48 protein-coding genes, 2 tRNA genes and 1 pseudogene are annotated in these 55,867 nt (G+C 69.7%); 24 read left to right on the top strand and 27 right to left on the bottom strand.

Translation table 11 applies throughout. The features are described from left to right. Positions 1 to 70: 70 nt before the first annotated feature. The 4 genes from ACFXJ8_RS09225 to ACFXJ8_RS09210 all read right to left on the bottom strand — a co-directional run bounded on the left by ACFXJ8_RS09225 (position 71) and on the right by ACFXJ8_RS09210 (position 2,709). Positions 71 to 805: a GntR family transcriptional regulator gene (locus tag ACFXJ8_RS09225; protein ID WP_379643324.1), complete on the bottom strand. Its 735-nt coding sequence runs from the start codon at positions 803 to 805 to the stop codon at positions 71 to 73. A gap of 97 nt (positions 806 to 902) precedes the next feature. After that, positions 903 to 1,772: an alpha/beta hydrolase gene (locus tag ACFXJ8_RS09220; protein WP_379643323.1), complete on the bottom strand. Its 870-nt coding sequence runs from the start codon at positions 1,770 to 1,772 to the stop codon at positions 903 to 905. A gap of 43 nt (positions 1,773 to 1,815) precedes the next feature. After that, positions 1,816 to 2,154, bottom strand: a complete 339-nt coding sequence (locus tag ACFXJ8_RS09215) for a DUF6703 family protein (RefSeq protein ID WP_379643322.1) — start codon at positions 2,152 to 2,154, stop codon at positions 1,816 to 1,818. A gap of 9 nt (positions 2,155 to 2,163) precedes the next feature. After that, positions 2,164 to 2,709, bottom strand: a complete 546-nt coding sequence (locus tag ACFXJ8_RS09210; protein WP_379643321.1) for a hypothetical protein — start codon at positions 2,707 to 2,709, stop codon at positions 2,164 to 2,166. Between the two features lie 38 nt (positions 2,710 to 2,747). Between ACFXJ8_RS09210 and ACFXJ8_RS09205 the strand changes: the two genes are divergently transcribed. From ACFXJ8_RS09205 to ACFXJ8_RS09195, 3 genes are all read left to right on the top strand, one after another. Beyond that, the gene (locus ACFXJ8_RS09205; protein WP_379643320.1) at positions 2,748 to 3,038 is read left to right on the top strand and encodes an antibiotic biosynthesis monooxygenase family protein; all 291 of its coding nucleotides are present in this window, start codon (positions 2,748 to 2,750) and stop codon (positions 3,036 to 3,038) included. An 86-nt stretch (positions 3,039 to 3,124) separates the two neighbouring features. Next, complete coding sequence (locus tag ACFXJ8_RS09200; RefSeq protein ID WP_379643319.1) at positions 3,125 to 4,510, top strand: glycine--tRNA ligase; 1,386 nt, start codon at positions 3,125 to 3,127, stop codon at positions 4,508 to 4,510. Positions 4,511 to 4,572: 62 nt separating this feature from the next. Then, positions 4,573 to 5,148 (top strand): hypothetical protein, encoded by a 576-nt coding sequence (locus ACFXJ8_RS09195; RefSeq protein ID WP_379643318.1) that lies wholly within the window; start codon positions 4,573 to 4,575, stop codon positions 5,146 to 5,148. Between the two features lie 2 nt (positions 5,149 to 5,150). Here the strand turns inward: ACFXJ8_RS09195 and ACFXJ8_RS09190 are convergent, their stop codons facing one another. Next, complete coding sequence (locus ACFXJ8_RS09190) at positions 5,151 to 6,068, bottom strand: dienelactone hydrolase family protein (protein ID WP_379643317.1); 918 nt, start codon at positions 6,066 to 6,068, stop codon at positions 5,151 to 5,153. Between the two features lie 319 nt (positions 6,069 to 6,387). Between ACFXJ8_RS09190 and ACFXJ8_RS09185 the strand changes: the two genes are divergently transcribed. Next, complete coding sequence (locus tag ACFXJ8_RS09185) at positions 6,388 to 7,869, top strand: protein kinase (RefSeq protein ID WP_379643316.1); 1,482 nt, start codon at positions 6,388 to 6,390, stop codon at positions 7,867 to 7,869. Positions 7,870 to 8,110: 241 nt separating this feature from the next. Continuing rightward, entirely contained in the window at positions 8,111 to 10,744 is a 2,634-nt protein-coding gene (ppdK, locus tag ACFXJ8_RS09180; protein ID WP_379643315.1) for a pyruvate, phosphate dikinase, read from the top strand. A gap of 46 nt (positions 10,745 to 10,790) precedes the next feature. Here the strand turns inward: ppdK and ACFXJ8_RS09175 are convergent, their stop codons facing one another. After that, entirely contained in the window at positions 10,791 to 12,263 is a 1,473-nt protein-coding gene (locus tag ACFXJ8_RS09175; RefSeq protein WP_379643314.1) for a M48 family metallopeptidase, read from the bottom strand. Positions 12,264 to 12,363: 100 nt separating this feature from the next. Between ACFXJ8_RS09175 and ACFXJ8_RS09170 the strand changes: the two genes are divergently transcribed. Both ACFXJ8_RS09170 and ACFXJ8_RS09165 read left to right on the top strand, forming a co-directional pair. Then, the gene (locus ACFXJ8_RS09170) at positions 12,364 to 13,584 is read left to right on the top strand and encodes a deoxyguanosinetriphosphate triphosphohydrolase (protein WP_379643313.1); all 1,221 of its coding nucleotides are present in this window, start codon (positions 12,364 to 12,366) and stop codon (positions 13,582 to 13,584) included. Between the two features lie 36 nt (positions 13,585 to 13,620). Next, entirely contained in the window at positions 13,621 to 14,760 is a 1,140-nt protein-coding gene (locus ACFXJ8_RS09165) for an NAD(P)/FAD-dependent oxidoreductase (protein WP_379643312.1), read from the top strand. Here the strand turns inward: ACFXJ8_RS09165 and ACFXJ8_RS09160 are convergent. Further along, positions 14,749 to 15,615: a M23 family metallopeptidase gene (locus tag ACFXJ8_RS09160; RefSeq protein ID WP_379643547.1), complete on the bottom strand. Its 867-nt coding sequence runs from the start codon at positions 15,613 to 15,615 to the stop codon at positions 14,749 to 14,751. The two genes, ACFXJ8_RS09165 and ACFXJ8_RS09160, sit on opposite strands and share 12 nt — an antisense overlap. Before the next feature lie 238 nt (positions 15,616 to 15,853). Between ACFXJ8_RS09160 and dnaG the strand changes: the two genes are divergently transcribed. Next, complete coding sequence (gene dnaG, locus ACFXJ8_RS09155) at positions 15,854 to 17,695, top strand: DNA primase (protein WP_379643311.1); 1,842 nt, start codon at positions 15,854 to 15,856, stop codon at positions 17,693 to 17,695. Between the two features lie 198 nt (positions 17,696 to 17,893). Here dnaG and ACFXJ8_RS09150 read toward each other — a convergent pair whose 3' ends face one another. Then, a complete protein-coding gene (locus ACFXJ8_RS09150; protein ID WP_379643310.1) occupies positions 17,894 to 18,349 on the bottom strand; it encodes a (2Fe-2S)-binding protein in 456 nt (151 codons plus the stop codon). Between the two features lie 11 nt (positions 18,350 to 18,360). Then, complete coding sequence (locus ACFXJ8_RS09145) at positions 18,361 to 20,601, bottom strand: molybdopterin cofactor-binding domain-containing protein (protein ID WP_379643309.1); 2,241 nt, start codon at positions 20,599 to 20,601, stop codon at positions 18,361 to 18,363. Positions 20,602 to 20,876: 275 nt separating this feature from the next. Between ACFXJ8_RS09145 and ACFXJ8_RS09140 the strand changes: the two genes are divergently transcribed. From ACFXJ8_RS09140 to rpoD, 4 genes are all read left to right on the top strand, one after another. Then, positions 20,877 to 21,464 carry a TetR/AcrR family transcriptional regulator gene (locus ACFXJ8_RS09140; protein WP_379643308.1) on the top strand — a complete coding sequence of 196 codons (588 nt, stop codon included), beginning with the start codon at positions 20,877 to 20,879 and terminating at the stop codon, positions 21,462 to 21,464. Beyond that, positions 21,461 to 22,321, top strand: a complete 861-nt coding sequence (locus ACFXJ8_RS09135) for an oxidoreductase (RefSeq protein WP_379643307.1) — start codon at positions 21,461 to 21,463, stop codon at positions 22,319 to 22,321. The genes ACFXJ8_RS09140 and ACFXJ8_RS09135 overlap by 4 nt, the downstream gene beginning before the upstream one ends. A gap of 100 nt (positions 22,322 to 22,421) precedes the next feature. Further along, a complete protein-coding gene (locus ACFXJ8_RS09130) occupies positions 22,422 to 23,159 on the top strand; it encodes an SAM-dependent methyltransferase (RefSeq protein WP_379643306.1) in 738 nt (245 codons plus the stop codon). Positions 23,160 to 23,421: 262 nt separating this feature from the next. Then, positions 23,422 to 24,525 carry an RNA polymerase sigma factor RpoD gene (gene rpoD, locus ACFXJ8_RS09125; protein ID WP_379643305.1) on the top strand — a complete coding sequence of 368 codons (1,104 nt, stop codon included), beginning with the start codon at positions 23,422 to 23,424 and terminating at the stop codon, positions 24,523 to 24,525. 162 nt (positions 24,526 to 24,687) lie between these two features. Here the strand turns inward: rpoD and ACFXJ8_RS09120 are convergent, their stop codons facing one another. From ACFXJ8_RS09120 to ACFXJ8_RS09090, 7 genes are all read right to left on the bottom strand, one after another. Continuing rightward, the gene (locus ACFXJ8_RS09120; protein ID WP_379643304.1) at positions 24,688 to 25,686 is read right to left on the bottom strand and encodes a transporter substrate-binding domain-containing protein; all 999 of its coding nucleotides are present in this window, start codon (positions 25,684 to 25,686) and stop codon (positions 24,688 to 24,690) included. Then, complete coding sequence (locus ACFXJ8_RS09115; protein WP_379643303.1) at positions 25,683 to 26,972, bottom strand: hypothetical protein; 1,290 nt, start codon at positions 26,970 to 26,972, stop codon at positions 25,683 to 25,685. The genes ACFXJ8_RS09120 and ACFXJ8_RS09115 overlap by 4 nt, the downstream gene beginning before the upstream one ends. Beyond that, a complete protein-coding gene (locus ACFXJ8_RS09110; protein WP_379643302.1) occupies positions 26,969 to 27,571 on the bottom strand; it encodes an FHA domain-containing protein in 603 nt (200 codons plus the stop codon). The genes ACFXJ8_RS09115 and ACFXJ8_RS09110 overlap by 4 nt, the downstream gene beginning before the upstream one ends. Before the next feature lie 184 nt (positions 27,572 to 27,755). After that, the gene (locus tag ACFXJ8_RS09105; protein ID WP_379643301.1) at positions 27,756 to 29,018 is read right to left on the bottom strand and encodes a VWA domain-containing protein; all 1,263 of its coding nucleotides are present in this window, start codon (positions 29,016 to 29,018) and stop codon (positions 27,756 to 27,758) included. Beyond that, positions 29,015 to 29,860: a PP2C family serine/threonine-protein phosphatase gene (locus tag ACFXJ8_RS09100; RefSeq protein ID WP_379643300.1), complete on the bottom strand. Its 846-nt coding sequence runs from the start codon at positions 29,858 to 29,860 to the stop codon at positions 29,015 to 29,017. Before ACFXJ8_RS09100 ends, ACFXJ8_RS09105 begins: the two co-directional genes overlap by 4 nt. Continuing rightward, the gene (locus ACFXJ8_RS09095; protein WP_379643299.1) at positions 29,857 to 32,019 is read right to left on the bottom strand and encodes a tetratricopeptide repeat protein; all 2,163 of its coding nucleotides are present in this window, start codon (positions 32,017 to 32,019) and stop codon (positions 29,857 to 29,859) included. The genes ACFXJ8_RS09100 and ACFXJ8_RS09095 overlap by 4 nt, the downstream gene beginning before the upstream one ends. After that, entirely contained in the window at positions 32,016 to 33,206 is a 1,191-nt protein-coding gene (locus tag ACFXJ8_RS09090; protein ID WP_379643298.1) for a hypothetical protein, read from the bottom strand. Before ACFXJ8_RS09090 ends, ACFXJ8_RS09095 begins: the two co-directional genes overlap by 4 nt. 163 nt (positions 33,207 to 33,369) lie before the next feature. On the opposite strand from ACFXJ8_RS09090, the gene ACFXJ8_RS09085 reads away from it, so the two are divergent. The 4 genes from ACFXJ8_RS09085 (at position 33,370) to ACFXJ8_RS09070 (ending at position 36,757) form a co-directional block, all read left to right on the top strand. After that, positions 33,370 to 33,528, top strand: coding sequence for a hypothetical protein (locus tag ACFXJ8_RS09085; protein ID WP_379643297.1), 159 nt, complete (start codon positions 33,370 to 33,372; stop codon positions 33,526 to 33,528). Between the two features lie 74 nt (positions 33,529 to 33,602). Further along, positions 33,603 to 34,985 (top strand): iron uptake transporter deferrochelatase/peroxidase subunit, encoded by a 1,383-nt coding sequence (efeB, locus tag ACFXJ8_RS09080; RefSeq protein WP_379643296.1) that lies wholly within the window; start codon positions 33,603 to 33,605, stop codon positions 34,983 to 34,985. A 24-nt stretch (positions 34,986 to 35,009) separates the two neighbouring features. Then, positions 35,010 to 36,287, top strand: a complete 1,278-nt coding sequence (locus tag ACFXJ8_RS09075; RefSeq protein WP_379643295.1) for an amylo-alpha-1,6-glucosidase — start codon at positions 35,010 to 35,012, stop codon at positions 36,285 to 36,287. Beyond that, entirely contained in the window at positions 36,284 to 36,757 is a 474-nt protein-coding gene (locus ACFXJ8_RS09070; protein ID WP_379643294.1) for a hypothetical protein, read from the top strand. Before ACFXJ8_RS09075 ends, ACFXJ8_RS09070 begins: the two co-directional genes overlap by 4 nt. A 63-nt stretch (positions 36,758 to 36,820) precedes the next feature. On the opposite strand, the gene ACFXJ8_RS09065 is transcribed toward ACFXJ8_RS09070, so the two are convergent. Further along, positions 36,821 to 37,162 (bottom strand): YtxH domain-containing protein, encoded by a 342-nt coding sequence (locus ACFXJ8_RS09065; RefSeq protein WP_379643293.1) that lies wholly within the window; start codon positions 37,160 to 37,162, stop codon positions 36,821 to 36,823. A 126-nt stretch (positions 37,163 to 37,288) separates the two neighbouring features. Between ACFXJ8_RS09065 and ACFXJ8_RS09060 the strand changes: the two genes are divergently transcribed. Further along, positions 37,289 to 37,361: transfer RNA gene (locus ACFXJ8_RS09060), tRNA-Asn, on the top strand. A 91-nt stretch (positions 37,362 to 37,452) separates the two neighbouring features. On the opposite strand, the gene ACFXJ8_RS09055 is transcribed toward ACFXJ8_RS09060, so the two are convergent. The 6 genes from ACFXJ8_RS09055 to ACFXJ8_RS09030 all read right to left on the bottom strand — a co-directional run bounded on the left by ACFXJ8_RS09055 (position 37,453) and on the right by ACFXJ8_RS09030 (position 44,734). Continuing rightward, entirely contained in the window at positions 37,453 to 38,304 is an 852-nt protein-coding gene (locus tag ACFXJ8_RS09055; RefSeq protein WP_379643292.1) for a tyrosine-type recombinase/integrase, read from the bottom strand. A 168-nt stretch (positions 38,305 to 38,472) separates the two neighbouring features. Beyond that, positions 38,473 to 38,688: a helix-turn-helix domain-containing protein gene (locus ACFXJ8_RS09050; RefSeq protein ID WP_379643291.1), complete on the bottom strand. Its 216-nt coding sequence runs from the start codon at positions 38,686 to 38,688 to the stop codon at positions 38,473 to 38,475. Positions 38,689 to 40,479: 1,791 nt separating this feature from the next. Next, positions 40,480 to 41,253 (bottom strand): enoyl-CoA hydratase-related protein, encoded by a 774-nt coding sequence (locus tag ACFXJ8_RS09045; protein ID WP_379643290.1) that lies wholly within the window; start codon positions 41,251 to 41,253, stop codon positions 40,480 to 40,482. Between the two features lie 165 nt (positions 41,254 to 41,418). Beyond that, positions 41,419 to 42,537 carry a nitric oxide synthase oxygenase gene (locus tag ACFXJ8_RS09040; RefSeq protein WP_379643289.1) on the bottom strand — a complete coding sequence of 373 codons (1,119 nt, stop codon included), beginning with the start codon at positions 42,535 to 42,537 and terminating at the stop codon, positions 41,419 to 41,421. A 196-nt stretch (positions 42,538 to 42,733) separates the two neighbouring features. Next, positions 42,734 to 43,849: a galactokinase gene (gene galK / locus ACFXJ8_RS09035; RefSeq protein ID WP_379643288.1), complete on the bottom strand. Its 1,116-nt coding sequence runs from the start codon at positions 43,847 to 43,849 to the stop codon at positions 42,734 to 42,736. Positions 43,850 to 44,647: 798 nt separating this feature from the next. Then, complete coding sequence (locus ACFXJ8_RS09030; RefSeq protein WP_379643546.1) at positions 44,648 to 44,734, bottom strand: hypothetical protein; 87 nt, start codon at positions 44,732 to 44,734, stop codon at positions 44,648 to 44,650. 75 nt (positions 44,735 to 44,809) lie between these two features. Between ACFXJ8_RS09030 and ACFXJ8_RS09025 the strand changes: the two genes are divergently transcribed. From ACFXJ8_RS09025 to ACFXJ8_RS09010, 4 genes are all read left to right on the top strand, one after another. Next, entirely contained in the window at positions 44,810 to 45,508 is a 699-nt protein-coding gene (locus ACFXJ8_RS09025; RefSeq protein WP_379643287.1) for a TetR family transcriptional regulator, read from the top strand. Position 45,509: 1 nt separating this feature from the next. After that, positions 45,510 to 47,993 carry a PEP/pyruvate-binding domain-containing protein gene (locus tag ACFXJ8_RS09020; protein ID WP_379643286.1) on the top strand — a complete coding sequence of 828 codons (2,484 nt, stop codon included), beginning with the start codon at positions 45,510 to 45,512 and terminating at the stop codon, positions 47,991 to 47,993. Between the two features lie 36 nt (positions 47,994 to 48,029). Next, complete coding sequence (locus ACFXJ8_RS09015; RefSeq protein WP_379643285.1) at positions 48,030 to 48,152, top strand: hypothetical protein; 123 nt, start codon at positions 48,030 to 48,032, stop codon at positions 48,150 to 48,152. 259 nt (positions 48,153 to 48,411) lie between these two features. Beyond that, a tRNA-Ile gene (locus tag ACFXJ8_RS09010) sits at positions 48,412 to 48,485 on the top strand. 345 nt (positions 48,486 to 48,830) lie between these two features. On the opposite strand, the gene ACFXJ8_RS09005 is transcribed toward ACFXJ8_RS09010, so the two are convergent. The 3 genes and pseudogenes from ACFXJ8_RS09005 to ACFXJ8_RS08995 form a co-directional block, all read right to left on the bottom strand. Next, positions 48,831 to 50,099, bottom strand: coding sequence for a tyrosine-type recombinase/integrase (locus ACFXJ8_RS09005; protein ID WP_379643556.1), 1,269 nt, complete (start codon positions 50,097 to 50,099; stop codon positions 48,831 to 48,833). Beyond that, positions 50,099 to 50,284 (bottom strand): annotated as a pseudogene (locus ACFXJ8_RS09000) (helix-turn-helix transcriptional regulator); the annotation flags it as partial. The gene ACFXJ8_RS09005 and the pseudogene ACFXJ8_RS09000, both read right to left, overlap by 1 nt. Beyond that, complete coding sequence (locus tag ACFXJ8_RS08995; RefSeq protein WP_379643284.1) at positions 50,281 to 51,852, bottom strand: replication initiator; 1,572 nt, start codon at positions 51,850 to 51,852, stop codon at positions 50,281 to 50,283. The gene ACFXJ8_RS08995 and the pseudogene ACFXJ8_RS09000, both read right to left, overlap by 4 nt. Before the next feature lie 501 nt (positions 51,853 to 52,353). On the opposite strand from ACFXJ8_RS08995, the gene ACFXJ8_RS08990 reads away from it, so the two are divergent. From ACFXJ8_RS08990 to ACFXJ8_RS08980, 3 genes are all read left to right on the top strand, one after another. After that, positions 52,354 to 53,568 (top strand): helix-turn-helix domain-containing protein, encoded by a 1,215-nt coding sequence (locus tag ACFXJ8_RS08990; protein ID WP_379643283.1) that lies wholly within the window; start codon positions 52,354 to 52,356, stop codon positions 53,566 to 53,568. 20 nt (positions 53,569 to 53,588) lie between these two features. After that, the gene (locus ACFXJ8_RS08985) at positions 53,589 to 54,080 is read left to right on the top strand and encodes an NUDIX domain-containing protein (RefSeq protein WP_379643282.1); all 492 of its coding nucleotides are present in this window, start codon (positions 53,589 to 53,591) and stop codon (positions 54,078 to 54,080) included. Between the two features lie 523 nt (positions 54,081 to 54,603). Then, positions 54,604 to 54,837: a hypothetical protein gene (locus ACFXJ8_RS08980; protein ID WP_379643281.1), complete on the top strand. Its 234-nt coding sequence runs from the start codon at positions 54,604 to 54,606 to the stop codon at positions 54,835 to 54,837. Between the two features lie 137 nt (positions 54,838 to 54,974). Here the strand turns inward: ACFXJ8_RS08980 and ACFXJ8_RS08975 are convergent, their stop codons facing one another. Beyond that, positions 54,975 to 55,463: a hypothetical protein gene (locus tag ACFXJ8_RS08975; protein WP_379643280.1), complete on the bottom strand. Its 489-nt coding sequence runs from the start codon at positions 55,461 to 55,463 to the stop codon at positions 54,975 to 54,977. Positions 55,464 to 55,867: the final 404 nt, after the last annotated feature.

Here is a 55,867-nt window from a genome sequence, read left to right as displayed (position 1 = left end):
GCGCCGGGTCCGATCTCGTGTGGCGCTCGATGGCGACCTCTGCCCCGCCTGGCGTCCGGCTTCGCGACGGTCAGTTCCCCTGCGTGGTCCTCGTACGGCGCCGCCGGACCGGCCGGGGAGCAGGTTCCTCCGGCTGGCTCTTCCGCTGCTCCAGGTACGCCACCCTGGTGTGCTCGGTGTGCTCGCGCATGATCTGCGCCGCCATCTCCTCGTTCCCGTCGGCGATGGCGTCGATCAGATCCTCATGCTCCCGCCAGGACGCGAGCCCCCGCTGCCTGGCCACCGGCGTGTGGTACCATCGCACCCTGCGCGCCACCTGCGCCGCGAGCTCCGCCAGCACCTTGTTCCCCGACAACGCGGTGATCAGCGCGTGCAACTCCGCGTTGGCGGCCACCGCCGCGTCAGTGTCGTCCGCGTGCGCCGCCGAGGCGCCGCGCGCGCACAGCTTCCGCAGCGCCGCCACGCCGTCCTCATCCGCATGCCGCGCCGCCAGCCGCGCGGACTCCGCCTCCAGCAGCGCGCGTACGGCCAGCAGTTGGTCGGCCTCTTCCGTACTCGGCGAATGGACGAACGCGCCCTGACTCGGATACAGGTCCACCCAGCCCTCACCGCTGAGCAACTGGAGCGCCTCACGAACCGGCTGCCGGGACACCCCCAGCAATTCGGCGAGCTCGTTCTCCACGAGATGCTGCCCGGGACGCAGCTGCCCTGAGACGATCAGTTCCAGCAGCGCCTCGAACACGCTCTCCCTGAGCGGCACGGGCCGCGGAATCTTGGCCGCCGCCCCCGTTTCCGACTGCAACATATCGGCACCTCTACAGTTTATTGTCGACTGCCTACAGCATACGTTTCCACGCATTCACGCCCCTTGCCCGCGTGATCGCCGCTGTTGGTGCGGGCCCTCACCCAAGGGCGGCAGGGTGAGCGGTTGCCGGGCGACTTCCCGGCGTTGCTTCCCCGGTGAGGGCTATGGACGTGACCGTGTCGACGGTGGCGCTGCCGGGGCGCAGGTAGTCGTTGTGGCCGCCGCCGCCTCCGTCGAAGACTCTGGCGCCGAACCCGGCGTCGACCGGGTCGGCGCCGAAGCCGACGGGGCCGAGCCGTACGCCGGCCCTGAACACGTCGTCCTTGCTGGACAGCGTGGCCCACACCCTGGCGGGCGTGCGGAGCTCCGCCTTCGCGGCCACGCCCATGCCAGGGCTGCCCAGCGCGACGATGTCGGCGACGGGCAGCCCAGGCGCGGCCTGACCGCACACCACCGTGCCGTAGCTGTGGCAGACGAGGCTGATCCGCTCCTTGCCGTCCAGCGCCGCCACGAGCGCGCGCAGCGCCTTGGCGCCCTTGGCGGCGGGCAGCGTGGTGAACACATCCCAGTCGGTCATCTCGGGCGCGTCGTATCCGAGCCACCCGATGACGGCCACCTTGCCGCCGGGCTCCAGCGCCGTCGCCCTGGCGTGCAGGGTCCGCGCGGCACCGGCGGGGGAGGCGGAGGTGCCGTCGAAGTCGCGCAGGCCGTATCCGGTGCCGGGAACGTAGACGATCACCTTGGTGGCCGCTGCCAGGTCGCCGACCACCTCGATCGCCCGCCCGTCGCCCTCCTCGTCGTAGGCGAGCAACTGGCGGCCCGGCCCGGCGGGCGCGGCGTTGGCGGTGTAGCGCTCGCCCAGCGCGGCGGCCGTCATCGCGGGCAGCTCCAGCGGGCTCGTGCCTGGCAGGCAACCGGCGCCGGTGGCGCACAGCACGAGCACGACACCGACCAGAAAACGACGCATGACTCCGGACCGTACGTCACTGCGGAGGCAGCTCGCGTCAGACCTAGAAGACGCTGAACCTGTCGGCCGCCAAGAGGAGGAGAAAGGTCAGCATCACCACGCGCAGGAGCTTGCCGCCCGCGCCGAGCGAGGGCCACGACAGGTAGGCCAGCCACCCGACGAAGCCGACCACCGGCAGCACCGCGACCCCGCCGAGCCAGCTGTCGAGCGCGAAGCCCGCCAGCAGCAGGATCACCAGCAGCGCGGGCGTGACCCAGCGCGGCACCTGCGTGAACAGGAACGTGATGGGTACGGCGCTGCGCTGCTCGACCGCCTTGCGCAGGCCCGTGGCGCCGGGCGTGAAGAACTGCTCGCCGGGCGGGAGAGGCTTTCGAGTGGCCACCTCACGAGCCTAGCGCGGCACCCGCCCGCCCCTGAAGATTCGCCACAGGACCCACGCCTGGATCATCCCGATGGGCATCACCGAACCCGGCACATCCGTGGCGACGAGGATGAGCGGGAGTGCGAGCGGGACCCAGAAGATGAGGCCGAAGCTGCCCGCCGCGTGCGCGGAGCTCACGAGCCCGAAGACGGCGGCGGAGGTCACGAGGAGCAGGTAGACGGAGGAGAGGACCAGCGCCGCCCGACCTCTGCGATAGCCGTCCCCCCACTCGCCGAGCGTCTCGGCAGGGCGGCGGCCCCTGATCAGCAGCCAGATGAGCACCGTCTGGACGATGCCCGCGATCGTGTAGGCGCCCGCCGCGGAGGGGAGCACCCCCAGCAGGCGCAGGCCGTACGGGAGGAGGGAGACGGGGGAGGTCAGCTCACCCAGGGGACCCGTGCCGCTCAGCTCGTCGGCCTGGCCGGTGAGGGTGATGACGCTCACGTAGCCGACGACGGCGAGGTAGACGGCGGCGACGGCGAGCGCGAGCTGTGAGCGGCGGATCCTTGAGAGCACGCACCAGGATAGGCCGCTTGTCTGACATCCTGGTTCGCGTGCTCGCACTGATTCGCTACATGGTCCCAGAGACGCGCTCCCAGGAGTTCCTCAAGCAAGGCCAGGAGATCATCGACGTGCTCGCCGCGCAGCCCGGTTATCTGCGCGGACGCCTGTGCCGCTCGGTCGACGAGCCCAACCTGTGGGCGGTGGTCAGCGAGTGGGAGGGTGCGGGCTTCTATCGCAGGGCCCTGTCGGCCGCCCGGATGGCGATGTACCCCCTCATGATCCTCATGGTCAACGAGCCCAGCGCCTTCGAGGACGTCTACGTTTCCGGCCGAGACGATTAGTCGCGCGCGGCGGCGGCCGGATGTCCCCTAAGCTGGGATCTCATCATTTCCACTCGCCGACCTCCAGCCGGAAAGAGATTCAGCCAATGGCACGCCGGACCGACGTCATGGACACGATCGTCAGCCTCGCCAAGCGACGGGGGCTCGTTTACCCGTCGAGCGAGATCTACGGAGGCCTGCGCGCGTCGTGGGACTACGGTCCGCTGGGCGTCGAGCTGAAGAACAACGTGAAGCGCCAGTGGTGGCTGTCGATGGTGCAGGCCCGCGAAGACGTGGTCGGCCTCGACTCGTGCGTGATCCTCGCTCCCGAGGTGTGGCAGGCCAGCGGCCACGTCGAGACCTTCACCGACCCGCTGACCGAGTGCCAGTCCTGCCACAAGCGCTTCAGGGCCGACCACCTCACCGAGGCCTACGAGGAGAAGCACGGCAGGGCCCCCGAGCACGGCCTGGCCGACCTCACCTGCCCCAACTGCGGCAACAAGGGCTCCTTCACCGAGCCGCGCCAGTTCAGCGGCCTGCTGAAGACCTACCTCGGCGCCGTCGAGGACGAGTCCGGCCTGGCCTACCTGCGCCCCGAGACCGCGCAGGGCATCTTCATCAACTACGCCAACGTGCAGCAGTCGGCGCGCAAGAAGGTCCCGTTCGGCATCGGCCAGATCGGCAAGTCGTTCCGCAACGAGATCACGCCGGGCAACTTCATCTTCCGCACCCGCGAGTTCGAGCAGATGGAGATGGAGTTCTTCGTCAAGCCCGGCACCGACGAGGAGTGGCACCAGTACTGGATCGACGAGCGCTTCCGCTGGTACTCCGACCTGGGCATCAACAAGGACAACCTGCGGCTCTACGAGCACCCGAAGGAGAAGCTGTCCCACTACTCCAAGCGCACCGTCGACGTGGAGTACCGCTTCAACTTCACCGGCTCGGAGTGGGGTGAGCTCGAGGGCATCGCCAACCGCACCGACTTCGACCTGACCGCCCACGGCAAGGCGTCGGGCGTCGACCTGTCGTTCTTCGAGCAGGACACCGGCGAGCGCTACGTGCCCTACGTCATCGAGCCCGCCGCCGGTGTCGACCGCGCCACGCTGACCTTCCTGCTCGACGCCTACACCGAGGACGAGGCGCCCAACGCCAAGGGCGTCATGGAGAAGCGCACGGTGCTGCGCCTCGACCACCGGCTCGCCCCCGTCAAGGTCGCGGTCCTGCCGCTGTCGCGCAACGCCGACCTGTCGCCCAAGGCCAAGGACCTGGCCGCCCAGCTGCGCAAGCGCTGGAACGTCGAGTTCGACGACGCCGGCGCCATCGGCCGCCGCTACCGTCGCCAGGACGAGATCGGCACGCCGTTCTGCATCACGGTCGACTTCGACACCCTCGACGACCACGCGGTGACCATCCGCGAGCGCGACTCGATGGGGCAGGAGCGCATCGCGCTCGACCAGGTCGAGCCCTACCTGCGCCAGCACCTCAACGACTGAGTCCAGGATCTGAGTACCCCTGTACTCATGAAGGCCGCCCGGGCGCGATCTACGTTTCGCCTATGAGACGAGCAATCGCGCTCGGGACGGTCGCCGCGCTCGCCGCCGTGACGCTGCCCGCCGCTTCCGCTTCCGCTTCCACCTCCGCGCGGACGTGCCGGTTCGAGCTCCGCGACGAGCAGATCCAGATCCGCTACGACCGGCTCGGTGGCCGGGCCGTCCTCGGCTGCCCCGTCAGTGACGCCCAGGAGACCTTCGAGCCCCCGGGCAGGCGCCAGTCCTTCGACTACGGGCAGATCGCCTTCTCCCATGTCGGCGGCAGGATGCGGGTGCTGTCGGTCAGCTACATCCGGCACCAGCGCAAGATCAGGTTCATGTTCGGCAACGCCTTCGAGGGCGGCAGGTTCTCCATGCGCATCTGGGGGAACGGCGTCCCGCGCATCCCGAGGACCTTCACCACCTCTTCGGCCAAGCCCGTCGAGACCTACGACCTGCGTGACCCCTACTCGGGCCGGACCTACCGCTTCGACGTGCGGGCCGACGTCTGCGGCGCGCAGCCGGGCTGCCCGACCGGTACCTACCGGGAGCCGTGGGCCTGGGCCGAGTGGCGTTACTCCATCAAGATTGACAACGGCTGAGCTCAGGCCAGGTACGTGCCGAACCAGTCGATGAGCCGCTGGTAGGCCTGCGCCGCGGCCTGGGCGTCGTAGCGCTGGCCGGTGTCGTTGAAGAAGGCGTGGCCGACGCCTGGGTAGGTGACGATCTCGTAGGTGAGGCCCGACTTCTCCAGCGCGGCCCTGGCGGCGTCGCGGGTGGCGTTCACCCTGTCGTCCCGCTCGGCGTAGATGCCGAGGACGGCCGCCTGGTCGCCGGAGAAGTCGGCGCCTTCGGGCAGCGGGCCGTAGAACGGCGCCGCCGCCGACAGCCGCGGCTCCCTGTTGGCCAGCAGCAGCCACGTCATGCCGCCGCCGAAGCAGAACCCCACCATGCCGAGCTTGGCGCCCTCCTCGCGCCTGGCCAGCTCGCCCAGCGCCGTCTTCATGTCGGCGACGAACCGCTCCGGCGGGATCTCGCCGAGCTTGGCGGTGGCCTGCGCGGTGTCGTCGAACGACTCCGTGCCCCCCTCGCGTGACAGCAGGTCGAGCGCCAGCGAGGAGTAGCCGCTGGCCGCCAGCCGTCCCGCGACCGAGCGGGTGTGGTCGTTGAGACCGCGGTTCTCGTGGATGACCAGGACCGCGCCCTTGGGTTCCCGCGCCTTCGCCCACGCTCCCCGCAGCGTCGTGCCCTCGGGCCCGGCAAAGGTGACCGCCTGCGTCGGCAGCGGTTCCGGCCCGGCGGGGGAGGCGGGCGCGCCGGTGCCGGGGCTGGGGCTGGGCGCAGGCGTGGCGCCCAGGGTGGCCTCCGCGCCCGCCCCGCACGCGGCCAGCAGCGCCGTGGCCGCGGGCAGGCCGAGCCCGAGCAGGGCGAGCCGCCGCAGTGCCTCACGGCGCGGGATGAGCCCTTCGACGTGGTCGAGTGCGATCTCTTCCGCGAGGTAGCGCTTGAAGGGTGACATCATGCCGGGATCGTAGGCCGCATGACCGTAAGGCCAGGTAAAGCTCGCGTGCATCCGGCGTGCCCGGGCGGTGCGAGACCGAAAATTCCGACAAAGCCAAACTGCGTGCCGGGTCTTCACGACTGCGGGGTGGCGGCGGGCTGACTGGGGGTGGCGGGCTGGTTGCGAGGGCGGCCGGTTGCGGGGCGGGTGGCGGCAGGATGCGCGGCGCCGGGCTGCGGGGCTGCGGGGCTGACGATCAATCCACTCGCCGAGGGCGTCACCATATAGGTTGGCTCGGAATACGAGGACTTCTGAGCCATTGGCGGGAAATATGCCGGAAATGCTGGACGGGCGCTACCAGCTGGACGAGCCGATCGGGCGCGGTGGTATGGGCGAGGTCTGGCGGGGTCACGACCCGCGGACCGGTCGCGCCGTCGCCGTCAAGATTCTCGCGCCGCAGGTGACGCAGCCCGCGGCCCGTGAGCGGTTCGCTCGCGAGGCACGGGCCGCCGCCCAGATCGTGCACAGCAACGTGGTCACCGTGTTCGACACCGGTGAGCAGAACGGGCGCCCCTACCTGGTGATGGAGCTGCTGACCGGCCGCAGCCTGGCCGACGAACTCGTGGACGGCCACCGGTACAACATTCCCGAGGTGTGCCGCCTGATGAGCCAGGCCGCCGCCGGCCTGGACGCCGCGCACAAGGCGGGCGTGGTCCACCGTGACGTGAAGCCCGCGAACCTGCACAGGACGGCGGACGGCACGCTCAAGATCGTCGACTTCGGCATCGCGCAGGTGGCCAGCGAGACCTCCCGCCTGACCACGGTCGGCACGGTCGTCGGCACCGCCGCCTACCTCGCCCCCGAGCAGATCAACGGCGAGGGCGGCACCGCGGCCTCCGACCTGTACGCGCTGGGCTGCGTCGCCTACGAGCTGCTCTGCGGCCAGCCGCCGTTCTCGGGTGGCGCTGCCGACCTCATGCGCAAGCACGTTTTCGAGACTCCCGTGCCGCCCAGCCAGGTGCGTCCCGACGTGCCCGCCGCCCTCGACCGGCTGGTGCTGTCGATGCTGGCCAAGAATCCCGCCGACCGGCCCGCAAACGCCGAGCAGGTACGGCAGGCCTTCGCCGCCTTCGCCTTCCCCCCGACCATGCCGAACCCGGCCCCGCATGCCGTACCGAATCCGACGGCCGTCCTGCCCGCGCACGACCCCTCGCAGACCACGGACCTGCGCGGCGGCCCCGCGGTGCCCGTGACGGGCGCGATGCTGAACGGCGCGGCGCCCGAACCCTCGTCGAACAAGAAGCTGGTGGTGCAGGCGCTCGCCGCCGTCGCGGTGATCGCGGCGGTGGCGATCGGGGTGACGCTGCTCAACAGCGGAGGGGAGCAGCCGTCGGCCACGCCCACCCCCACGTCCGCGGTCGCCACGAGCGCCGAGCCCGAGCCGGTGACCTCTCCTTCGCCCAGCCCCGTCGAGTCGCTGAGCGAGGCGACGCCCAGTCCCGACGACGAGGAGGGCGATGACGAGGAGCCCTACGTGGGACAGGCCTCCGAGTACACGCCCCCGGGCGGCTGGCAGAGGTGGCTCGGCGGCCTCGACGCGGCGCTCCTCCAGCAGATGGGCGAGGGCGGGATCGACCCCAAGCTCTTCAACAAGGCCCGGGAGGAGATCCTCGAGGCGGGCAAGGCCGCGAGGGACGGTCAGGAGGCGCAGGCGGGGGAGAAGGCATTCGAGGTCGTCGGTGATCTGCTCAAGGCCCATCGGAAGGGCAAGCTGGAGAACGGCCCGGTGATGAGGTACGTGAACAAGGCCGGACTCAGCTAGAACGCGATCGACACGGGCGCCGGAGCACACCTCCGGCGCCTTTGTCATGTCCGTCCCAGGTACTGAGATCCATTCTCTGAAATTGGTTTACACCAATTGGTATAAACCACTGGATTTAACAGTGGATTAGACCGGTATGGGTACGCTGAACAGCGGAAACGTTGACTTGACCGACGAGTGCAGTTTCATCCTGTTCTTTATCGGTAGAGTCCCGGACGGAGGCGTTCGCAAAGGAGTTGTGGTGGCCAAGTACGTTTACGACTTCACCGAGGGCAACAAGGATCTCAAGGATCTTCTCGGGGGAAAGGGCGCCAATCTGGCTGAGATGACGAATCTCGGCCTGCCCGTCCCCCCTGGATTCACGATCACCTCTCAGGCGTGCCGCCACTATCTGGCGGAGGGCTCGGTCCCCGACGGGCTCGAGGCGGAGGTCGCCGAGCACCTGCTCGCGCTGGAGTCCGCCATGGGCAAGAAGCTCGGACAGGCCGACGACCCGTTGCTGGTCAGCGTGCGCTCGGGCGCCAAGTTCTCCATGCCCGGCATGATGGAGACCGTCCTGAACATCGGGCTCAACGACGAGTCCGTCCACGGCCTGGCCAAGCAGGCGGGCGGCAACGACCGCTTCGCCTGGGACTCCTACCGCAGGCTCATCCAGATGTTCGGCAAGACCGTGCAGGGCATCGACGGCGAACTGTTCGAGCACGCCCTGGAGTCGCTCAAGGGCTCCCGCCAGGACACCGACCTGTCGGCCGAAGAGCTGCAGCGCCTCGTCGAGACGTACAAGGGCATCGTGCGCGAGCAGACGGGCGAGGACTTCCCCGCCGACCCGCGCGAGCAGCTGCGACTGGCCGTCATGGCGGTCTTCGACTCGTGGAACGCCCCCCGCGCCGTCCTCTACCGCCGCCAGGAGCGCATCCCCACCGACCTGGGCACCGCGGTGAACATCGTGGCCATGGTCTTCGGCAACCTCGGCGAGGACTCGGGCACCGGCGTCGCCTTCACCCGCGACCCCGGCTCGGGCCACCAGGGCATCTACGGCGACTACCTCCAGAACGCCCAGGGCGAGGACGTCGTCGCGGGCATCCGCAACACCATCCCGCTGCAGGAGCTCGAGCGCCTCGACAAGAACTCCTACGACGAGCTGCTGCAGATCATGGAGAAGCTCGAGAACCACTACCGCGACCTGTGCGACATCGAGTTCACGATCGAGCGCGGCAAGCTCTGGATGCTGCAGACCCGAGTAGGCAAGCGGACCGCCGCCGCGGCGTTCCGCATCGCCACACAGCTCGTCGACCAGGGCCTCATCACCCTCGACGAGGCCGTGACCAGGGTCAGCGGCGACCAGCTCGCCCAGCTGATGTTCCCCAGGTTCTCCACCGAGGGTGAGCGCAAGCTCATCACCAAGGGCATGAACGCCTCGCCGGGCGCGGCCGTCGGCAAGGCCGTCTTCTCCTCCGAGCGGGCCGTGGAGCTGGCCGCCGCGGGCGAGGACGTCATCCTGGTCAGGCGCGAGACCAACCCCGACGACCTGGCGGGCATGATCGCCGCCAGGGGCGTGCTGACCTCGCGCGGCGGCAAGACCTCGCACGCCGCCGTGGTCGCCCGGGGCATGGGCAAGACCTGCGTGTGCGGGGCCGAGGAGCTGGAGGTCTCCACGGCAGAGCGCCGCTTCACCGCCCCCGGCGGCATCACGGTCGGCGAGGGCGACATCATCTCCGTCGACGGCACCACCGGCGAGGTCTTCCTCGGCGAGATGCCGGTCGTCGACTCGGCCGTCGTCGAGTACTTCGAGGGCAGCGAGCCGGCCGACGAGCTGGTCCGCGCGGTCGACCGGATCATGCGGCACGCCGACGCGGCGCGCCGGCTCGGCGTGCGGGCCAACGCCGACAACCCCGAGGACGCCGCCCGCGCCGTGCGGTTCGGGGCCGAGGGGATCGGGCTGTGCCGTACGGAGCACATGTTCCTCGGCGACCGCAGGCAGCTGGTCGAGGACCTGGTCCTGGCCGCCGACGCCGACGAGCGCCAGGCCGCGCTGGACGCCCTCGAACCGCTCCAGAAGTCCGACTTCATCGGGATCTTCGAGGCCATGGACGGGCGGCCGGTCACGATCCGCCTCATCGACCCGCCGCTGCACGAGTTCCTGCCCGACCTCGTGGAGCTGTCGGTCAAGGTCGCCAAGGGCGACGCCTCAGACAAGGACCGGACGCTGCTGGCCGCCGTCAAGCGCCTGCACGAGCAGAACCCGATGCTCGGCCTTCGAGGGGTACGGCTCGGCCTGGTCATCCCCGGCCTGTTCGCCATGCAGGTCAGGGCCATCGCCGACGCCGCTCGCGCGGTGCCGGGCGCCAGGCCCGAGATCATGATCCCGCTGGTCGCCGCCGTCCAGGAGCTGGAGGCGGTCCGCGAGGAGGCCGTCGCGATCCTGGCGGAGGATGGCGTCGACGCGCTCATCGGCACCATGATCGAGACGCCGAGGGCCGCGCTCACCGCCGGTCAGGTCGCCGAGGCCGCGCAGTTCTTCTCCTTCGGCACCAACGACCTGACCCAGATGACGTGGGGCTTCTCCCGCGACGACGTCGAGGCCTCGTTCTTCTCGCGCTACCTGGAGATGGGCGTCTTCGGCGTCTCGCCGTTCGAGACCCTGGACAGGGACGGCGTCGGCCGCCTCGTCAGGATCGCCGTCGAGGAGGGCAGGAAGACCAGGCCCGACCTCAAGCTCGGCATCTGCGGCGAGCACGGCGGCGACCCCGAGTCCGTCCACTTCTGCCACGAGGCGGGGCTCGACTACGTGTCCTGCTCGCCGTTCCGCATCCCCGTGGCGCGTCTGGAGGCTGGCCGCGCGGCGCTGACCGGCGACTCCTCCGACACCCGCTGAGTCAACCGCCGCCGGGCCCGCCGGGGCCCGGCGGCGGCATTCTCGATCAGGCGGGGACGAAGTCGGGTTTCACACCCAGCCCCGCCAGCCACGAGCGCAGGCCTGGAACGCCGGAGGGGTCGGCGACCACCTGCGCGGCGTACTCGCTCACCAGAACCTCCTCGCCGTCCTCGAACAGCAGCCTGGCCGGGCCCGACCACGACAGCGTCCAACGGGCCTGCCCGTGCTGGATCAGCGTCGCCTCGAGCGCCTGGCCGACGACGCCCGCGAGCGGGCTGTCGGGGGTGTCCCAGCCGAGCTTGCGCAGCTCGGCCTCCAGCGCCGCGTGCTGCCCGCGGGCCAGCGCCTCGAAGGCCGCGTCGAGGTACGGCACGTCCGCCCCCATCACCCGCTGCCCCGCCACGGCCAGGTCGCGCAGCGCCTCCTCGTTGCGCATGGCGTACATGCCGCGGGCGATCAGGTCCTCCCACGACACGGGGCGCAGCGTGGTCAGCGCCTCCTGGGTCCAGAACGCGTGCTCGACCGCCTGCGTGGCCACCGACGCGTCCCTGAGCAGCGTCGTGGCCGGGCGCGGGTCGGGGACGTGCACGGGCTCGGGCAGCAGCTCGATCGCGGCCAGACGGTCGGCCAGGCTCGGGTGCGAGTCGTAGGGGGAGGTCTCCTCCGGCTGCTCGGCGAGCCTGGCCAGCTCCGCCTGCCGTACCGGATCGTCCATGAGCGCGCGGAAGCCGCCGAACACCGACGCGGGCCTGTTGCCCGCCAGCCCGGCCATCGCCATGTAGCGCTCCATGAACAGCTCCCACGCCTGCGCGGTGGCGTGGATCCTGGTCAGCGCGCCCGCCATCGCCGTCCGGCCCGCGATCGCGACGGCGAACGCGTCGGCCTCCAGCTCCTGACGGCGCGAGACCGCCTGGGAGACACGCAGGTAGAGCTTGGCGTAGTAGGTGAAGAGCCGCTGCACGAACGGGTGGTTGCCGAGCCCCTGCACGGTCGCGATCAGCGCCACCCTGCCCCGGTAGACGGGCGCGCCGAGCCGGGTGTGGGCGCCGCTGTAGTGGCCGAGCTCGTGCCCGAGTACGGCCCGCAGCTCGTCGACCGTGAGCGTCTGCAGCAGCGGCAGCCCGATGTACATGCGCCGCCTGGTCGCCACCAGTCCGAGGAAGCGGGTGTCCTCGGCGACGGCGGCGTTGACCTCTCCGACCAGCCTGATCTCGTCCGGCGGCGCGGTCTTGACCCGCTGGGCCAGCTCCTCGACCGTCCGCCACAGCTCGGGCTCGTGCTCCCGGCCGACGGCCAGCCCCGGCTCCTCGCCCCGCTTCCCGCGGCTGACCATCCACAGGGCCCGCACCAGCGCGCCCGCGGCCAGGGTCAGCACGATCGCGAGCTTGAGCACCCCGCTGTTGAACTCGATGAAGAGCAGGACGTCGAAGAAGACGGCAGCGGCCAGGATCAGGCCGACGAGCACGTAGAAACCGGCCAGCAAGGTGAAGGCCAGCACGGCACGGAACGCGGTGGTCACGCAGATGACCATATCGGGCGATATGTCCCCGGCTTTGGCGGGCCACTCTGCAGGGGCCTGCTGATCGAGTGCCGTCCTGGTGGGTAAACTCACAGCACTTATGGGCCAATACACCGACCATGACCAGGAGCGATGGGTTCCGGAGCCGCCCGGAAACCCCGATCGGGGCGCGTTCGAGCGCGACAGGGCGAGAGTCCTGCACAGCTCGGCCCTGCGCAGGCTCGCGGCCAAGACGCAGGTGGTGGGCCCTGGCGAGACGCTCGGGGTCGGCCAGCACATCCCGCGCACCAGGCTCACCCATTCGCTGGAGTGCGCCCAGGTCGGCAGGGAGATGGGCGCCACCCTCGGCGTCGACCCCGACCTGGTCGAGACCGCCTGTCTTTCGCACGACCTCGGCCACCCGCCCTTCGGCCACAACGGCGAGAGCGCGCTCGACGAGCTGGCCGCGGCCTGTGGCGGGTTCGAGGGCAACGCGCAGAGCCTGCGGCTGCTCACCAGGCTCGAAGCCAAGGTGCTGACGGACGACGGGCACAGCGCGGGGCTCAACCTGACCCGCGCCTCGCTGGACGCCGCCGTGAAGTACCCGTGGCCGCGCGCCGGAGGAGGCAAGTTCGGGGTCTACGACGACGACCTGCCGGTCTTCGAGTGGATCAGAGACGGCGCGCCCGCCATGAGGGTGAGCTTCGAGGCGCAGATCATGGACTGGGCCGACGACGTCGCCTACTCGGTGCACGACCTGGAGGACGCGCTCCACTCCGGACACCTCACCCCCGAGGCGCTCAGGTCACGGGCCGAGCGTGAGCAGGTCTGCGACCTGACCCGCGCCTGGTACGTTCCAGACGCCACCGGCGCGGAGCTGGAGGAGACGTTCGAGCGGCTGCTGGCCTTCCCGCTGTGGCCGCGCCACTTCGCGGCCACCCTCGCCGACCTGGCCGGGCTCAAGGCGCTGACCAGCGGACTGATCGGCCGGTTCTGCCAGTCGGCGCAGGCGGCGACCAAGGAGGCGTTCGGCTACCGGCACCGCGCCGACCTGGTGGTGCCGCGGGCGACGAGGCTGGAGTGCGCGCTGCTGAAGGGAGTGACCGCCCACTACGTCATGACGACGGAGGACCACCACGCCAACCAGGCCAGGCAGCGGGAGCTGATCTCCGAGCTGGCCTCGCTGATCACCCTGGGGGCGCCGCACACCCTCGAACCGGCGTTCAGGCCCGCCTTCACCGACGCGAAGGACGACGCGGCGCGGGTGCGTGTGGTGATCGACCAGATCGCCTCCCTCACCGACACCTCGGCCGTCGCCTGGCACCGCCGCCTGTCCCGCTGAGGGTTTTCGGGCGGGCCGTAGGAGATACTCCAGAACATGGCCAGATTTGTGATCGTCGGTGCCGGGCTCGCAGGGGCCAAGGCGGCGCAGACGTTGCGGGAAGAGGGCTTCGACGGCGAGGTCGTGCTCATCGGCGCGGAGGACGAGCGCCCCTACGAGCGGCCGCCGCTGTCCAAGGGCTACCTCCTGGGCAAGACCGAGCGCGAGAAGATCTTCGTCCACCCTCCCGAGTGGTACGCCGACAACGCGGTGGACCTGCGACTCGACGCCACCGTCACGGGCATCGACCTCGAAGGACACCGCGTCACGCTCGCCGACGGCGCCAGCCAGCCGTACGACAAACTGCTCCTGGCCACCGGCGCCAGCCCGCGCCGCCTGCCGGGCGGGGGACCCGTGCGGTACCTGAGGACCGTGGGCGACAGCGAGGCGCTCAAGGAGCGCTTCGCGCAGGGCGGCAGAGTGGTGATCATCGGCGCGGGCTGGATCGGCCTGGAATGCGCCGCCGCGGCCCGTACGGCGGGCTGCGAGGTCACCGTCGTCGAACCCGAGCCCACCGCGCTGTTCAAGGTGATGGGCGCGGAGGTCGGCGGCATCTTCGCCGACCTCCACCGCAGTCACGGCGTCGACCTGCGGTTCGGCGTCTCGGCCGAGGAGGTGACGGACGACGGCGTACGGCTGAGCACGGGCGAGCTGCTGCCCGCCGACCTGGTCCTCGCCGGAATCGGCGCCGCGCCGAACGTGGAGGTGGCCCGAGAGGCGGGCCTCGACGTGCGTGAAGGCATCGTGACCGACTCCGCCCTGCGCACCTCGCACCCCGACGTCTACGCGGCCGGAGACGTCGCCGAGTCCTACAACCCGCTCTACGACAGGTGGCTGCGCGTCGAGCACTGGGCCAACGCGCTCAACGGCGGCCCCGCGGCGGCCAGGTCGATGCTCGGGCAGGAGGTCGTCTACGACCGCGTGCCGTACTTCTACACCGACCAGTTCGAGCTCGGCATGGAGTTCTCCGGCGACACCCACGGCTACGACGAGGTCTTCATCAAGGGCAAGGACCTGGAGTTCATCGCCTACTGGCTGCGTCAGGGCACGGTCATCGCGGGGATGAACGTCAACATCTGGGACGTCGTCGGCGACATCCAGAACCTCATCCGCTCCGGCGGGCCGCTACAGCGTTGAGGTGTCGTTGAGGGACGGACTGGGAGTGGGCGTCGGCGTGGCCGGCTTCTTCTTGCGCGGCTTCTTCGGCTCCTCCTCCTTCTCCTCCTGCTGGGGCGCCGACCTACCGGAGCAGAGCGTCGTGCAGGCGGGCGTCTCGCCGACCTTGGCGCGCAGCTTGACCGTCTCCTCCTTGGGGGAGAGCGTGCGGTTGCCCTTCAGCCACGCGTCCAGGTAGTCCCACGGCTCGACCATGCCCCGCCGTACCCACCAGTAGGCGGGGCCGGTCTTCCACGAGATCGCGAAGTAGAGGTTCGGGGCGGTGTCGCGGGCGTTGCCCGAGTTGCCGATCTGGCCGAGCTTCTGGCCCGCCTTCACCTTCGAGCCTGGCTTGAGGTCCGCGACGACGGAGTCGAGGTGGCCGCCGAGGTAGCGCACGCCGTCCTCACCGATGATCGAGACGAACCTGCCCTCGCGGTCGGGCCCGCGGTCGCTGGAGGGTGACCAGCGGTTGGCGAGGTTGACCTCGTCGACCACGCCGTCGACGGGCGCGACGAACGTGCAGCCCTTGGCCGCCCAGATCACCGTCTTGGGAAGGATGAGCAGCTTGCGCTGGTAGGTCGCCTTGCAGCCCTTGACGGGGAAGGCGTAGGTGTACTTCGACACCTGCGGCGGCGGCACCTTCACGGGATCGGCGGCGGCGGGCCGCTGGACGCTCGACTGCTCGTCGGTGCTGGGGGTGCCCGAGGGGGCGGGCGTGAGGGCCACGGCCTCGGCGGGCGCCTTCATGCTGACGCCCGCGACGCCGGTGGCGTGCGCACACCCTCCGGTCAGCAGGACGCCGACCACGACTGCACTGAGACGCCCCGATCGCATGATCTCCACCTGTGTCACGGTATCCGACGACAACCTTTACCTTTTTAACGGACCCGGGGAGCGGTCACGACCGGTTTCCGGTTATCCGTCCCTTCCTTTCCCGTACGGCAGGCCGGTGTGAGCTCCACCGTGGTCACCGCGCACCGTCTGCCCGCTCGACGCCACTCGGGCGCGGTGCTTTCCCGCCGTTACATCACCGCCCGGCGAAAGTGTCGGAGAGCGCGACTAGACTCGCCGCGTGGCAGGCCGGATCCGTGACGTCGACATCGCGCTCGTACGCGAACGTTCTCCGATCGCCGACGTGATCGGAGAGCACATCCAGCTCCGCAACGCGGGCGGCGGCAATCTCAAGGGCTTGTGCCCGTTCCATGACGAGAAGAGCCCGTCGTTCAACGTCACCCCCGAACGCGGCATGTACTTCTGCTTCGGCTGCGCCGAGGGTGGCGATGTCATCACCTTCGTGGAGAAGATCGAGCACCTGTCCTTCCACGAGTCGGTCGAGCGGCTGGCCCAGCGGGCCGGTGTGCAACTGCAGTACGAGCAGGGCGGCTACGTCCCCAAGCGCGACCAGGGCGAGCGGGCGAGGCTGATCGAGGCGCACAAGGCGGCGGCCGAGTTCTACGTCGAGCGGCTGTTCTCGCCCGAGGCGGCGCCCGGGCGCAGGTTCCTGTCCGAACGCGGCTTCGAGCGGGCCGACGCTGAGCTGTTCGGCGTGGGCTACTCTCCCAACGAGTGGGAGGCGCTGACCCGCCACCTGCTCGGCAAGGGCTTCACCGCGCAGGAGATCGTCAAGGGTGGTTTGGCCAAGGAGGGCAGGCGCGGGCCCATCGACCGCTTCCGCGGGCGGCTGATCTGGCCGATCCGCGACGCGACCGGCGACGTGATCGGGTTCGGCGCGCGCAAGCTCCTCGACAGCGACGACGGCCCCAAATACCTCAACACCCCCGAGTCGCCCCTCTACAAGAAGTCGCAGGTCCTCTACGGCATCGACCTGGCCAAGCGGGAGATCTCCAAGCGCTCCCAGGCCGTGATCGTCGAGGGCTACACCGACGTGATGGCCTGCTACCTGGCGGGCGTGCCGACCGCGGTGGCGACCTGCGGCACCTCCTTCGGCGAGGAACACATCAAGATCCTGCGCCGGTTCCTGCTCGACCAGTCGGCGGCCACCGGTGAGGTGATCTTCACCTTCGATGGCGACGCGGCGGGCCAGAAGGCCGCGCTGCGGGCCTTCGCCGACGAGCAGAAGTTCGTCACGCAGACCTACGTCGCGGTGCAGGCCGACGGGCTCGACCCGTGCGACCTGCGGGTCAAGCAGGGCGACGCGGCCGTGCGCGACCTGGTGGCCAGCAGGGAGCCGCTGTTCCAGTTCGCGATCCGCAGCACGATCTCCCGCTACGACCTGCGCACCAACGAGGGCAAGATCGCCGCGCTCGACGCGGCCGCGCCGATCGTGGCGGGCATCAAGGACACCGGCCTGCGCAAGCGCTACGCGATCGACCTCGACAGGTGGCTCGGCTTCATGGACGAGCGCTTCGTCATCGAGCGCATCGCGGAGGTCGGCGGCGCGCAGGCGGCCCGGCAGCGGCGCGCGCCCAAGGTGGCCCTCGTCGAGCCGCACGTGCGGGTGGAGGGCGAGCTGCTCAAGCTGGCCGTACAGCGGCCCGCGCTGGTGGGGCCGCGTTTCGACGCGCTGGAGGCCGAGGCGTTCACCACACCCGAGCACGTGGCGGTCCACGCCGTCATCACGGCGGCGGGCGGCGCCGTGGCGGGCGGCCCGGGCGGCAGGGAGTGGGTCGACCGGCTGCTGGAGCACGCGCCCGACGAGACGGCGCGCGGGCTGGTCACCAGGTTCGCCGTCGAGGCCATCAAGGCCGACGCCGAGGTCGAGCAGCGTTACGGCGCCGAGCTGCTGGCGGCCGTCGAGGGCATCGCGGTCGACCGGGCGATCGCGCAGGTGAAGTCGAGGCTGCAGCGGCTCAACCCGGTGGAGGAGCCTGAGGAGCACCGGCGGCTGTTCGGCGAGCTGCTGGGGCTCGAACGGCAGCGCAAGGCACTCAGGGAGCGCGCGGTCGGCAACTAGTGTCCTGCTGTGACGTGTCCAGGACCGGGTAGTCGTGGTCGCTCCTCCGATTACCTTGCGGTGTTCGATTCGGCCTTGCGCGGGCACCGCAGCCTGCTCGTCCTGATCGTGCGAACGCGTCCGGTACGGCGGAGGCCGTCCTGCGCAGCACGCCGCCAGGGGTGACATCGAGAAGCGGGCCGCCCACAGGGCCACGCGCTACATCTTCGCCGCGGCGCTCTTGATCGCCTCCCGGATCCGGAAGTAGGTGCCGCAGCGGCAGACGTTCTGGATCGCGTCGATGTCGGCGTCGGTGGGGTTCGTGGTCTTCTTCAGCAGTGCCACGGCGGCCATGATCTGGCCGGGCTGGCAGTAGCCGCATTGCGCGACGTCCTGCTCCAGCCAGGCTTCTTGCACCGGGTGCAGCTGATCGCCGTCGGCGAGGCCCTCGATCGTGGTGACCTCCTTGCCCTGTGCCTCGGACACCGGGACCACGCAGGGCCTGATCGCCTCCCCGTCGAGATGGCTGGTGCAGGCCTTGCACACGTCGATGCCGCAGCCGTACTTCGGGCCCTTTATGCCGAGCTTGTCGCGCAGAGCCCACAGCAGGGGCAGATCTGCGGGAGCATCGACGGTGACGGTCCGCCCGTTCACGGAGAAAGTGTAGGTGGGCACGTGCGGGCTCCTCAGCGGGGGAACGGGACGAAGTCCACGTCGAAGTTGATCGGGAAGCTGCGCGGTCTGGTGCCGGTGGCCCGCGCGTAGGCGTTGGCGATGGCGCCGACGGCGGCGGGCACGCCGAGCTCGCCCGCTCCGCCCGGCTCGCCGTTGGCGGGCAGGATGAAGATCTGCACGTCGGTCGGCGAGTCCTTCTGCCGCGCGTAGTGGAATTGCGAGTAGCTGCCTTCCAGTGGGAGGCCCTTGTCGATGTGCAGGCCTGCCCGCAAGGTGGTGGCGATCGCGTCCGTCAGGCCGCCGAGCAGCTGTGCCTCCAGCCCGCGAGGATTGATCGGGCGGCCGACGTCGGCGGCGATCACCGCTTTGACCACCCTCGGCTTCTTCGGGTCGCGCGCGTCGATCTCGACCAGGCACGCGGTGCAGGATCGGTACTCGTCGTGGAAGCCGACACCCTGAGCGAAACCCGCCGGCATGGCGCGCCCCCAGTTGCCCACGGTGGCGACCTTCTCCAGCACCGCACGCTGCCGATCGGTCTTGAGGAACTCGCGGCGGAACGCGACGGGGTCCTTGCCGAGCTTCTTCGCCAGCTCGTCGACGAGGATCTCCTCGGCGCCGCGGGTGTTGGCCGAGTACACCGATCGCCAGCTCGCGGTGTGCATCTTCAGCGGCACCTCGTTGAGCAGTTCGGTGACGACGCCGAAGTTGTAGGGCACCTTCACCGTGGTGAGGAAGACCGTCTGCGCGAAGCTCAGGTTGCCGGCCACGGGGAGGCTGGCCGCCGTGGCGGTGAGGATCTCGCCGAGTCCGTGCCGCAGGTCGGTCTCCACGGCGGCCACGCGGTGCTCGTAGGTGAGCACCTGCCCGAGGGCGAAGGTGGCGCGGATCTTGTGGTGGGTCGCCGGGCGGGCGCGGCCGTGCCGCATGTCGTCGATCCGGGACCACATCAGTTTGACCGGCTTGCCCATCGCCTTGGAGATCCGCGCCGCTTCGAGTGCGCCGTCGAAGAACAGCCTGCGGCCGAACGAGCCGCCGCTCTGCGTCACGTGTACGGTGACCCGGTCCTCTGGCAGGCCGACCGCCGCGGCGATGGTCTGCTTCGCGACGATCGGGGATTTCAGGCCGGCCCAGACCTCGGCCCGGTCGTCGCGTACGTCGGCGATCGCGGCGTTGGTCTCCAGCGGTGCGTGGCTGACGAAAGCGAAGGCGAACTCCGCGTCGAGGTGCTGGGTCAGTAACGGTGGCACGGCGAACGGCGGCACGGCTGCGCGGAGCCGCTTGCGGATGTCGGCGTCGGACAGCGCGTCGACGGTCCCGCCGTTCCAGGTGACGTCGAGCGCCTTCTTGGCGTCCAGCGCCTGCCCGAACGTCTCGGCCATGACCGCGACGCCGGTCGGGACGACGGCGAGGTCGATCACGCCGGGCATGGCCCGCACTGCTGCCTCGTTGTTCACCGACCGCACGGTGCCGTTGATCGTCGGCGGCCGTCGCACCATCGTGGGCTTGGCGCCCGCCACGTCGAGGTCAAGCGTGTACGGCATGGCGCCGGTGACCATCGCGCGGGCGTCGATGCGTGATTGCGGAGTGCCCACCAGCTTGTGCTCGGTCTCCGGCTTCGGCGTGGCGGTGAGATCCGGCGCGGAGAGCTTCGCCGCGAGGGCGGTCAGCGAGCCGTACGACGCCGTGCGCCCGTCCGGCGCGACGACCGCGCCGTCGCGGGTGATCAGCCGGTCGGCCGGCAGGCCCCACTGCCCGGCGGCGGCGGCGACCATGCGCGCCCGTGCCGCCGCCGCGATCCGGCGCACCGGGTCGTAGACCGAGCGGATCGTGTTGGAACTGCCGGTGAGCTGGTTCATCAGCAGCTCGGACCGCGCGTCGGCGAGGCGTACCCGCACCTTGGACAGCGGGAGGTCCAGCTCCTCGGCGACCAGCATCGCCACCGCCGTGGTGATGCCCTGGCCGACTTCGGCTCGCGGCAACTCGAAGCGGACCTCGCCGTCCTCGGTCACCTCCAGTACCAGCAGATGCGAGGTCGGCGAGCCGGCGAGGATGAGGACGTCGCCGAGGTCCATGAGATCCGCGGGCTGCGGAAGGCTTGGCACGACCGCCTCGGTGGTCGTGGAAGCGGTCGCCTCGGTGACGAGGTTCGTCGCGAGCGTCAGTGTCGGAGCGGCGACCAGGAAGGTCAGGAACCGGCGCCGGTTGACCGCGTCGCCTTCGTGCGGGGCCGAGCTCGTGACGGGACGGGCCATCGGATTCCTTCCACCAGACGAGGTACACCGCGAGAAGGGCAGCCGTGATCGCCACGCCGGCGCGACAGCTGAACATGACCGGATCAGTCGAACCGGGTGCATGGTGGAGTCAGGCTAGGAACCGGCAGTTGCGCCGTCAAGGGCCCGGACGCCTCGGCATCCGGGATGCAGCGGAGGCGATGGGCCAATCCGGATCTGCCCCGCCCACCTCTTCAAGCGGCCGTGCTCACAACGAGCGGATTGACGCTCTGACATTCAGTGCATAGATTGTCAGTATGTCGGACGATGAGCGACTCAGCACGATCTTGGATGCCGCGTACGCGTGCTTCACCCGACACGGGGTGCGGCGCACGACGATGGACGACATCGCACGACAGGCCGACATGTCCCGTCCGGCGGTCTACCAGTACGTGCGCAACAAGGAAGACGCCTTCCGTCGCCTGACGCAAAGACTGCTGGACCACGCCCTGGCCGACGCGCGCGCGGCCGCGCAGTCCCCGACGGGGCTCGCCGACCGACTGACCGCGGCCCTGCAGGCCAAGCTCGCCCTGACACTGAGCCTGTGGCGGGACAGCCCCGCACACGCCGCCGAGTTGCTCGGCAGCGACGCGCGCCTGTCCGCAGAGCTGATCGACGCCTACAACGCCGCCATGCGCAACCTGCTCGCCGACACCATCGCCGGCACCCTGCCCAGCGGTGACGCGGCCGAGTTCGCCGAACTCCTCCTGGCCTTCACCCGCGGCCTGGAGGCCGATCTGTCCGACCCCGACGCCCCGGCCCGAAGGCTGCGCCACGGCGTGACGCTGCTGGTCGCGGGCCTGGGGCGGCGGCCGCAGACCGCTACCACTCAGGAGCCGTCATGACGACCGCAGTACTGATCACCGGAGCCTCCTCGGGCATCGGCCGCGCCGCCGCCCGGCGCCTGGTCGGCACCCCTGGCCTCACCGTCTACGCCACCGCCCGCCGTACCGAGGCGATTGCCGATCTGGCCGGGACCGGCGCCCGTATCCTCGCCCTGGACGTCACCGACGAGGAGTCCATGCGCGCCGCCGTCGAAGCTGTCGAAGCCGAGTGTGGCGCCGTCGGCGGACTGGTCAACAACGCCGGTTACGGCGAGTACGGCACCATCGAGGAAGCCAGTCTGGCCCAGGTGCGCCGCCAGTTCGAGACCAACGTGTTCGGGCTGGCGCGGATGACCCAGCTCGTTCTGCCCGGCATGCGCGCCGCCGGACGGGGCCGGATCGTCAACATCGGCTCCATGGGCGGCCGCCTGGTCTTCCCCGTGGGCGGTTATTACCACGCCAGCAAGTACGCCGTCGAGGCCCTCACCGACGCCCTGCGCTTCGAGGTGGCCCCGTTCGGGGTCAAGGTCAGCCTCGTCGAGCCGGGTCTGATCCGCACCGGCTTCGGCGATACGGCCGCCCGCACGCTCACCGGCTCGGCCGACCCGTCCGGCCCCTACGCCGCCCTCAACGCCGCCGTCGACCAACAGATCGCCGACTCCTACCGGTCGCCCCTGCTGTCCGCCCCACCGGAGGCCGTCGCCAAGGTCATCGAACGCGCTCTCACCAGCTCACGACCGCGGGCCCGGTACGTGGTCACCCCCGCCGCCAAGATCCTCATCCACACTCGCCGACTGCTGGGCGCCCGCGTGTTCGATGCCTACCTGCGGATGCAGTTCAGGGGCGCCGATCGGACTGCACAGCATGCCGTCCACTGAGCGTGGTCGTTCCTGCAAGGTCCTACGCCCCGGCCGGGGATGGCCGTCCGACGTGAAACTCGGGTGCGCCGCGACCAGCGGCTCTGTGACACTACGCGGCATGAATCGTGAACTCATCTCCAGACTGGCTCATGCCGACCACCCGATCGCGGCCCCGCTCTCCGACGACTCGGTCCGCCGGCTGCTGGACCGCGCCCTTGCGCGCGGTGACGAACGCGTGCTCGACCTCGGGTGCGGTGGCGGGGAATGGCTGCTGCGCGCGTTGGCGGCGCATCCGGGCGTGCGGGCCGAGGGGGTCGACACCTCGCAGGCCGCCCTCGCGCACGCCCGCAAGGCGGCGAGCGACCTCGGCGTCCATGATCGCCTCGCTCTTCATCACCAGGCGGCCGCGGATTTCGCCGCCTCGCACGCGTTCGACCTGGTGCTCAGTGTCGGGGCCACGCACGCCTTCGGCGGGCTGCTCCCCACGTTGGCGGCGGCGCGCGAGCATCTGGCTCCGGGCGGGCGGGTCCTGGTCGGCGACGGGCTCTGGGAGCGGGACCCGTCTCGGGAGGCCGTCGAGATGCTCGGCGACTTCGCGGATCTGCCGACGACCGTGGATCGTGTTGTCGCCGACGGGTGGACGCCTGTCTACGGTCACGTCAGCTCGCGGGAGGAACTGGACGGCTACGAGTGGGCATGGACCGGGACGCTGGCCTCCTGGGCTTTGGACAATCCGGGAGACCCTGACAGCGCCGAGGCGCTCGCGGTGGCGACCGCTCACCGGTCCGAATGGCTGCGGGTCTATCGGGAGACATGGGGGTTCGTCACCTTGGTGCTGCGCCGGACGGCTGACTGATCCGAGCTCCGACCCGTTCAGGCAGGCGCACCGGGGCAGCGGTGAGACGCGTCCGACCGCACCCATTGCGAACCCGATCGCGTAATTGACTTTTCTTTCCTGATCAAACTCTTGCCAAACACTAATAAGATCTCGATTTGATAATGATGCAGATCTTACCTCTAGTGACAAAAATGGGTCTGCCATTTTATGGAAGCAATACTGCAGACTGTGTCCCGTGGGTGCATCGGTGCTGCCAAGTGGGCCGCCATCGGTAGACCAGGTGGCGGACCTCGTCGCGAAAGGAAGAGAGCGCGGAAGCGTTACCGTCGATGACGTAGCCGCCGCGCTCGACCGCTCCGAGCTGCCGTCCGACGCGTTGGAACGCGTGGTGCGGATGCTCGCCGAGAACGGGGTGGAGGTTCTCGAGCCGCAGGGCGACGAGGAGACCCCACGCCCCGATGAGGAGGACGTAGGCAAGCGGGCGCCGACCAGTGATCTGGTCCGCATCTATCTGCGAGAGATCGGGCGGGTCCCGCTGCTCACCGCAGAGGAGGAGGTGGAGCTCGCCAAGTCCATCGAGGCCGGGCTGTTCGCCGAGGACAAGCTGGCCAACGGGATCGCCAGGCTGGCCTTCCCCGAGTTCAGGGAGCTGGTCTGGCAGGGCACGCGGGCCAAGCAGCGCCTGATCGAGGCCAACCTCAGGTTGGTGGTCTCCATAGCGAAACGGTATGTCGGGCGCGGCATGCTCTTCCTCGACCTGATCCAGGAGGGCAATCTCGGGCTGATCCGCGCGGTCGAGAAATTCGACTACACCAAGGGTTACAAGTTCTCCACCTATGCCACGTGGTGGATTCGCCAGGCGATCACTCGGGCCATTGCCGACCAGGCGCGCACGATTCGCATTCCCGTGCACATGGTGGAAACGATCAACAAACTGGTGCGGGTGCAGCGCCAGCTGCACCAGGACCTGGGACGCGAGCCCGCGCCCGAGGAGATCGCCTTCGAGATGGACCTGCCCGTCGACCGTGTGGTGGAGATCCAGCGGATCGCGCAGGAGCCGGTGTCGCTGCAGTCGCCGATCGGCGAGGAGGACTCCGACCTCGGTGACTTCATCGAGGACGCCGACGCGGTGGTGCCCATGGAGGCGGCCGCGTTCATCATGCTGCAGGACCAGCTCGACGACATCCTCGCCACGCTGTCCGAGCGGGAACAGCGGATCATCCAGCTACGCTTCGGCCTGGCCGACGGGCACCCGAGGACGCTGGAGGAGGTCGGCAGGGAGTTCGGCGTCACGCGGGAGCGCATCCGCCAGATCGAGTCGAAGACGCTCGCCAAGCTGCGTCACCCGACTCGTGCCCAGATGCTGCGCGACTACCTGGACTAGCTGGCCCGAACCAGCCGCACCGCCAGTCGCAGGAGCCCCGGGATCAGTCTCCCGGGGCTCTCGCATCTCGTGTCCCGAGGCTCCCGGGATGCCGCCCTGGGTTCTCGTGTCTCTGTGTGGGGCTGCCGGCCTCCCGTCCTCTCTCGGTACGGCGGGCGGGTGTCAGGAGCAGCCCTCGAACTGCGGTACCGACACCGTGCCGATCTTCAGCCCCGACTTCCCGAACCACTTGCGCAGCAGTTTGCCCGCCGTTCCGTCCTGGTACATGTCGGTGATCGCGCGGTTGATCGCCTCGCAGCCGTCCACGTCGCCCTTGCGCAGGCCCACTCCCGTGCGCTGCTCGTTGAACTGGGTGTTCACCAGTCGCACGCCGCCGTCACGCGCGGCCAGCCCGGCGAGGATCACGTCGTTGGTGGTGATCGCGTCGATCTGACCGGCCTTCAGGGCGGCCATGCACTGGTCGTAGGTCGCCACGGGCACCACCGAGGCCGGGATCTGCCGTTCGTCGATGACTCGCTGGGCCGCGTTCGAGCCCTGCACCTCGCAGATCTTCCGCCCCGCCAGGTCGCGCACGTTCGAGATGCCCGTGGTGCCGTCTCGTACAAGGATGTCCTGGTACGACAGGTGGTAGGGGCCGGCGAAGGCCACTCTCGTCTTGCGCTCCTGGGTGATGGAGAAGGTGGCGAGGACCAGGTCGGCCTTCCCTCCGAGCAGGACCCGCTCCCTGTCGGCGGCCAGCGCCGGCACGAAGGTGGGGGTGGCGCCGAGCTTGCCCGCGATGTAGGTGGCCACGTCGACGTCGTAGCCCTCGAACCGGCCGTCCTTCCTGAAGCCGATCGCGGGCAGGTCGGGGCGGACGCCGATGACGAGCGTCTCCTTGCCGACGATCGACGACGCCTCGCCCGAGCCGCACCCGCCCACTGCGGCCAGAACGAGCACGCCCGCCAGGACGGCCAGCACCCGAGTGCCCAGGGCGCGGGTGCCCAGTGCTCGGGTGGTCGGCATGTTCGTGGGTGGGATGTGGGTGACTGGCGCTCGGGTGGCCAGGGTGCGAACGGCCAGCATGCGGGCGGCCGGTGTGCGGGCGGCCAGCACGTGGGTGGCCCGCGCGAGGACGGCCCGTGCGGTGGCCCATATGAGGGTGGTCAGCGTCTTGTTCACCGGTACTCCTTCAGCCGTGGCCACACCCCTGCGAACACGCCCGCCGCGATCACGAGGACGCCGATCGGCAGCAGCACCCACAGCCCCCGCAATCCGTTGCCGCCGTCGGCGATCGCCCTGGCGAAGGTGTTCTGGTGCTGTGCGCCCAGCCGTACCAGCGTGGCGTCGAAGGCGTCGAACGCCGAGCGCACGGGACCGGTCAGCGCGGCGGTCGCCGCCGCGCCCGACTGGGCGCGCAGGGCCTGGTCGGCCTGCTGGAAGCGTTGCCAGGCGGCGGTCACGTCGCGTCCCTGCAGCATGCCGAGGAACCGGGAGTCCTTGAGCGCGCCGACCGCGTTCTGGTAGGAGGGCAGGTTGTCGGCGGCGACGTAGACGAGCGACTGCGACTTGTCGAAGAAGGTGTGCTGGTAGGTGTCGGCGCGCACGCTGTCGAGCAGGTAGCGGCTCTGGTCGGCGTGCAGGCTGTTGCCGATCGCGCGGGCTCTGGCGAGGGTCAGCACCGAGTCGAAGCCGTCGCGCTTGGCGGTCTCCAGGGCGGCGGCCTGCTGTTCCAGCACGATCGCGCCCGTGATGGCGCAGGCGGCCGTCGCCAGCGTGGCGGCCAGCAGCGCGGGCCCGAAGATCCTGCGGAACCTGCGGGCCAGGTACACCTGCAACCACAGCAGGCAGCCCAGCGCGAGCGCGCCGCTGAGCAGGGCGATCACGCGTACCGTGACCACGGCGGCGTGCCCGTCCTCGTAGGCGTGCCTGACGATGGTGCCGCTCTCCAGCGTGAGGTTGTAGGCCTGGGGGAGCAGTTCGAGCGTCATGAGATCGGTCGCCTGCCGGTAGATGACCAGCGCCTTGTCCTGCGACCCGCCCGCGACGGGGTCGAGGGAGCTCAGCAGGAGGGCCTCGGCGGCCAGGCGTTCGTAGCGGCCGAGACCTTCGAGCACCGAGGCGATCGTGCGGCGTTCGGCGGGGTCGGCGCCGGCCAGGGTGTGCGCCTGCAGCAGCGCCGTCCCGACCTCCTGCCTGCGCTGGTCGTAGCGGGCCAGCGCGTCCTCGCGCCGGTCGCCGAGCAGCAGGGCGTCGGCCACCTGGGCGTCCATGTCGCTCAACCCCATGTGGAGCCCCGCCGTCGCCACCACCTGGGGTCCGGCGTCGAGCCCGATCACCCGCAGCCCCTCGCGGGCCGCTGCGGCGCCGTACGCGAGGGTGGAGAACAGCAGCGTCAGGGAGACCACGGTGACCGCGGAGATCACCTTGGTGCGTCCGGGCACGGTGCGGCGGGCCAGGAACATCATGGCGCGCTCCCGCGCAGCGTGATGAGCGTCCACGCGCCGAGGTGGATCGCGTCGCCCTCGGCGACCGGCACGGGCACGTTGACCTGGAGGGGCTTGCCGTTGACGCGAGTGCCGTTGGCCGAGCCGGGGTCGACGAGGGCCCACCCGCCGCCCGGCTGGGCCATGAGGACGGCGTGCAGGTGGGAGATCCCCGGATCGGCGGGCGGCATGCCCAGGTCGATCTCGGGGGCGGTGCCGCGGCTACGGCTGGAGCGGCCGATGCGCACCTGCTTGCCGACCAGGGGGTAGCTGCGTTCGGGGCGGTAGGGAGGGAAGACCATGGCGGCGGCGTCGGGGCCGTTCTGCGCGATGATCTCGTCGAAGTAGGCGCGGTCGGCCTCGACGACGGCCTCCCACATCGACGGAGCGACGGGGTCGGGCAGCGGGGACTCGAAGTCGTGCCCGTCGACCTCGCAGAACCGCCCGCTGCGCGGCGTCTGGCAGATCGGGCACGGCTGCCCGCCGGTGCCGTCAGCAGGCGCGGAATGCCCGGACGCGGCCGAGCCGGACCTCGCGGGAGAGCCGGACGCCGAGGAGTGGCCAACAGCGCCGGGCCTCATTGGAGCACCGGACGCGCCGGACGCCGAGGGAGCGATAGAAGCGCCAGAAGCGCCGGAAGCGGAGGAAGATGCGCCAGTTGTGCTCGATGTCGCAGACTCGCCGGAACGGGGCAGCTGGGCGCCGCACACGTCGCAGTACTCCGGGTCCTCGGAGGCGTGCCCGTTGGGGCACGTCACCGCCATCTCAGCCCTCCTGCCGGAGCTGGCTGGTGCGCGTCGACCCCGTGTCCAGCTCGATCTCGTCGGCCTTGTCGACGTGGGTGCGCAGCCTGGCCGTACCGGTGCCGGGGTCGACCTCCACCACCTTGTCCAGCAGCCTGGCCGTGTCCTCCCGTCCGGAGGAGTCCGCCAGTTGCCTGGCCGCCGCCAGCCTGGCCGTCGCCGTCGTGGTGTCGCCCGCCGCGCGGGCGCTCAGCCCCTCCTGGATCAGCTCGTGCAGCTCGGCCTGGCCGGTGTAGTGCGCCACCTTCTTGTTGATGCGCGTCGAGGCGGCGAGGTCGTCGGTCCAGTGCGCCAGGACGTTGCCGCTGGCCAGCACGTCGCCGGTGTCCGGCCGTACCAGCTTGACCCACGCCGCCCTGACCTCCTGGCCGGGCGCGGACGACGGCACCTCGACGCACAGGTGGTACTCGCGTTCCTCCTCGCCCCACGACCCGGTCGGGTGGTCGCCGGTCAGCGGGTTGACCGCGACCCGCTTGCCGGTCAGGTCGAGCAGTGTCGGCGAGACCTGCTTGACGTACTTCAACGTGGCGTCCTTGGGGATCCACACGCGCAGCGCGAGTTCGGCGACCGTCTTGCCCATCGACGCCTCGGTGATCCTGGTGAAGAAGGCCGCCAGGTCCTTCTGGTCGCGCACGAAGTCGAACGTGCCGAGCAGCGCGTCGGAGACCTTGCGCAGCTCGGCGGGCACCCAGTCGGCGCCGACGCCGAGGCTGTCGCAGACGAACCTGCCCTCGCAGTGCTTGAGCGCCTGCGCGAAGGCCTCGTCGCCCTCGTTGTTCTGCCCGTCGGTCATGAGCAGCGCGTGTTTGATCGCGCCCGGCCTGCTCTCCAGCAGGTCGGCGGCCAGCCGCAGCCACTGCCCCATGGAGGTGCCGCCGTTGGCGTCCAGCTTGCCGATGGCCGCCTTGGCGTTGCCGCGGGTGTCGGCGTTCGCCGTGGCCAGCTTCTTGCCTCGCGGGTAGATGACGCGGGCCGAGGTGTCTCCCGAGATCACCGCGAACTGCACCCCGTCGCGCAGCGTGTCGACGGCGGCCTTGGCCGCCTGCCGCGCCTCGCTGATCTTGCTGCCGGTCATCGACCCCGAGGTGTCGATGATGATCACTTCGGCCGCCTCGGCGGGTTCGGGAGCGGCGGCGCCGCCCGCGACGGTGAGGACGGCGTGCACCTCCCTGCCGCCGATCGGCAGGTATTTGTTCTGGTCGACGTGCAGCGTGAAATCACTCATGACGCTCTCCTGACCGGTATCAGAACGACGGTGATGTTGTCGCGCCCGCCGCGGGCGAGCGCGTGGTGGACGAGCGCCCTCGCCCCGTCGACGGGTACGGCGGCGCGGAAGGAGACGGGGTCGTCGAGGTAGCCCCACAGCCCGTCCGTGCACACCATGAGCAGGCCGGGGGAGTCGGGCACGAAGGCGAGCGCGCGGCAGCCCGCGTTCCTGGCGTCGGCGCCCAGCCAGGCCGTCAGCACGCCCGCCGAGGCGACGTCGTCGTCGGTCAGCAGGACCGCGTTCCCCTCGTCGGGCAGCCAGTAGGCGCGGCTGTCGCCGACCCAGCCGACGGTGACCAGGTCGGGTCCCACCACCGCCGACACGTAGGTGCAGGCGGGGGCGTCGTCGGCGGAGGTGCCGAGCTCGGCGACGGCGCGGGCCGCTCTCGCGTACGCGGCCCTGGTGGCCGTCTCCTGGCTGGAGCCCGCCTTCAGCTCCTCGGCCAGGATGGCGACCCCGGTCTGCGCGGCCAGCGCCGAGGCGGTCTCGGGGCGCGGCGACTGGGACACGCCGTCGCACACCACGGCGATGACCAGCCCCTCGGCCTCGCCGAGCGCCATCGCGTCCTGGTTGCAGGTGTGCCGCAGACCCCTGTCGCTGGCTCCGGCCGCGCCCGAGTCGAGGACGATCTCGACGTGGTCGGTGGCGGCGGGCGCGCGCAGGCCGCACTCGGCGCAGTAGCCGTCGGCGATCTCGCCGCCGCATGCCGTACAGGAGGGCGGCGGGCCCAGCGGGGAGCCGCACTGCTCGCAGAAGGCGTGGTTGGGCAGCACGGAGGCCCCGCACGCCGGGCAGGTCACAGCCACGTCCTGGGCCGGACCGCGTTGGCGCGGTCGACGAGGTCGTGTCGTTCCTCCCTCGTGGCGGCGGCCCTGGCCAGCTCCCGGTAGACGCCCTCCAGCCTGCCGCGCACGCCGCTCTGGGTGAGCGGCGCGCCGAGCAGCGTGGTGGCGTGGGTGGCGGGCGGGGCGGCCGCCGTCAGCCAGGCGAGCGCGGCCTCCAGGAGCTCGGCCGACAGCTCGCCCCTGCGCCGTCCCTCCAGCTGTTTGAGCTGGTCGAGGCGATCACCGGCGGCGATCAGCTCGGTGGGGGACAGCTCGGCGGCCGGACGTCTGGCGGCGAGCGCGACCAGCGCCGTCTGCGCCGCCACGTACTGGCTCGACGAGGCGGGCACCTGCTCGAGCGCGGCGGCGGCGTCCTTGCTCTCGCCTGTCGCCAGTTTGGCCCTGGCCAGGCCGAACGCGGCGCTCACGTAGCCGCGGTCGGTGCGCCACACCGTGTCGTACCAGCGGGCGGCCGCGCGGTGGTCGCCCGCCCGCTCGTGCGCGAACCCCAGCGCCAGCTTCACGGCGGGCTCGCCGGGCAGCAGCCCGAAGCACCGGTCGAACAGCACGAGGTCCGGCTTTCCCGACGCCAGCGTGCGCACCGCCTGATACCAGGACACCCGCCAGTCGCCGGGCAGCGTCCGCTCCGCCTCGTCGATGAAGTCGTCGCCGAGATCGTGCTCGGCCACCACCCTCGCCTTGGTCAGCAGCGTCTCGGTGGTGGCGGGCAGCACCGAGAGCCTGCTGAGCAGCTCGCGCGGGTCGCGCGCGATCAGCCCGGGAAGCAGGCCCGCCGCCGGGTCCGTGGGATCGACCAGCGGCACGGGCAGCGCCGCCACCGCCGCCTTCGGATCCAGCGGCTCGAACACGCCGGTGACGCCCTCCGCGACCCGCTCGGGCCCGAAGACCGCCGACTGACTCGGGTACGGCACGGCGTCCTCCGCCGCGCGCACCTCCCTCAGCACGCCCGTGAGCTGGTCGATCATCTCGGCCGCGTCGGGGAAGCGCTGGGCGGGTTTCGGGTGCGTCGCCCGCAGGAGGAAGCGGTGGAAGGACTCGCTGCCCCACGTCTCCGCCCCCGGCAGCGGCGCCTCCGCGCCGTCCCTGGCGGGGCTGAACGGATGGCTCAGCACGGCCAGCGTCCGCGCCACCGTGTAGAGGTCGGAGGTGATCGACGGCCCCTTCGCGGCGACCTCGGGGGCGTGGTAGCCGACCGTGACGTAGGAGCTGCCGGTGCGCGCGCCGATGCGCTGGACGGCGCCCAGGTCGATGACCTTGAGCTGCTGACCCACCTGGATGACGTTGGCGGGTTTCAGGTCGCAGTAGACGAGCCCGTTCTCGTGCAGGTACTCGAAGGCCTTGAGCATCTCCAGCGCGTAGGCGATCGTCTGGCGCAGCGGCAGCGCCCTGCCCTCGCGCAGCCGCTCCTTGAGCAGATCCTGAAGCGAGGGGCCGCCGACGTACTCCATGACGATGTATCCGGCGCCCTCGTGCCGCTGGAAGTTGAAGATCTTGACGATGTTGGGGTGGTCGACCGTCGTCAGGAACCGCCGCTCGGCCTCGGCCGCCGCCAGCGCGTCGGCGTCCGCGGCGTTGAGCAGGCCCTTCAGCACCACCCACCGGCCGTCGAGGTTCTCGTCGGCGGCCAGGTAGATCCAGCCGAGGCCGCCGTGGGCCAGGCAGCCGAGCACCCGGTACTGCCCCGCGACCAGCGCGCCGGGCGCGAGCTTGGGGGTGAAGCTGTAGGGGGTGCCGTCGTGCGGGCAGAAGCCCTCGGTACGGCCCGGCACGCCCTCGCGGCTGCGTCCCACCGGCCTGCCGCACGCCGCGCAGTACCGCTTGCTCTCCGGCACCTCGGGGTTGTCCATGACGGCGTCGGCCGGATTCCGGTACGGCGTCGGCGGCACGTCGGCAAGGCCGTGCCCGAGCACGCCCTTCGACCGCCTGGCGGACGACGACCTGCTGGGCGACGACACGCTGCCCGACGAGAGGCCGCCGGACCACGCCGTGGCCGCGCTCGGAGTGGACGTGCTCGGCGTTGTTTGGGGGGTCGGCGGGCTCGCGGAGTAGCCGCATTCGTCGCAGAAGCCGTCCTGGATCGTGCCCCCGCAGTCTGGCTGCCCGCACCTGGTCATCGGCGCCCTCCATGGATCGCGTCCCGGTAGTGCTCCACCGCGTCCGCCGCCTGGTTGAGGTCGCACGGGGCGGTCCACAGCAGCTCGTGGGCCCGCGTGAAACGGCGGGCGCTCTCGGGGTCCTCGGCGAGGCCGACGCGGACCGCCTTGGACTGGACGGCCAGCAGCCGTCCGCGTAACTCGGCCCTGCGCGCCAGCAGCCCGAGCAGCGCCGAGGTCGTGGTCTTCGCCCGGTCCAGCGCGTCGCGGGCCGCGCGCTCCACGTCCGCCAGCCGACGGGCGCGCTCCACCCATCCGCCGGCGGACATGTCTTCAGGGGGAAGGTCGGCGGCGAGGCGGTCGCTCGTGGGCCGCGGCCTGGCCGAGGAGGGAAGCAGGATCTTGACCGCGACCAGCGCGTGGGTTCTGCGCGCCTCCTCCTCCGCGGTCCTGACCAGGGCGATCAGCTCGATCAGGGCGGTGCGCCGCGGGCCGTACGAACGTCTGAGGGTGTCGGCGCGGGAGAGGTCGGCCAGCCGGGAGTCGAGCGCCGCGCCGAGCCGGTCGAGGTCGGCGGAGGAGAAGCCGAGGGGGTCTTCGGTGACGGCGGAGCGGAGGCGGGCGAGCTCGGCCTCGTGCTCCGGGGCGGGAGGCGGCTCGCCGAGCTCGGCGGTCAGGCGGGTGATCTCGCCGAGGCGGGCCGCGGCCGACTCCAGCGGGGGCAGGAACGCGGTCCACGCCGCGTCGATCTCCGTCAGCGCCTGGCCGACCGTGCGGAACGCCTCGTCCATCTGGATCACGGTCTCGTCGAGGCTGAGGGCGGGGGCGGTCGAGGGGCGTAACGACCTGCGCTCGACCGGCTCGGCCTCGGCGGCCGGCCGTACGGAGGGACCGGCGAGCAGGAACGTCAGCTCCTCCAGCTCCGTGGGCCCTGGCCTGGCGCGGCGGGCCCTGACCTCCTCGGCCTGCCGCAGCACCCCGCGGTAGGCGTCGTACGACGTCCAGAGCCGCGTCATGGCCTGCTGCGCCGCCGTCCACACGGTCAGCGTCCTGCCGCGTAAGGCGGCGCCCTTGAGCAGCTGGAAGGAGGTGTGCGACTCCAGGTCGAGTAAGTCGCCCGAGATGCGGTCACGCTCCTCGCCACGCGTGCGCAGGGCGTGGTCGGCGCCTTCCCCGCTCATCGGCGTCCCGGCCGGTTGCATCGGCATCCCCCCGTTATCCCCCGTGGATGTGGGTCCCCGATCTCCTCATTTATCGGGTCAACGCACGACATGTCCAGAGGGGTTCCTGACCCTGAGAGTCCCCTGACTTGTCCCTGATTCGCCCCTCGAACCGCGCCGCCGGGGGCCGCGGGAGCCTAGCGTGGGCCCCATGGCACGCATCCTTCTCATCATCGCGCTGGTCATCGTCGGCCTCATGCTCCTGGGCCCGATCCTGGGCTTCGCCCTCACGCTCCTGAAGTGGGCCCTCATCATCGGCGGCGTCGCGGTGGCCGTGATGTTCGTCTCACGCTGGCTCAAGACGCGGTAGGTGACGCGCCCCACATGAGGGGGTTAGGTTAGGGAAAGCTAAGTTAGGACGACCTAACGCGCCAAGGAGGCGCCATGCGTTCCCTAGCCTTGTGCGGAGTTCTCGCCTTCACGCTCGCCGCCTGCGGCACCTCGGCGGACGACGGCGCCGACGGCGGCAGCGCCAGCGGCAGTGGCAGCGCGGCCTCGGCGCCGCAGCCCGCGCCCACCGGCGCGGTCCAGGAAAGCGTGGCCGTCACCGCGACCGACACCACCTGCGTCGCGGACAAGACCGCCCTCAAGGCGGGGGTCGTCAAGTTCGCGACCAGGAACGAGGGCGACCAGTTCACCGCCGTCTACGTCTACCGCGCTGACAAATCGGTGGTGAGCGAGCGCAACAACACCCCCATCCCCTTCCACGGCGTCCACCAGGCGGGCATCGCCACGCCCGTCCAGGACCGCCTCCACTTCGCCGCCTTCGACCTCACCAACGCCACACGCGACAGGGTGGTCGCCCTGCTCAAGCTGTGGACCGCGGCGGCCGAGCGGATGACGGCGGGCAAGGAGGTCGGCGACGGAGCGCTCGGCGCGCCGCTGGCCCCGCCCGACGACACGGGGGAGGCGCTCGGCCTGCCCGCCTCCAGGCTCACGCTCACGATCGGCTTCGGCGCGTCGTTCTTCGACAAGCTCGGCCTGGCCAGGCCGGCCGCGCTGAAGCCGCTGCCGCGTTTCCCCGGCGACAAGCTGGATCCCGCGCGCAGCGACGGCGACCTCTGCGTCCAGGCGTGCGCCGACGACCCGCAGGTGGCGGTGCACGCCGTACGGAACCTGGTGCGGCTGGCCTTCGGCACCGCCGGCGTGCGCTGGTCGCAGCTCGGCTTCGGCAAGACCTCCTCCACCACGCCCGAGGAGCAGACGCCGCGCAACCTGATGGGCTTCAAGGACGGCACGAACAACATTCCCGGCGCCGACGCCAAGCTGCTCGACGAGCACGTCTGGATCGGCTCGGAGGGGCCTGCGGCGCTGGTGGGCGGCTCCTACCTGGTGGCGCGGCGGATCAGGATGCACATCGAGACCTGGGACCGCACCTCGCTCAAGGAGCAGGAGGACATCTTCGGCCGCACCAAGGGCGAGGGCGCGGCCTACGGCCGTACCCGCGAGCACGACCCGGTCGACCTCGCGCGCCAGCCGGCCGACGCGCACGTGCGGCTGGCCAATCCCGGCTCGCTCGGCGGCACCAGGATCCTGCGGCGCGGCTACTCCTTCACCGACGGCAGCGACGGGCTCGGCCGGCTGGACGCCGGGCTGTTCTTCCTGGCCTACCAGCGCGACCCCGAGCGCGGGTTCATCCCGATCCAGCGGGCGTTGGCCAGGACCGACCCGCTGAACGAGTACATCCAGCACGTCGGCTCGGGCCTGTGGGTGTGCCCGCCGGGCGTGGCGCGGGGCGGGTTCTGGGGGCAGGCCCTGTTCAGCTAGGACAGAGCGGAGCATAGTGGGCAGATGGAGGCGCGGCCCGCGGTCAACGACGCGGCGCTCGGGCGTGAAGCCCTGCACGTGCTCGACGCGAACTGGATGGGGTCGGCCACCGTGCCCGCGCCGGGCCTCTATCCGCACCAGTGGAGCTGGGACTCCGCCTTCGTCGCCATCGGCCTGGCCAGGCATCGGCCCGAACGCGCGATGGCCGAGCTGGACGGCCTGCTGGAGGGCCAGTGGGCGACGGGGATGATCCCGCACATCGTCTTCCACACCCCCGAGGCGTACTTTCCCGGGCCGACCGTCTGGCGCTCGTCCGAGCACGCCGACGCCCCCTCCCGCATCCTCACCTCCGGACTGACCACCCCGCCGCTGCACGCCCTGGCCGTGTGGTGGCTGTGGCGCCACACCGCCGACGTGGGCTACGTCAGGCGCGTCTTCCCCGCGCTGGCCGCCCAGCACGCCTACCTCGCCACCGCCCGCGACCTGGGCGGCGGCGGGCTCGCCGCGATCGTCCACCCGTGGGAGTCCGGCATGGACGACAGCCCCACGTGGGACGACCCGCTGGCCGCCCTCCCCGAGATCCGGTACGGCTACCGCACCCCCCACCTGGACGAACGCCACCCCGACAGCGACCACGACCGCTACGTATGGCTCGCCCTGCGCTACCGCGACGCCGGCTACCGCCACGAGTACCTGCGCGACGAGCACCCGTTCGCGGTCGAGGACCCGATGTTCAACGGCGTCTGGCTGGCCTCCTGCCACGCCCTGGCCGAGCTGGCCCCGATCGCCGGGTTCGACCCGGCCCCGCACGCCGAACAGGCCGCCAGGATCAGGGCAGCTCTTGCCGAGCGCCTGTGGAACGGCTGCTTCTACGCCCGCGACCTGCGCGCCGACCGGCTCATCCCGGTCACCACCGTCGGCGCCTTCGGCCCGCTCCTCGACCCTGAACTGCCCCGCGACACCGTCACCGCGCTGGTCGAGATCCTGGAATCGGCCCGGTTCATGGGCGCCACCGGCTACCCGGTGCCCAGCTGCGAGATCCGCGCGGCCCAGTTCGACCGCACCCGCTACTGGCGCGGGCCGTCCTGGGTCAACACCAACTGGCTGCTGCGCCGCGCCGCCATCCTGCACGACCTGCCGCACCTGGCTCAGCTGCTCACCACCGGCACCCTCCGCCTGGTACGGCAGGCGGGCTTCCGCGAGTGCTTCGACCCGTTCGACGGCAGCGGCAGAGGGTGCAGGGACTTCTCCTGGAGTGCGGCGCTCACCCTGGATCTGCTCGCCGATACCGTGGCCTCATGAGCCTGTTCCGCCGCCTGCCGTCCGACGTGCGTAAGAGTCTGGCCACGACCAGTGGAGAGCGCGTGCTGACGTTCGCACAAGCCGACGAAGGCTACGTGGTCGCCACCGACCTGGCGCTGTTCCTGCCCGACGGCGAACGCGTGCCGTGGGAGACGGTGGAGCGGGCGGGGTGGGACGACGACGGGCTCAGCCTGACCACCTCCGACGGCCGCCGCCTGTCGGCGCGCGTCGCCGAACCCCACCGGCTGCCCGAGGCCGTACGCGAACGGGTCAACTCCACGATCGTGGTCAACAAGTACGTGCGGCTGCCCAGCAGGGGAGGGGTGCGCCTGGTCGCCCGCAGGGCACCCGGCGCCGACGCCTTCACCTGGAACTTCCACTTCGACGAGGGCCTCGACCCGGAGGACCCGGGGCTGCGCGCCCAGGCGGAACAGGCCCTGGAGGGCCTGCGGCGCACCATGGGCGTCTGACTCCTGGTTTCGGTTCGTCTCAGGTTGGGAGCCCGGCCTGACTCCGGGCTCCCCGCGCCGCCTCTAGTACGGCACGCCCGTGTCGTCGGCCTGCGCCTCGTCCTTCTTCTTGGCCCCCGCCTGCCCCGACTCGGGCCAGCCCGTCCCCGTGTCGAGATGGTCGACCTCGCGCCCGCTTCTCAGGAAGGGCACCCGGTCGACGAGCGTGTCGCCGACCTTCGCCCGCGCCACGCCGGCCACCTTGGAAACCTGCGCGCCCATCAGACCCGCGGCCTCCTGGACCCTCGGGCTGTCGGCGACACGCCGGGCCGCGCGCTTGATCTGTTCGTAGCGTTCGCGGCCCGCCCTGCTGCCCAGCACGTAACCGACCGCCACCCCGACAGCGAACATCATCCGATATCGCATTTTCCACCTCCGCTGTCTCCGGGCCTACCCCGCTGGCGATGCGACACGCACTCCAGATGTGCGCTAATCTATTCCTGCGCCGAACGGAAGGGCCTCACGCCCGGCCGGGCAGGCGCGCAAGTCCGATCCCGTGTAGCTCAATCGGCAGAGCAGCCGGCTGTTAACCGGCAGGTTATAGGTTCGAGTCCTATCGCGGGAGCTTGGTACAGCCGAAGAACATAAAGCTCAGGCCCCCTTCCCAGATCAGGGATAGGGGGCCTGAGTCGTTCCGGGAGCCATTCGGGGAGCCACTACCCGGTTTGGTCACCCTTGCCGAAGACGGCATCCATGGTCTCGGCCCCATGAACGATGACCGGCCTGATCTGGTGTCGATAGACGGTTTGCGTGGTGTTGGGTGTCGAGTGCCCGACGAGATCGGCGATGCGTTCCACAGAGACATCCCCGTCGCTCAGGATCGAGACGAAGGAGTGGCGGAGCTCCCGCACCTTCCAGCGGCTTCCGATGCCTGCCTTCTTGGTGATCACTCGTAGTCCACGCAGCACGCGCATGGGATCAAGCAAGGTCCCGTCGTCGCGAGTGAAGACGAGACCGTGTTCCTGCCATGCCTCACCGGCCAACAGCCGCTGCGTCTTCTGACGTACTCGATGCCGTTTGAGCTCGTCGACCACGAGGGCCGGAAGGGCGAGCGCCCGACGTGACTTCTTGGTCTTGGTGTCTCCACCGACTCGATCGGCGCGAAGAACCGAGATGGAAGGCGGCTTTCCTCTCAGGTCTACGGCCTCCCAGAGAAGCTTTCGCGCCTCCTCGGGTCGGATACCGGTGAGGAGTGAGGTGATGACGTACGCGCCGAACTTCTCCCCGTCGCACGCCTTGAGCACCGCGACGGCCTGGTCGAGCGTGAGGGACGTACTCGGCCGTCCTTCCTGCCCGTGTGGTGTCTCGCACAGGGCCGAGACGTTGCGGCCGACGAGTTCACGCTTCTCGGCCATGCGAATGGCGCGGGTCAGGAGGTTGTGTATCTGGACGATCGTTTTGGTGGCGAGGGTTTCGGCGAGCTCGTCAAGCCAGAGATCGACATGTTCGGCGCGAAGGTCCTTGAGCCGATAGTTGCCGATCTTCGGCTTGATCTGGTTCTCAGCCATCGACCGCGCGTGCGTGATGGTGCCAAGACTGCGGCCTTTGAGTCCGTGCGTGAGGAAGTCGTCTACAGCGTCGTTGACGGCCTGCGCCGTCGAAGCCGAGGGACACGGCGGCAACCCAGGCGTTCTTGCTCGCGTCGAAGTAGATCGAATAGTCGAGATCCTCTTTGCTCATGCCGCCTTCCTTTCGAGGCGCGCGATGTACTCGGAGAGTGCGGCTACCGGGATACGGCGGCAGCCGTCGATCTTCACCGAGCGGATTTCCCCGCTCCGAAGCAGCGCGTAGACCTTCGTCCGACTGATCCGAAGCTGGACGGCGACCTCCTCAGGCTTGTAGAGCAACGGCACGACCGTTGCCCCGGCTGGAGGTCGGACAGGGGTGGACATGGTGACGCTCCGTTCACGGTCTGAGGGTTGGTCAGGCGACGAGCGGTGCGGACGGGCTCTGTTCCCAGGCGTCGTGGGCGAGCTCTTCACGTCCTGTTGCGTTCGCGGGCTTGTGCCGCTGCCGTGTTGGCGAGGAGTTGGTCACCGGTCGTGGGCCAGCCGGTACCTGCGTAGGTGAGAAATCCGATGACGAGGGTGGTTTCCTCGGTTTTGGTGTTAAAGCGGCCCTGACCGGGCCGCACGCGCCGCCGACGCGGCACGGGCCGGGCACTCCCGCTTAGGCTCCCATGCCCGACCCGCAACACGCCGGTCGGCAGGCGCGGACGAAGGATCAGGGCCGCAAAGCCGAGGAAGCGCAATTCTCGGGTAACGGGGTCGGGCTCATCAGCGCAAGCGCACGCATGCACGCGCGGCGACAGCGCCAGCGAGTGGTTGCTCGCCGTATCGCAGGTACCGCGGTTCGCTCCCGGCGCAGGATTGTTTCGCGGCAGGTTCGGAACCCGTCAAGGGCGGCCTACGGCCGTCGCTACGCGATCGAGCAAGCTCGACCCTTGACTGAACCCGGCCCGCAGTCGCGAGGTTCGGCGCCTGTCGGGAGCGGGAGGGGTATGGGCGAACCGCAGGGCACAGGCGGCACTGTGACTGGCCCAGTACCTTGTGGGGTGGGACGACGGCATACGGGCAGGCCAGGAACGCGTGCGCGTGAAATCGGACCTTTACTTAGCGCCAATCGTCTCATTGCTAATTCCTTATTTACGGATAAAGTGAAACAATGAATGACCTGAATCGATCATGGGTAGATTCCTCATGAACAATTAGATCTAGGCTCATGCTGGAGGACGCATGGCTGTTAACATCCCCGACGACGTCAATACCACACAACCCAACTGGCGATTTTGCATTCAGTGCTTCAGCCTCTTCTGAAATGGCGACCGCAACGGCGGCAAGGGTATCTGCAACGGGGCGCCCACACAAGGCGGCGGGCACAGGGCCGCAGGGTGGAATTTCTACCTGCTTGCCGACCCGGATAATCTAGCCTAGGCGTGGACCAGGCTGCCTACATCTAACTCTCAACCTCCTGCTGACATATCCCAATTCTTAGACCATAGAATCTATCCATGCTGGAGGACGCATGGCCGTTAACATCCCCGACGCCGTCAGTACCACACAACCCAACTGGCGATTTTGCCGCGAGTGCTTCGTCGTCTTCTGGAACGGGGACCCCAACGGCAGCAAAGGCAACTGCGCCGGAGGGCACTTTGAGGGAGAAGGACACAAGGCGGCAGGGTGGGATTTCTACCTGCTTTCTGACCCAGGTGATCTACTGTAACCAGGTAGAAAGCTATTGGGCATCCACAATCCCATGCCATTGTTTCAGAACAACCCAATAGCAGACCACACTGCCACGCGGCAGCAATGACGAGACTCCCCTATGAAAACTTTCCTACTCAACGGCCGTGATTGGCTGAAAAGTCGAAGGGGAGCCAGATCGGGAGCCATACGAGGTGGACTGATCGGAACGAGCCTGAACTCAGCTGAGCAGTCAACGTCACCTCTGACCAAACCCCGGACTGATCGAAACAGCATGAAGCTGGTTCGAGTCCTATCGCGGGAGCTTCACCAAGAAGCCCAGGCCAGCGGCCTGGGCTTCTTGCTTTCCACCGACTTTCGCCAGGTGCGGTTGACAGGGCAGGGAAACCGGCTCTCGCACTGGTGCGGGGTCAGGGGAGGAAACCGGCTCCCGTCACGGGCGAGAGGCCAGGGAAACCGGGCCCCCGCGACTGGTGTGGTTCACAGGGGAGGGAAGCGGGGGGCGCGGCGTTCGAGGAAGCTGGCCACCCCCTCGGCGAAGTCCGGCCGGCCGAACGAGGCGAGCATCTCCCGCACCGCCGCCCTGGCCGACTCCTCCAGCGTCCGGTCCCAGTCGCCCCACACCTGCCGCTTGATGACGTCCATCGAAGCCGGCGAGCTGTGCGCGGCCAGCTCGCGCGCGTACTCCCACGCCACCGCCGCCAGCTCGTCGCCCGGCACCGCCCGGTTCACCAGGCCCATGGCGTACGCCTCGGCGCCGGTGAAGACCCGGCCCGACAGCAGGACGTCCATCGCGCGCTGCTGCCCCATGAGCCGCGGCAGCACCCATGACAGCCCGTACTCGGCGACCAGGCCCCGGCGCGGGAAGGCCGTCGTCCACTTGGCGTCGTCGGCGGTGAAGACCAGGTCGCACATCAGCGCGTGCACCATGCCGAGCCCCGCGCAGGCCCCGTTCACGGCGGCGATGATCGGCTTGCGGATCGTGGTGGGGTAGGTGTTCGGCCGGGGGTCGGGCTCCTCGTCGTAGCCGCCCGACCGGATCGCGTCGAGCGTCTGGAGGTCGGCGCCCGAGCAGAAGCCCCTGCCCGCGCCGGTCACCACGACGGCCCGTACGGCGGGGTCCTTCTCGGCCTGTTCGAGCAGGTCGAAATAGCGGCGGCCCATGGCGTCGGTCCACGCGTTGAGCCGTTCGGGGCGGTTGAACGTCAGCGTCATCACGCCCTGGTCGATCGACGACAGCACCGGCTCCGGCATCGCACACCCTCCAGGCGAGACGCGTTACAGAACAACGTTCTACACCAAGGGCGGTCCGTTGCCCACCCCGGCCCCGCGCGCCCGAGGAGCGTCCCCTGGACGGGCGGGACCCTGCGCCGGGCGGAGGCGCCCTCCCGTGCTTGCCGTACAAGAAAATGCGGATGACTACGGGTGGGAGGGGACGAAGGACGGGGTGAGGGTGCGTTGGTCGTAGTACCGGTGGAAGACGGGGGTGGCCGCGCCCGACATCGGCGGCACGATCCACGACCAGTCGGCCGGGCACGCCCTGCCCGCCTTCTCCTCCCGCTCCAGGTGGGTCAGGAAGCGCCTGGACTCGGTGTGGTGGTCGGTCATCGTCACCCCCGCCGCCTCGAACGAGTGCAGCACGGCCACGTTGAGCTCCACCAGCGCGTGGTCGCGCCACAGGGTGCGCTCGCGCGAGGTGTCCAGGCCCAGCCGCTCGGCGATCACCGGCAACTGGTCGTAGCGGTCGTGGTCGGCGAGGTTGCGGGCGCCGATCTCGGTCCCCATGTACCAGCCGTTGAACGGCGCGCACGGGTAGCAGATGCCGCCGATCTCCAGGCACATGTTCGAGATCGCCGGTACGGCGTGCCAGCGCAGGTCCAGCTCCTCGAACCAGCGGTACTCCGGATGCCTGATCGCCACCTCCAGGACCGCGTCGCCCGGCACCGCGCACAGCAGCGGCCGCCCCTTGGCGGGCTGGACGACGAGCGGCAGCACGTCGAACCTGGTTCCCGCGCCGCCGCGCCAGCCCAGCCCGAGCGCCTGCTCGGTGAAGGCGACGTTGCGCGGATCACCGAGCACCGAGCCGTCCTTGCGGCGGTATCCGGCGTAGCGGATGAGCTGCTCGTTCACGATGCGCGGGGCCGGGCAGGCGGGGTGGTCCTGGGCGAACACGGTGATCGTCGGCCGGATCCTGCCGCCGCCCGTCGCCTCCCTCAGGTGGGCGACGCACTCGACGGCCACGCCCTCGGCGCTGCAGATGTCCCGGCGGTCCCTGACCTTCAGCGAGCGCCAGTAGAGCCGCCCGATGCAGCGGTTGCTGTTGCGCCAGGCCACTCTCGCGCCGAACTCCAGCTCGGCGGCGGTATGGGTGTAGGTGCCGAACTTCGCCGCGTCTCTGGCGACCTGCCGCAGGCGCGCGGCGACGTCGCCCGCGCCCGGATTCTCCGCGTGGAACAGGCGGATGAAGCGCTCCGCCTCACGGAAGTCGACGGCCTTGTCGGTGACGGTGTGGATCTCGAAGGGACGAAGTGCTCTCATCCACGTACGCACTCAGCAACCAGCGCATTCCGGGTTCGCGGATCGCGCGACCGATTCCGGGTCGGAGGCACGGTCCTGGTGGCGGCGCCCTCACCGCGTCGCCCTCGTGTGGTCCGCAGCAGACCACATCTTCACCTTGCTCAACGGGATTTGTCCCCTAAACCGGGAAATTGAGTGATCGCAGCACTCCGGAGCGTCACGCCGTCAGCCGGTGGGCGCCCTTGGCGGGGGTGGCGGTCAGGAAGCGGGGCTCCTTCCAGCCGCGCTCCGCGTAGGCCGCCAGCACCGACTCCTGTACGGCAGGCACCCGTTCCTCCGCCACCAGCGCGATCGCCGACCCGCCGAACCCGCCGCCGGTCATCCTGGCCCCGCGCGCCCCGCCCCGGATGGCGGCCTCCACCGCGACGTCCAGCTCGGGCGCGGACACCTCGTACTGGTCGCGCAGCGACAGGTGTGAGGCGTTGAGCAGGGCCCCGATCTCGGCGACCGCCCCGGCCCGCAGCAGGCCGATGACCGCCTCGACCCGGTGGTTCTCCGTGACGACGTGCTGGACGCGCTGGCGCTCGTCGCCCTGGAGCACCGACAGCGCCCCCGCCAGGTCGGTCACGTCGCGCAGGGCGGCGACGCCGAGCTTGCGGGCGGCCGACTCGCAGTCGGCGCGACGCTTGGCGTACTGGCCGTCGGCCAGCTCGTGGTGGACGCCGGTGTCGATGACGAGCATCCGGAACCCGTGCGCGGCCAGGTCGAGCGGGATGTTGCGGAAACCGAGCGAACGGCAGTCGAGGAAGAGCGCCTTGCCCTCCTCGCACAGCGCCGAGGCCGCCTGATCCATGATGCCGCACGGCATGCCGACGAAGTCGTTCTCCGCCTTCTGGCCGAGCAGCGCGATCTCCATGGGGGTCAGGCCCAGGCCGTACACCTCGTCGAGGGCGGAGCCGATGACCACCTCCAGGGCCGCGCTGGAGCTCAGCCCCGCGCCCGCGGGCAGGTCGCCGTCGATGACGATGTCGGCGCCCTGGGTGCGCGAGCCGAGCATGGCCAGGACACCGACGACGTAGCGGGTCCAGCCCGTGGCGGACTCCCATGAGGTGATGACCGCGGGCTCGCCGGGCGACTGCATCGACATCAGCCTGATCGTGCCGTCCGTGCGCGGGCTGAGCGCGGCGGTGATGCCCCACGGCACCGCGAAGGGCAGCACGAAACCGTCGTTGTAGTCGGTGTGCTCGCCGATGAGGTTGACGCGTCCGGGAGCGCGCCACACGGTCGCCGGCTCGGCGGCGTAAGCACCACGGAAAGCTTCAACAACGCGCATAATCGAACACTCCTCAACAACGGCTCGACCGTAGACTAGCGCGATGGAGGAGATGAGGGATCCCCGGCTCGGGACGGTCAGGCTCTTCCTCAAACACGACGACAACAAGGCCCGCAAGCTCAAGTACAACCTGGGCCACCCGCGCGTGCTCAGCTTCGGCGGCGCCTACTCCGGCCATCTGCGCGCGCTGGCCAGGGCCGGCATGGAGCACGGCTTCGAGACGATCGGCGTGGTGCGCGGCGAGGAGCACCTGCCGCTCAACCCCTCGCTGGCCTTCGCCACGGCGTGCGGGATGCGCCTGACCTACCTCGACAGGGCGGCCTACCGGCTCAAGCACACCCCGCAGGTGCTCGACAGGCTGCGCGAGGAGTTCGGTGACGTCGCGATCCTGCCCGAGGGCGGCAGTAACGCGGCGGCGGTGCGGGGCTGTGCCGAGCTGCCCGGCGAGATCGACCTCGACTACGACGTGATCTGCTGCCCCGTCGGCACCGGCGGCACCCTGGCGGGCATCGCGGCCGGGCTGCCCGAGGGCAGGCGCGCGCTCGGCTTCGCCGTACTGAAGGGGGCCGCCTTCCTCAACGACGAGGTGGCCAGGCTCCAGCGCGAGGCCTACGGCGCGGCGACCGGCAACTGGTCCATCAACCTCGACTACCACTTCGGCGGCTACGCCAAGGCCTCGCCCGCGCTCGACCCCTCCTTCGAGCAGGTCTACGTCGCCAAGATGATCTACGGCATCCTCGACCTGGCCGAACGCGGCGCCTTCGCTCCCGGCAGCCGCGTCGTCGCCGTCATCACCGGTCAGCTCTCAACCCCCGTCGTGCCGTGTGGCATGCCGACCGGCTTCGACTCGGCCAACCCGCACTGGCGCAGATAAATCGACAGCATCACCATCGAGGCCAACGCGAGGGCTGGCCATTGAATGACCAGATGAGTATATTTGGTCAAACAATGGAGGTGACCATGGCTCGTCCACCGGCGGATCCGGCGCGGCAACGGGAGCGGGCGCACCGCATCCTCGACGCCGCGGCCGGGCTGATCCACCGTTTCGGCTACGACAAGACCACGATCGACGACATCGCCAAGGCGGCAGGAGTCGCCAAGGGCACGATCTACCTGCACTGGAAGACGCGCGACGCGCTGTTCGCCGCCCTGCTGCGGCGCGAGCGGGTCCAGCTGCTCCACGACGTACGGCAGAGCGCCCCCACGACCCTGCACGACCTGCTCCGCGCCCTGGCCGGTGAACTGCTGCGCAGGCCGCTGATGAGGGCCAGCCTCGTCGGCGACTCCGAGGTGCTGGGCAAGCTCACCCGCGACAGGGGCGAGGAGGGCGACCTGCCGATGGGCGGGCTGTTCCGGACCTACGTCGAGGCCCTGCGCGAGCACGGCGCGCTGCGCGCCGACCTGACCACCGCCGAGCACCTGACGGTCCTCTTCTCGACGCTCTACGGGTTCCTGACGGTGCGGCGCTACCTGCCCGACTCCATGAAGGCGCCGGAGGACCGGCTGGCCGAGCTGCTCGCCGACGCGGCCCGGCGCGCGGTGGAGTCCGGCGAACCGGGCGACGCCGAGGCCGTCGCCAAGGCGACCCAGGGCTACCTCGACGCCGCCCTGGAGATCGCCCAGGACAGACTGCGCGCATCGCTCGACAAGGAGGTCTGACGTGAGGGTGCTTCCACTCGACGACGACGCCGCGACGCTCGAGGTCGCGGGCGGCAAGGGCGCCTCCCTGGCCCGCCTGGCCAGGGCGGGGCTGCCGGTACCCGCCGGATTCCACGTCACCACCGACGCCTACCGCGAGTTCGTCGCCCCCTTCCACGACCGGATCCTCGACGCGCTCGACGAACCCTCGGTGATCGCCGGCCTGTTCGCCGAGCACGAGATGCCGCGGGAGAGCGCCGAGGCCATCCGCGAGGCCTACGAGGCGCTCGGCGACGACGTCCCCGTCGCCGTGCGCTCCTCGGCGACCGCGGAGGATTTGCCTGACATGTCCTTCGCCGGGCAGCAGGACACCTACCTCGACATCCGCGGCGACGCCCTCCTCGACGCGGTCAAACGCTGCTGGGCCTCCCTGTGGACCGAGCGCGCCATCGCCTACCGCGCCCGCAACGACGTCCCCCACGACCAGGTCGCGCTCGCCGTCGTCGTCCAGGAGCTGGTGGCGGCCGACGCGGCCGGAGTCGTGTTCACCGCCAACCCCGTCACCGGCGCCCGCGACGAGATCGTCGTCAACGCCGCCTGGGGGCTCGGTGAGGCCGTCGTCGGCGGCCAGGTCACGCCCGACACGCTCGTGGTCAAGGACGGCGTCGTCACCGAGGAGCGCGTCGCCGACAAGACCGTCATGACAGTGCGGACCGGCTCCGGCACCCGCGAGGAGCCCGTGCCCGAGGAAAGACGTCGCCTGCCCGTGCTCGACCGCCCGCAGGCCGTACGGCTGGCCGCGCTCGCGACCGACATCGAGCGCCTGTACGGCACGCCCATGGACATCGAGTGGGCGCTGCGCGACGGCCGGCCGTACATCCTGCAGGCCCGCCCGGTCACCGGCCTCCAGCAGGAGGTCGAGGAGTGGAACGACAGCCGCGACAGCGGTTACCTGTGGACCGCGGGCAACCTCGGCGAGGCCATTCCCGACGTGATGACCCCCGCCACCTGGTCCTTCGTGCAGATCTTCATCCGCGAGGCGATGTCGGCCTCCACGCTGCCCGGCTTCGACCTCGTCGGCAACATCGGCGGACGCTTCTACATGAACCTCAGCGCCACCGTCTCCGTCGCCAAGGCGCTCGGCATGGGATCCAGGCTGAGCGCGGTGGAGCAGGTCTTCGGCAAGTTCCCCACCGGCCTGGACATCCCCCTGCTGAAGACCTCGCGCTGGAAGATCATCAAGCTGACCCTGCCCATGGCCGTCCGCATCAGGAAGCGCGTCAGGGACAACCTCGCGGCCATGCCCGCCTTCCTCGCCACCGCCCGGCAGCGCAACGAGGACCTGCGCGCCGCGATCCAGTCGGCGGGGAGCGGCGCCGAACTGGCCGACCTCTGGGAGCGCGAGCTGCTGCCGTACTTCGTCACCGCCTGCGGGATGCTGGAGGCCGCAGGACGGCAGGGCGGCGCCACCCTGGTCTGGACCCGCGACAAGCTGCGCACGATGATGGGCGAGGTCGACGCCGAGGCCATGCTGACCGGCGTCAACGCCGACGGCTCCGAACTGGCCAGCCTCGGCCCCATCATCGGCCTCGACCGGCTGGCCAAGGGCGAGATCACCCGCGAGGAGTTCGCGCTCGCCCACGGGCACCGCGGACCGCACGAGTTCGAGGTCTCCCGCCCCAGACCCGGCGAGGACCCCACGTGGATCGACACCCAGCTCGCCGGGCTGTCGACCGCGCGGGCCGACACCGGCGCGCTGCTGGCCAGGCAGGCCGCCGCCCGCGACGCGGCCTGGGCCAGGTTCGCCCAGCGATACCCGGGCAAGGAACGCGCGATGCGGGCCAGGGTCGCCCGCTGGAACGCCGTCGTCCGCGACCGCGAGACGACCCGCTCGGAGGTGATCCGCGCGTTCTGGGCGCTGCGCGCCTTCGTGATCAGGGCGGGGGAGCTGACCGGGCACGGCGACGACCTGTTCTTCCTGCCCGTCGAGGAGATCCTCGCCGTGCTGCGCGGCGCCGAGCCCGCCAGGATCGCGGTACGGCGGGCCACCTACGAGCGTTACGCGGCGCTGCCGCCGTACCCGACGCTGATCGTGGGCCCCTTCGACCCCGTCCGCTGGGCCGCCTCGCCCGACCGCCGCGCCGACCTCTACGACGCGCGCGGCCGCGCCTACGAGGTCGCCGACGCGGTCACGGGCTTCCCCGGCGCGCCCGGCGTCGTCGAGGGCGTGGCGCGGGTCCTCGCGGGACCCGAAGACGGCGAACGGCTCCAGCAGGGCGAGATCCTCGTCACCACGCTCACCAACATCGGCTGGACGCCCATGTTCCCCCGCGCCGCCGCCGTCGTCACCGACATGGGAGCCCCGCTCTCCCACGCCTCGATCGTGGCGCGCGAACTCGGCATCCCGGCCGTCGTCGGCACCGGCAACGCCACCATGCGGATCAAGGACGGCGACCGCGTCAGGGTCGACGGCGAGCGGGGAACGGTCGAGGTTCTGCCAAGTTGACCTTCCGCCCGCGCCGCCTCGGCCAGGATGCCTGCCATGACAGAGGAGGAGCGGGAGCTCGAAGCCAGATGCGAGGCCTACCGCAGGGCGCGCCAGGACCTCGACAGGACGGGACCGTTCGACCTGTGGCGGCCCCCGGACGAGGAAACGCCCGCCTGATCCTGGGATCGGGCGGGCGCTTCCCCACGTGTGCGAACCGGTGTGCAGGTCGCCTCTCGGCGAAAGGCGCAACACGGCTCCAGCCGGACGGTATTCCGTGAAGGCAATAGGTGAGGCCCGGGGACACTGGGCACACCGGCCACGATGCATGTAACCACGCGGGCGTGGCATCCATTCCCGGGGCGTTCTGTCCTGGAGCGCAGGGATGCGGATCTATGCTGGCAAGCGCGAGTTTTTGTGGGAGACTGCACTTTCGCAGGGGGCGGTAGCTCAGCCGGTCAGAGCATCGGACTCATAATCCGTGGGTCGTGGGTTCAAGTCCCACCCGCCCTACTCAGATTGACCAGGAATCCAGCCGCTGAGCTGGGGTTTCTGTCTCGTACGGTGTACATCACACATGCAGCCGCGGGCCGCCACAAGCAGCCGTATGCCACTGTTCGCGGAACATACGCGGAATGGATTCCGGCATGTTCCCGCAGGTCGGGATACGCATCCGAGGCAGGTTCCGGAACATGACGAAGGACCCCGGGGGAGTGCTCGGGGTCCTTCGTGGTATCCGTCGGTCATGCGGCTAGAGCCCGCAGTATGCGGCGGTTGGCCACTTCACGTTGCCCGTCGATGCACTTGGCGTAGACGCGCAACAGGACATCCACGCCGTGTCCGGCCCGTTCGGCAGCCTCAGGGCGCATGAACCCCCGCGTTCAGCCAGAGGGAGACGGCCGCGTGCCGCAGGTCGTACGGCCTGCCCGCCAGCGGTGAGGCGACCTGGTCGGGCGTGAACGCATAGGTTCGCGCCTCCTGCCAGACCTGGGACACGGCCGAACCGGAGAAGGAACGGCCCGTGCTCGTACGGAACAGTCGCCCATCGTCGGCGGCGCCGTGGTCCCTGATGTGCGCGAGCAGGATGGCGACGAGCTCGGGAGGGATGGGGACGAGCCTGGTGGCCTTGTCATCCCGGTGCTTGAGGCCGCGGTCGTCGTGGGTCTCGCCGGAGTCCGTGTACCGCTTGATGCTCTCCGGCCGGGTCTTCTCCAACGTGAGGAGTCCCCACCCCTTCTTGGGGAGGAAGCAGTCCTTCAGCCGCAGTCCTGCTGCCTCACCGGGGCGAAGGCCGCCGAAGTACATGCACGCGAACATGGCCGTCATCATCAGCCCGCGCGAACGTCCCACGTAGGTCACGGAGGTGAGGAGTTCGCGCGCCTGGACGGGATTGACGACCGAACGGCGGTCGATCTCGCCGGTTACCTTGACCTTGCGGAGCTTGACCTTGTGGAGCGGGTTTGCCGAAAGTTCTTCCAGCTCCACGGCGTATTCGAGGACGTGGTGAAACACGGCTCGCTTGCGGCGGTAGGTCGACGTGGCCGCCGGCTTGCCGTCCATGCGGAGCGAGAGCGCCTCCAGGACAGCGCGCGTGTGCTTGGCCTCCTCCAGGGCGTTCAGCTGTAGCGACGCCGCTTCGATCCACCGGACGGCCTTAGCGATCTCGGGTGACGGCGTGGGGCGACGATCCAACGGGAGGAACGAGTACTCCCGCAGCGCCTTTCGGATCACCTCGTCGTCGGGACGGCCCGCAGTGTCCGCGCTGAGGATGGGCGTGATGTTGGCCAGCGCATCGGTCATGCCCTCGCGGGACTTGGCCGCCGCGTGAGGCCACCAGGCGTGGACGTAGGCGACCGCGAAGGAGTACCAGGTGCGCGCGTCCTTGGCCTTGACCATCGACACCGGAAGGCCGCTGTCTTCGTCGAACGCCTCCCCGTTCTTGGCCGCCTGGCGGAGGGACGACAGGAAGCTCTCGGCCAGCCCCTTGGTCTTGAACGTGGAGGACTTCTCACGGTTGCCGACCGTCCAGCGCACGGTGTGAGAGACGATGCGCGGCTTCTTGCCCTTGCCGTCATTGCGGGTGTTGGTGCGGATGTCCCAGAACTTGACCTTGTACGAGGTGTCCATGCTGCACTCCGGAGGGATGCGAGCCAGGCGTTGAGGTCGCTGCGGTAGATGCGGAGTTCGCCGTTGGGCAGGCGGATGCCTTGCGGCGCTTTGCCGATCTCGCGCCAGCGGTAGAAGGTTCGGCGGGAGATACCGCCGAGTTCGTCGAGGACCTGGGCGACGGTGAGCAGTTCGTCTCTCTTCAAGCAGCCACCACCTCAGTTGCCGAAAGATCTGTGTCGTCTGCTTGGGCTTGGTGTTCGGCCAGGAGTGCGCGCCAGCGTTGGCGGTTGGCGATCTCGATCAGCAGCCGTTGGCCGAGCGGTGGAAGGTCGGGGTCGCCGGGTGGGATGGGTCGCCAGGTGTAGCGGTTCGGGTCGGTGCCGGCGGTTGCCGAAAGACCGAGGGTTTCCAGGACCCAGGCGCGGCGGTCGGCGCGGTGGTCGGTCAGGGTCTTGTTCGACCACTTGCGGGAGACCAGGACGCGGCGGCCCGGGTAGCCGAGGTGTTCGGGCTTGTGGCCCTTGCCCCGGCACTGTCCGGGAGCCTGACCCGGCTTGGCGCCCTTGGGCTGGACGCCGTAGCGCAGCCAGTTCGGGCAGGTGGGCGAGCACGGCTCGTAGCGCAGCGCGTCTGCCATCCGGTCGGCGTGGTCCTTCTGGCGCGGGTTGTCCGGGTCGCAGGTTTCGGCGATCGACTTGGTGAGGTACTTGGTCAGGTAGTGCTTGATCAGGTGGTCGGCGCGTTCGGTGCCGCCGAGCACGCCCTTGGCGTCGACCTGGTTGCCGAAGGTGAGCACGTGCAGCGGCTCGGCGTCCTCGTCGGCCAGGGCGTCGAGGGCTTGGTCCCAGGTCGGGAGTACCTCACCGGTGCGGGGGTCGAGATAGCCGACCTCGTCTTCCCAGACGGGAAGGGTGTCGCCGTCGAAGACGACGTGGTCGGTCGGGGGCCACCAGACCTGGTGGTAGGTGGCGGCGGCTATCTGCTTGATCTCGGCTCGGGAGAGGGTGCCTCGCATGGCGAGGTGCAGGTGTGGGGCCAGCCGCTTCTGTGGTTCGACGGTGGCGAAGTACTGCACGTCCCAGCCAGCCACCCGCCGCAGGTTCTGCACGAAGCGGTCCACGAGCTTGGAGAAGTGCAGGGCATCGCGGGCGGCCCGCCGGTAGTCGTAGGCGGCCGGGTCGACCGGTGCGCCGTCGAGGATGCGGCCGTAGGACGGCAGGGTGAGCGTGATGAACATCGAAGGCCGGAACCGTTGGCCGTCCGGCGACTCGTAGACCCGCCCGAGGGTGCTGGACACCTTCTTGCGCTTGGGCAGGTCGGGGGCGTCCTGTCGCCGCCTGGTCGAGCGCCTACGGCCGGTCGGGGTCCTGCCGAGGACGCTGCCGCGCAGTCCCGAACGGCGTAGGTCGGCGTCGACCTCTGCCAGCGCGTCATCCCAGGGGGCGAGGTCTTCCCCGTCGCGTTCGGCCTGGTCGCGCAGGGCTTGAAGCTGTGCCCGCAACTCGACGAGGTAGCGCTGTTCGTCGGTCGGCTCGGTGGCGGGGATAACCGGCTCGTGGTCGAGGTGCCAGCCCTCCCGGCATTGCGCCTTGCGGAGCTGGAGGTTGCGCTTGGCGCACGGCGGACACTTGCTCTCCAGGGTGGCGCCGCACGGGATGTCGACGATCCGGGCGCTACCGGTGGTGGTGTCGAGGCAGCGCATCGGGACAGGGCGGATGCAGACGCCGAGGGAGATGGCGAGCTGGTCGACGACCTCCCGCGCGAGCGGCATCGCCATCCGCACCGCGCGGGGTGTCGAGCGATACGTGCACAGGCAGGCACGGCTCCGGGCCGTACACGAGCAGGCACTCCAGTTCGGGCCGCAGGTGGGCCACGACGTGTTCAACCTGGAGGAGCCGAAACTGCAACCTCTCCAGTTGGATCAACTCCGTCGCAGGCGTGGAAGGGAACTTCGCCACCCTCATGAAGATGTGGTTCATCAGAGAGAGCCCTGTCCGGAGCCTGCGCATTCGGCACACTGGACCTGCGACGCGCTTGAGCCGCGACCGTTCAGAGTGCGCGAGCCGTACGCCCTGCGGTCCTGTGCGTACCGCCACCCGGTGCCCCTACAGGCGGAGCACCGCGGCTTGCTCCCGTTGTCCATGACTGCCCTCCGTGCGATGGACGGGACGACTTGTAGCGGTGACACTAGATCGCGGAGCAACCCCTGACCCGGAAGGATTTTCCGGGGTCCCCGAACCCATCCAGTGAGGGCGGAGCGGGCATGCGCGGTATGACAGATCACCTGACCATTGGCGAGCGCGTCGCGTGGTATCGGCGACGGCGAGGACAGTCCCAAGAAGTCCTCGCGGGCTTGGTGGGCCGGACCGTCGACTGGCTCAGCAAGGTTGAGAACGACCGCATCGAGCTTGACCGGCTGTCTGTCATCAAGTCCTTGGCGGTCGCCCTGGACGTATCGCTTGGCGATCTTCTCTCTGAGCCGTCATGGCTGGAGTGGACGCCCGAGAGCGGAGATCGAACCGTTCCGGCACTCCGCGCCGCGATAACCGACTATCGCCAGCTTTCACCCTTGATCTCCCTGGTCGAGGCGCACGAACCGGCGAGCCTCTCAGACTTGGAGTCCGAGATCGCTGATATCTGGGACGCCTACCAGGAATCCCGATACGGCCTCGTCATCAGGCGGTTGCCCGCCCTGCTCACCGAGGCCCAGCACGCCGCCAGGACATATGACGGGGACGGGCAGCTTCGCGCTCAAGCCCTGCTCGGGCAGGCGTACCACGCCGCCGCCACCATCCTGGTGAAGATCGGTGAAGCCGATCTGGCCTGGATCGCGGCCGAGCGAGGTCTGACGCACGCGCAGAGCTCCGGCGATCAGATCGTGATCGCTTCACTGTTCCGCTCGGTCACCCATGCCTTGCTCTCCACAGGCCGCTACGACGCCGCAATACATCTCACCAGCGACGTTACCGGCCTGCTGGATGGACAACTCGGCGACGCTTCGCCCGCGCTGCTCTCAGTTCACGGGACGTTGCTGCTGGCCGGGTCCATGGCTGCGGCCCGAGCTGAGGACCGGTCGACCGTGCGCGCGTTCCTGGCGGAGGCAGACCAGTCCGCCAGCAGGCTCGGAGGGGACGCCAACCACGTGTGGACCGCGTTCGGTCCCACCAATGTGGCCATTCACCGCGTCGCTACGGCGATCGAGCTCGGAGACGTTCAGGTCGCCGTCGACGTTGGCCCCGACCTCGACACCAGCGCCCTACCGATCGAGCGCCGTGCCCGACACGGTCTCGCTGTTGCCCAGGCGTTCAGCATGTGGAACCGCACGGACGAGGCGCTTGGCGCGATACTCGCCGTCGAGCGCATCGCCCCCGAGCAGATACGCCACCACTACCTGAGCCGCCAACTTGTCCTCTCCTGGATACGCCGCCAGCGAGGCAAGCCCAGCCGTCCCCTTGCCGACCTCGCGCGGCGTCTCCATGTCGCATGACGGCACCCGATGAACCCCGTATGGTCGAGATCATGAGCGACCAAGGGACCACTCCACCGCCCATGGCCACGGCCCGAGCAGCCGCAGGCGCTCTGTTCTTCGACGAGCATGGACGCGTGCTGCTGGTGAAGCCGACCTACAAGTCGTACCGCGACATCCCCGGTGGCTACGTCGAGCCGGGGGAGACCCCGTTCCAAGCGTGCGTGCGCGAGGTTCAGGAAGAACTCGGCATCCAACCGCCCATCGGGGACCTCCTCGTCGTTGACTGGGCACCCCACCCCAAAGAGGGCGACAAGATCCTGTTCATCTTCGATGGCGGACTACTCAGCCCCGAGACCCTCGACAAGATCACATTCGGAGACGGGGAGTTGGCAGGCTACGAGTTCCACGCAGTCGAGGAGCTGGACGGCCTGATGATCGAGCGACTGGCCAGCCGGGTCGCTTCCGCCATCACCGCCCACAACATCGGGCGAACCCTGTACCTGGAGCATGGTCGCACGCTGCCGACGTAACTTGCAGATCTTGCTGAATTGTTCTTTTAGGGATCAAGGCGGCGGCTGCGCCGCCGCAGCGCGCGGCCCTCCCCGCGCGAGCGTGCGGCCTGGGGGCCGGTCTCGCGCGGGAGCCGCACGCCGGACAGCGACAGTCGGCCAGTGATCTCACAGACTCAGCAGATCACCCGAGGTGCAGCAGCAGGACCCGCGCAGGTCAAAGAGCATGCCTCCGGCGGGGACTCAGCTCCGGGATGATCGCGATGCCGTCCGATCGGGTAGTCGGTGGCTGAGGTGAGCCTGATCGTCCCGCCCGCCACGTCCAGGCAGAGCCCAGCAGACCAGCCCTTACGCGTCAAGCCCTTGTCTCTCTGACTGTCGTAGGCCGGGTAACCGAGGAAGCATCACTGATCAGCGGCAGTCGAAGAGACAAGGGCTTGACTCTCCAGGTCTGGCCCGCTGCCGCTTCGCGGTGGACGAGGCAGACGGGAAGATCAGGCAGGGGAGGAAGTGAGGGTCCGAGCGTGGGGCTAAGATCACGCTCATGCGCGGCGGGTACAGCGAGCCACTGGCGATGCTCGGATTTGTGCTGGGGATGCTGATCATGCCAATCGCTGGTCAGTGGGCTAGCCCTGACAGCCGGGTACATGAGGCCCTTGCCATGTGCGAGGCGCTGTTCATGGTGGCATTCCTCGTGGGTCTGGCTCGCTATCTGTTCCGAGGCTTCCGATGGCTTGCCCGCGCACTACGGCCACGCGACCCGGAATCACCGACCTGATGATCGCCACCGCGTGCCATAGCCGTGCCAGTAAAGGCGGTCAGCCTCGGGGAATCACAGGGAATGACGGACAGTACGAAACCCGCCGTGACCAGCGCCGCAGCACTTCAGGCGATCATGGCGGGACGTCTTCCAAACTAGCTACGAGGTTGCCGCCAGATGGTTGGCCAATGGCCGTTCTGCTTCAGGAGCCGTTTCGCAGCGTGCTGTGTGGCTTGAAAACTGGACCGCCCGACGGCGATCTCCCTGAGCAGACCGGCAAAGAGCCCAACTTCATCATTGGTCACCCACGCCAGCGCTCGTGAGATCCAATACTCGGACGGCCCCGAAAGCCCGCATTGGATGACCGTCTGCAGGGCTTCAGCGATGTCTGGATCATCTGGACCAAGCGCCTGTCTGGCAAGCCTCTCCACCTCGTCCCGAGGCCTCTCCAACAGCGGTAAGAGCGCCAACCTCGACAAGGCGAAGGTTGTATCCACCCCAGAGTTTCGCGACTCGACATTCCAGATGGTCCCGTTGACGAGCACCAGCCACGGACCATCCGACTTCACGGCCACAACCCTGCGCACGGAACCAGATCCCACACCCACCAGCTTGGCACGCCGCCCCAGCAAGATCCGGAACATATCCGGAATGATCAACAAGGCCGAGCCCGCGGCCACATGAGTTCCCGCAGCTCGGTAGCAGAGCGATGGGTGATAACAGCGATCCACTCATAATCCGTGGGTCGTGGGTTCAAGTCCCACCCGCCCTACTCATTCCCATCGCGTTGACGTGGGGTTTCTCGGTTCTTCTCCGCCTCGCCGCGAGCCGAAGAGCGCGAGTGGTCGCTCACTGAGTCGCTTGTGAGCGGAACCGGGGCGAGCGAGATAGATTTTGGTGTGGATCATGGTGCCCTCGGCGACGCCGCACGCGGGGTGGACACTCTTCGCTCCCTAGTACTACATGGCTAGATCGCACGAGGTGATCGATCGGTTTCCCTGCGCGAGAAGGCTGGGGTATGTGACTGTGCTGGCGTGCCCCAGCCTCA

The organism is Nonomuraea sp. NPDC059194, assembly GCF_042754765.1.
Taxonomy (GTDB): Bacteria; Actinomycetota; Actinomycetes; order Streptosporangiales; family Streptosporangiaceae; genus Nonomuraea.
Note: the sequence above shows the minus strand (reverse complement) of the source record. Positions and strands in the feature narration are given on the sequence as shown.

Bases quoted from the DNA above. Each gene is read 5' to 3' on its own strand.
- ACFXJ8_RS09070 (WP_379643294.1), top strand. From the start codon at position 36,284: ATGAGCCTGTTCCGCCGCCTGCCGTCCGACGTGCGTAAGAGTCTGGCC.
- ACFXJ8_RS09015 (WP_379643285.1), top strand. From the start codon at position 48,030: ATGACAGAGGAGGAGCGGGAGCTCGAAGCCAGATGCGAGGCCTACCGC.
- ACFXJ8_RS09115 (WP_379643303.1), bottom strand. From the start codon at position 26,972: ATGATGTTCCTGGCCCGCCGCACCGTGCCCGGACGCACCAAGGTGATC.
- ACFXJ8_RS09145 (WP_379643309.1), bottom strand. From the start codon at position 20,601: ATGGCCCGTCCCGTCACGAGCTCGGCCCCGCACGAAGGCGACGCGGTC.
- ACFXJ8_RS09160 (WP_379643547.1), bottom strand. From the start codon at position 15,615: ATGCGATCGGGGCGTCTCAGTGCAGTCGTGGTCGGCGTCCTGCTGACC.
- ACFXJ8_RS09045 (WP_379643290.1), bottom strand. From the start codon at position 41,253: ATGCCGGAGCCGGTGCTGTCGTCGATCGACCAGGGCGTGATGACGCTG.
- ACFXJ8_RS09040 (WP_379643289.1), bottom strand. From the start codon at position 42,537: ATGAGAGCACTTCGTCCCTTCGAGATCCACACCGTCACCGACAAGGCC.
- ACFXJ8_RS08995 (WP_379643284.1), bottom strand. From the start codon at position 51,852: ATGCCGCTCGCGCGGGAGGTCGTCGACCAGCTCGCCATCTCCCTCGGC.
- efeB (WP_379643296.1), top strand. From the start codon at position 33,603: ATGCGTTCCCTAGCCTTGTGCGGAGTTCTCGCCTTCACGCTCGCCGCC.
- ACFXJ8_RS09025 (WP_379643287.1), top strand. From the start codon at position 44,810: ATGGCTCGTCCACCGGCGGATCCGGCGCGGCAACGGGAGCGGGCGCAC.
- ACFXJ8_RS09225 (WP_379643324.1), bottom strand. From the start codon at position 805: ATGTTGCAGTCGGAAACGGGGGCGGCGGCCAAGATTCCGCGGCCCGTG.
- ACFXJ8_RS09190 (WP_379643317.1), bottom strand. From the start codon at position 6,068: ATGATGTCACCCTTCAAGCGCTACCTCGCGGAAGAGATCGCACTCGAC.
- ACFXJ8_RS09200 (WP_379643319.1), top strand. From the start codon at position 3,125: ATGGCACGCCGGACCGACGTCATGGACACGATCGTCAGCCTCGCCAAG.
- galK (WP_379643288.1), bottom strand. From the start codon at position 43,849: ATGCGCGTTGTTGAAGCTTTCCGTGGTGCTTACGCCGCCGAGCCGGCG.
- ACFXJ8_RS09130 (WP_379643306.1), top strand. From the start codon at position 22,422: ATGAATCGTGAACTCATCTCCAGACTGGCTCATGCCGACCACCCGATC.
- ACFXJ8_RS09170 (WP_379643313.1), top strand. From the start codon at position 12,364: ATGGGCCAATACACCGACCATGACCAGGAGCGATGGGTTCCGGAGCCG.
- ACFXJ8_RS09005 (WP_379643556.1), bottom strand. From the start codon at position 50,099: ATGGACACCTCGTACAAGGTCAAGTTCTGGGACATCCGCACCAACACC.
- ACFXJ8_RS09185 (WP_379643316.1), top strand. From the start codon at position 6,388: ATGCTGGACGGGCGCTACCAGCTGGACGAGCCGATCGGGCGCGGTGGT.
- ACFXJ8_RS08990 (WP_379643283.1), top strand. From the start codon at position 52,354: ATGACAGATCACCTGACCATTGGCGAGCGCGTCGCGTGGTATCGGCGA.
- ACFXJ8_RS09135 (WP_379643307.1), top strand. From the start codon at position 21,461: ATGACGACCGCAGTACTGATCACCGGAGCCTCCTCGGGCATCGGCCGC.
- ACFXJ8_RS09030 (WP_379643546.1), bottom strand. From the start codon at position 44,734: ATGCTGTCGATTTATCTGCGCCAGTGCGGGTTGGCCGAGTCGAAGCCG.
- ACFXJ8_RS09090 (WP_379643298.1), bottom strand. From the start codon at position 33,206: ATGCCGATGCAACCGGCCGGGACGCCGATGAGCGGGGAAGGCGCCGAC.
- ACFXJ8_RS08980 (WP_379643281.1), top strand. From the start codon at position 54,604: ATGCGCGGCGGGTACAGCGAGCCACTGGCGATGCTCGGATTTGTGCTG.
- ACFXJ8_RS09165 (WP_379643312.1), top strand. From the start codon at position 13,621: ATGGCCAGATTTGTGATCGTCGGTGCCGGGCTCGCAGGGGCCAAGGCG.
- ACFXJ8_RS09065 (WP_379643293.1), bottom strand. From the start codon at position 37,162: ATGCGATATCGGATGATGTTCGCTGTCGGGGTGGCGGTCGGTTACGTG.
- ACFXJ8_RS09140 (WP_379643308.1), top strand. From the start codon at position 20,877: ATGTCGGACGATGAGCGACTCAGCACGATCTTGGATGCCGCGTACGCG.
- ACFXJ8_RS09050 (WP_379643291.1), bottom strand. From the start codon at position 38,688: ATGTCCACCCCTGTCCGACCTCCAGCCGGGGCAACGGTCGTGCCGTTG.
- ACFXJ8_RS08985 (WP_379643282.1), top strand. From the start codon at position 53,589: ATGGTCGAGATCATGAGCGACCAAGGGACCACTCCACCGCCCATGGCC.
- ACFXJ8_RS08975 (WP_379643280.1), bottom strand. From the start codon at position 55,463: ATGTTCCGGATCTTGCTGGGGCGGCGTGCCAAGCTGGTGGGTGTGGGA.
- ACFXJ8_RS09075 (WP_379643295.1), top strand. From the start codon at position 35,010: ATGGAGGCGCGGCCCGCGGTCAACGACGCGGCGCTCGGGCGTGAAGCC.
- ACFXJ8_RS09220 (WP_379643323.1), bottom strand. From the start codon at position 1,772: ATGCGTCGTTTTCTGGTCGGTGTCGTGCTCGTGCTGTGCGCCACCGGC.
- ACFXJ8_RS09110 (WP_379643302.1), bottom strand. From the start codon at position 27,571: ATGAGGCCCGGCGCTGTTGGCCACTCCTCGGCGTCCGGCTCTCCCGCG.
- ACFXJ8_RS09095 (WP_379643299.1), bottom strand. From the start codon at position 32,019: ATGACCAGGTGCGGGCAGCCAGACTGCGGGGGCACGATCCAGGACGGC.
- ACFXJ8_RS09055 (WP_379643292.1), bottom strand. From the start codon at position 38,304: ATGGCTGAGAACCAGATCAAGCCGAAGATCGGCAACTATCGGCTCAAG.
- ACFXJ8_RS09085 (WP_379643297.1), top strand. From the start codon at position 33,370: ATGGCACGCATCCTTCTCATCATCGCGCTGGTCATCGTCGGCCTCATG.
- ACFXJ8_RS09195 (WP_379643318.1), top strand. From the start codon at position 4,573: ATGAGACGAGCAATCGCGCTCGGGACGGTCGCCGCGCTCGCCGCCGTG.
- ACFXJ8_RS09105 (WP_379643301.1), bottom strand. From the start codon at position 29,018: ATGAGTGATTTCACGCTGCACGTCGACCAGAACAAATACCTGCCGATC.